The sequence below is a fragment of the Cloacibacterium normanense genome, assembly GCF_002943105.1.
In the GTDB taxonomy this organism is placed as follows: Bacteria; Bacteroidota; Bacteroidia; order Flavobacteriales; family Weeksellaceae; genus Cloacibacterium.
Genome location: NZ_PTPZ01000007.1, coordinates 57,672 through 115,342, shown reverse-complemented (window position 1 = coordinate 115,342; position 57,671 = coordinate 57,672). Strand labels below are relative to the sequence as shown.

Sequence of the window (57,671 nt, the reverse complement as noted above, 5' to 3'; positions counted from 1 at the left end):
AAAAGCCCAGATGTTTTGGGCAATGAACTTGGTGAAGAATTGAAAAAACAAAAGGTAGTAGAAGCATACAATGTAGTAAAAGGTTTTTTGAATTTATCTGTAAATAATGAAGCTTTTATTCAAAATTTTAAAGAAATAGTTGCTCAATTCGAGGTTAAAGAAAATAAAAACCAAACGGTAATGGTAGAATATTCTTCTCCTAATACCAACAAACCATTACACCTTGGACACATTAGAAATAATTTATTGGGTTTTTCTGTGGCTCAAATTCTAAAAGAAGCTGGTTATAATGTGGTGAAAACTCAAATCATCAACGATAGAGGAATCCACATTTGCAAATCTATGCTCGCTTGGGAAAAATTCGGAAACGGAGAAACTCCCGAAACCTCTGGCTTAAAAGGAGATAAACTAGTTGGTAATTATTATGTAGAATTCGATAAAAACTATAAATCTCAAATTTCCGAACTCAAGGAACAAGGTTTAGACGAAGAAACTGCAAAAAAACAAGCGCCAATAATTTTAGAAGCTCAAAAAATGCTCTTAGATTGGGAACAAAATAAACCTGAAGTTCGTGAACTTTGGGAGAAAATGAACGCTTGGGTTTATGCAGGTTTCAATGAAACCTATAAAAGATTAGGAGTAGATTTCGATCAAGTGCAATACGAAAGCAATACTTACCTTTTAGGAAAAGACATTATCGAAGAAGGTCTATCAAAAGGTGTTTTCTTCAAAAAAGAAGACAATTCGGTTTGGATAGACTTAACGGAAGATGGTCTCGACCAAAAACTGGTTCTTCGTGGCGATGGAACTTCGGTTTACATGACACAAGATTTAGGAACTGCCGTAGAACGTTTCAAGCAAAATGATATTCAAAAATTGATTTATACCGTTGGAAACGAACAAGATTATCACTTCCAAGTATTGTTTTTAATCCTGAAAAAGTTAGGTTTCGATTGGGCAAATCAACTCTATCACCTTTCTTACGGAATGGTAGAATTGCCAGAAGGAAAAATGAAATCCAGAGAAGGAACAGTGGTTGATGCTGATGATTTAATGCAAGAAATGTATCTTACCGCCAAAGAAAAATCTGAAGAATTAGGAAAACTAGAAGGTTTGTCTGGCGAAGAAAAAGAAAAATCTTACGAAATTGTAGGTTTAGGTGCTTTGAAATATTTTATGCTGAAAGTAGATCCTAAAAAGAAAATGCTTTTCAACCCTGCAGAAAGTATTGATTTCAATGGAAATACAGGGCCTTTTATTCAATACACGTATGCTAGAATTCAGTCTTTATTGAATAGAACAAATTTTGTAGAAGCAGATTTTGGAAGTTATCAACCAAATGCTTCAGAGAAAGAATTAATTATGCAATTGTCTAATTTTAAAGATGTTGTAGAAAAAGCAGCTGAAACATTAAGTCCGGCTCAAGTTGCGAATTACGTTTACGATTTGGTGAAAACGTATAATTCTTTCTACCAAAACAATCCTGTAATGACTTTGGAAGACGAAAATGCAAAGCAATTCAAACTCCAAATTTCAGATTTAACAGCAAAAACCATCAAAAAGTCCTTACATTTATTGGGGATTAATGTGGTAAACAGAATGTAAAATGATTTTAGATTTTTCTAAAAATATCAATATAGAATCACTTTTTCCAGAGAATGAATTCGAGGAAAAGGTGATTTCTTTTTTGGAAGATTGGTTTTCTCATTCTGAAACAGTTTCTGTCCAAACATCGGGTTCTACGGGAATTCCGAAAGTCTTTGAAATCGAAAAAAAGAGAATGCTCAATTCGGCAAAAATGACTTGTGATTTTTTAGGATTGAAAGAAGGAGATACGGCTTTGCTTTGTTTGCCAGTTCAATATATTTCGGGTAAAATGATGTTGGTGAGAGCTATTGAAAGAAAACTGAAAGTCATTATTTCTGTGCCAAGTTCCGCTCCTGAAATTTCTGAAAATTTGGAATTTTGCGCAATGACACCCTTGCAAGTTCAAAATTCTTTAGATAAAATTCATTTTATCAAAAATCTCATCATTGGAGGAGCAGCCGTTTCAGAAAAGTTGAAAAATGAAATCTTTACTACTCTTCAATTCTCCAATTCTCCCACTAGAATTTACGAGACTTACGGAATGAGCGAAACGCTTTCTCACATTGCTTTGAAGCAGATTTCTCCTGTTCAGGAAAATTATTTTACGATTTTAAATGATGTTGAGATTTCTGTAGATGAAAGAAATTGTTTGAGAATTTTTGCACCAAAGCTCAATCCGGAAATTTTGCAAACTAATGATATTGTAGAACTAATGCATTTCGATTCCACTCAATGTGACAAAAAGCAATTCAAATTTTTAGGGAGATTTGACAATGTTATTAATTCTGGAGGAGTAAAAATTTTTGCTGAAGAATTAGAAAGCTTGGTTAAAAAACATATTGATAGAGATTTAGTTTTTCTTGGAAAACCAGATGAAACTTTAGGCGAAAAACTCGTTTTAGTTATCGAAGGAAAAAATGAAGAACATCCAAAATCTAAAATTTATAATTTAGAATTTCCAAGCAAGTTTCATATTCCTAAAGAAATCTTATTTTTAGAGAAATTTCCAAGAGCGGAAAACGGTAAGGTTTTGAGGAAAGAAATACTTAGGATTCTCGCAGATTGAGCAGATTATGCAGATTTTCATTAGTTTAGCCTTTTATTTTGCAATTATATTAAATTTGAAAAGTTAAATATCTGCTGAATCAGCTTTATCAGCGAGAGATAAATTATGAAAAATTTCGACCTTGAACTTTCTTTCAAAACTTCCCGAAGCAGCGGAAGTGGCGGACAAAATGTAAACAAAGTAGAAACTTCCGTAACAGTGATGTGGAAGTTAGAAGATTCTGCCGTATTTACAGATTTGGAGAAAGAAAGAATTGCTTTGAAATTGAAAAATAGAATTAATTTGGATGGAATTCTTCAGTTGACCGTTTCGGAAAGCAGAACACAATTGCAAAATAAAAAAATTGCGATTGAAAAGATTCAGGAATTGGTGAATAAATCGCTCATCGTTCCGAAGAAAAGAATTGCAACCAAACCGAGCCGAGCAAAAGTAGAAAAGCGTCTAGAAAGCAAAAAGAAACTCTCTGAAAAGAAAGAAAATAGAAAATTCAAGTATTAAAATATGAAAAAGTCAGTTTTCCGAATTGTTAACCGATTCAATAAAAAGTTCTTACCCAAATACAGCCATCTTGACCCAACTAAACTAACGAAATTTCAAAAAGGAATTTTGGCTTTTAGATATTATGTTTTAATCAATTCTTTGGATTAAAACTTCGTGAGTCCCACTTCTCACTTCTCTTTAAAAATCTTATCTTTGCAAAAATTCTTATAAAAATGAGCAATAAACCGATTACCGAATTTATAGAAAAATATTATTTGCATTTTAATTCTGCTGCTTTAGTAGATGCTGCAAAAGGTTATGTAGCACACCTTAAAGATGGTGGGAAAATGATGATTACGTTAGCTGGAGCAATGTCTACTGCAGAAATGGGAAAAATTTTGGCAGATATGATTCGTGAAGACAAAGTAGATATTATCTCTTGTACTGGTGCGAATTTAGAAGAAGATTTAATGAATTTGGTAGCACATTCTCACTATGAAAGAGTGCCTCATTACAGAGATCTTACGCCTCAAGAAGAGTGGGATTTGCTAGAAAGAGGTTTAAATAGAGTTACCGATACTTGTATCCCAGAAGAAGAAGCTTTCCGTAGATTGCAAAAGCATATTTATGAAATCTGGAAAGATGCAGATTCTAAAGGAGAAAGATATTTTCCACACGAATATATGTATAAAATGATTCTTTCTGGAGTTCTAGAGCAATACTATGAAATCCCAAGAGAAGATTCTTGGATGATTGCTGCTGCAGAGAAAAATTTACCAATTGTAGTACCAGGTTGGGAAGATTCTACGATGGGTAATATCTTCGCAAGTTATTGTATTAAAGGAGATTTAAAAGCTTCTACTATGAAATCTGGAATTGAATATATGATGTTCTTAGCAGATTGGTATCCAAAAAACAGCGGTGGAAAAGGTGTTGGTTTCTTCCAAATTGGAGGAGGAATTGCAGGTGATTTCCCAATTTGTGTTGTGCCAATGTTATATCAGGATATGGAAATGCACGACATTCCGTTCTGGAGCTATTTCTGTCAGATTTCAGATTCTACCACTTCTTATGGTTCATATTCTGGAGCAGTTCCGAACGAAAAAATTACTTGGGGAAAATTAGATATCACTACACCGAAATTCATCGTTGAAAGTGATGCTACGATTTGTGCTCCACTAATTTTCAAATATATTTTAGAAAATTCATAAAGCTAAAGACGAAAGTTAGACGTTAGAAGTTATATAAACGCTCAAATTATTTTGGGCGTTTTTTTATTCCCCTTCTTTGAAGGGGTGGCTTCGCAAGGTGAAGTCGGGGTAGTTTAAGGAGCAACAAGATTTGTGATTTTTAGAAAACGCAGTCCCGCTTTTCGCTATATCTTTTTTGTTCATATTTCGACTCCGATCAATATCACAAAAAAGGATGCCGCTGCAATCGGGGCTAAATTTTACTTTTCAGTTTTTATTTGAAGATTAAAAAAATTGAAAATAATTGAGCGCGAGCGAAGCGAGCGTCAATTCCATAAAAAAAATTTATCTTTGAAACAATCTGATGTCTGAAATCTTACTTCTAAAATCTAATAATAATGAACGAAACTTTCAAAAAACAAGTTTTTGAAATCATCATAATGATTCCTAAAGGTAGAGTAACTACTTATGGAGCAATTGCTAAAGCAGTTGGTTTTCCAAACCATTCTCGCCACGTAGGAAATGCTTTGAGGAATTATGATGAAGATTTCCCTGCACATAGAGTTTGTAGTGCTTGTGGAATTATTTCTGCGGAAAGTTGTATTCCAAAATTTACCGAAAAGTTAGCCAAAGAAGGAGTAAAAGTGAAAGGAAATAAAATCCAGAATTTTAAACAAATTTTTTGGAATCCTTTAGAAGAAATTAATTTGTAAATGTAGGAACGTGCCTTTGGCAAGTTCAGAAAAATGATAATAAAATTACGGCGGCAGCGAAGCTGCCGCCGTATTCTTAAAAAAACCGGCGCGAGCTTTGCTCGCGCCGGTTCTGTATCTGAAAAAAATTATTTCTTTTCTTTAATAGCCACTTTTATTTTCTCAGCTAATTCTTCTAAAAGTTCAGGATTGTCTTTTAGTAATTCTTTCACGGCATCTCTACCTTGTCCCAGTTTCGTGTCGCCATAGCTGAACCAAGAACCAGATTTTTTAACAATGTCAAATTCTACACCCAAATCTAGAATTTCGCCAACTTTAGAAATTCCTTCTCCATACATAATATCAAATTCTGTATTTTTGAATGGTGGAGCAACTTTGTTTTTAACAATTTTTACTTTCACACGATTTCCTACTGCGTCTTCGCCTACTTTTATTGGAGAGCCACTTCTTCTGATGTCAATTCTTACCGAAGCATAGAATTTCAAAGCATTTCCACCAGTAGTTGTTTCAGGATTTCCAAACATTACCCCAATTTTTTCTCTTAATTGGTTGATGAAAATTACCGTGCATTTTGTTCTTGAAATCGTTGCCGTTAATTTTCTCAGAGCTTGTGACATTAATCTTGCGTGCAATCCCATTTTAGAATCACCCATTTCTCCTTCAATTTCTGCTTTTGGTGTCAAAGCTGCAACAGAGTCGATTACCACGATGTCAATCGCTCCAGAACGAATTAAATTATCTGCAATTTCTAATGCTTGTTCACCATTGTCAGGTTGAGAAATGATTAAATTTTCTACATCAATTCCCAATTTTTTAGCATAGCCAGCATCGAAAGCATGTTCTGCATCGATAAAAGCCGCAATTCCGCCTTGTTTTTGAGATTCTGCAATTGCGTGCATGGTAAGTGTGGTTTTACCAGAAGATTCAGGGCCATAAATTTCGATGACTCTTCCTTTTGGATAACCGCCAACTCCCAATGCAATATCTAAACCAAGTGAACCACTCGGAATTACTTCTACCTCTTCTACTGCACTGTCTCCCATTTTCATTACGGTACCTTTTCCGTAGGTTTTATCCATTTTTTCGAGGACTAATGCGAGTGCTTTTTTCTTATCGTCTATACTGCTCATTTTTCTTAAATTTTATCAAAAATACAATTAATTTGTTTATACCTAGAAAGAAAATTTCGTAATTTTCTTCTTTTCTCCGACAAAGATAAAACAGTTATGCGACAAAATATGTCGCGTAAACTGATTTAAAATTTTATTTTAGTTTTGTAAGGTAATTTTATATCATGAAAATATTTAAAATAGCTTCATTTCTCCTTTTACTGTCCCTTTTTAGCTATAATTTGACTTTTGCACAGCAAAAAGTAGATACTGTTTTTGTAGGAAAAGCGACTTCTAAAACTATTAAGCAAAGTATTGATAAAAAAGCTTTGGTTTATATTATTGTAAGACATGGAGAGAAAGAAAATAATGGCAAAAATCCTCACCTTTCTGAACCAGGAAAAGAAAGGGCAAAACATTTAGCTCAACTGTTTAAAAAAGTAAAAATTCAGAATGCTTTTAGTACTGATTTTTTCAGAACTCGAGAAACATTAGAGCCTTTGATTTTAGAGAAAAAATTAGATTTGAAGATTTACAATCCAAAAGAAATTTCTGAATTTGTAAAAAATGATTTATCTAAAAACACAGGAGTCAATATTATTTCAGGACATTCTAATACCAACCCAGTTTTGCTTAATGAATTAATTCAGCAACCTTTGTTCAAAGATATTCCAGACGAAAAATTTAATGACATTTATATTGTCAATTTTTTTGAAAATGATAAAAAAGTGAAAGTTTATCATTTATTATACTAAAAAAACTGCCTCAAAAAGGGCAGTTTTTATTTTAATTATTTGCAACAGTATCTTTATTCTTTTTAGATAATTCTGCGATTCTAGAGATGTCATCCAAAGAAAACTTTCCTAAAACTTTTACATAAACCAGCTCTTTGTCGTCTCTCACGGTAATCAGTAAATCCTTAATCATGGTGTCTGAATCTGTAATTGCAGACATAATTTTAATTTTGGAATCCTTGCTGTTTACACTCATCAATTCTTGTAAATTACTGCCAAAAGATTGTCTAGAAAATTGGGCAACCATTTTATCAGAAGCATTTTGTACGGTGTAAACTTTTACTTTTCTGATTTTTTTGATCAGGCTAATAATTTCTTCTGATTCACCGTCTTCTCTCAATGCTTTTTTGATGTAAGGTTTTACGATAAACATGGGAACATTTATTTTGGTAACGGTTGCGTTTCCTTTTGTTTCTTCGTTGTAGAGAGACTTTTCACTAACAATACAAGATTGCAGAGAGACCAAAATGGTGAAAATTGCTATAAGTTTTAGAAATGATTTCATAAGTGTTAATTTTAGTTGACAATGGTTGAAAGAGAATCGCCATTTTTAAAAATTTGTATAAATGGCGATTTCAGTGTTTATTTTTTAGGTTTTTCTGGTGTTTTAGGCGTTTTGTCTTCTTTTTGAACGTCATTAATCAAGTTAGAAACATCGTCCATAGAGATTTGTCCGTCTAACATCATCAAGATGTTTTCATCCTCAGAAGAAATGGTTAATAGCATGTTATTCAGTAGATTAGAGCTTGTGTCTGCTGCTAAAAACTTGATTTTATTGTCTTTGCTGTTCAGTGTCATGAGTTCATCATATTTCAGATTTTTTACGGCAGCTAGAATTTCATTTTTTACTTTACTAGCTTCATTGATGGCAGCTAATTGAGCAGCGGTAGGATTTTCTGCTTTTTCAGGTTTTTCCATGATGAGGATTTTTAAACCATTCATTTTACTGATGAGCGGTTTAATTTTGTCCATATCAGAGTCATCAATATTGATGTTATTGAGCAATCTAAACATTGGTTTAGCAATCTTAATAGAAGTTACGCCTTCTGCTTCTTGATATTTTTCAAAAATTGCGTCTAATTTTTCAGTTTGTGCCAAAGCAAACACTGGCAAAAACATGAGGAATAGGAATGTGATAATATTTTTCATTGTATTAATTTTTTAAAAGTTAATGGATAAATTTTTGATAGGCTCTGCCTGGTTTATAGTTTTGGTAACGTTACTCGCGAAAAGTTGAAATGCTTCCTTCGTAATATCGATGGCTTCTTCTTCGTTATAGATTTTTTTGCCATTTACGATTACATAATCTGCGCTGTATTCTTCTGCTGGATTTTCTAGAATTTCATGAGAATTTTCTACAGTTTTACTTGGTTGAGAAGCAATATTTTGATGTTCATTTCTGAACTCATGATTTATTTTTTTAGTGGGTTTTACGTTATTTTCAGCAACTTTTATAGTGTTTGAATTGTTGTTAATATCTTGATTTTCAGTTGGTTTTGTGGTGTTGGTTTGTTCTGGTTTTTCTGAAGAATTACTTTCATTAGAAGCAATAGGTTTCAAGGTTGATTCTGTAATGTCTGGGTTAAAAAACATCATCATTCCAAAAAGCGTAACCAAACTTGCCGCCATCCAATACCATTTTTGATTGCCACCACCAGATTTTTTTTGCAAAGGAATTACTTTAGTTTCCTCTGGTTTTTCTTCGGTTTTTTTCAAGAAATCTTCGAAATTCCAATCCATTTTTTCTTCCTTCAGTTCTCGGAAGATATGTTGGTATTCTTTATCTATATTTGGGTTCATTGTTTCGGGTTTTAAATGTTTTGAATTTTTCTGTTTTCAAACGCTAACAGGTTGTTAATCTGTTCTTTTACTTTTTGTCTGGCTCTCATTAGATTCACTCTCACTGCATTTTCTTCAATTTCTAAAATCTCTGAGATTTCCGAGACTTCATATTCTTCTACATCTTTCAGGTGAATGACCAATTTCTGTTTTTCGGGGAGCGCATTGATAAATTCTAAAATTTTCTCCTTCAGATTATTGGTTTCCATTTTGTAGAGCTCACTTCTGTGTAATTGAAAATCTGCAAAATTCTGTTTCACCGTTTCGTGTTTCAGTTTATTGAGACACTCGTTTTTCACACATTTTAGTACATAAGATTTTAAATTGAGATGTACCAATTCATCCTTTTTTTGCCAAAATTTCAACATTAAATCCTGCACCAAATCTTCGGCTTCGTCACTACTCACCAAGAATCGCTTTGCAAAACGATACATCTCGTCTTTCAAAACAAATACAGTATTCTTAAATGTTTCTTGATTCATAGGTTAGTTTCTATAGGTAAGACAACGAAGGTCGGAAAAATATTACATCTGAAATAAAAATTTTTTATTTTATTGATTTTTAGTCATAAAAAAGCCGCTTTCAAAAATGTTGAAAGCGGCTTGAAATTATTTTTCTGAAATTTCAATTCCATTAAAATCTATTTCATATTCATTGTTTTCAAAATCAATTAACTTTATTCTATCATCCTTAATTTCTACTTCTTGTTTTCCTTCTATATTAACCCAAATGTCTTTACCACTAAAACTCCATTTAATATCACCCAATTGTGTTATTCTAAATATTTCTAATTCCCCGTGAATAATGAAATCATCTTTAAATTTATAAATGGTAAAATTTGTCACAGAATCTAATTTTTTATGATAGATTAATTTTAATGACGGTATTTCTAAACAATAGATTTTATTACTTATACAAATCCAAATTTTATTGTCATTAATAATAAGGCTGTTTTCTGTTAAACCATTTGTTGTTCCGTTTTCACAAATTATAGCATTTGAAATTTCTTGGGAATTTTCAAATGTTCTTACAGCAATTTTATTATTAAAATCATCATTATCACTATAATATACGTTTTTATAACTCGATGTATTATCTGCTGAATGTAATTTGAAACTTCCATCATTAAAAATTTCAATTTCAAAATTTTTGTAGTTTAGCTTCATAAACGAAATCCTTAACAATTCTCATAAACCCATTTCAGAATCTCTTTATCTTCTTCTGTTAAAGCTATTTTTCTTCTTGCCATTGCTTTTTCGGCAACTTCGTAAGCGGTTTCTAATCTGAATTTTTCATCTCCTTTAAATCCGCCCCAAGAAAAATGTTCAATCAAATTGGGTGGAAATCCACTTTTGAAAATATTCGCACCAACTCCCACTACAGTTCCTGTGTTAAATTGAGTATTAATCGCAGTTTTAGAATGGTCTCCCATAATTAATCCGCAAAATTGAAGTCCAGTTTTTACAAATTTTTTAGATGGATAACTCCAGAGTTTTACTTCTGCATAATTGTTTTTGAGGTTAGAAGAATTGGTGTCGGCTCCCAAGTTGCACCATTCTCCAATCACAGAATTTCCTACAAAACCTTCGTGACCTTTATTGGTAAAACCAGTGATAACAATATTATTCACTTCGCCGCCAACTTTAGAATGTGGACCAATTGTAGTAGCACCATAAATTTTAGAACCCATATTGATTTTAGAACCTTCGCAAAGTGCTAAACTTCCTCTCACTACAGAACCTTCCATAATTTCTGCGTTTTTGCCGATGTAGATTTTACCGGTTTTGCAATTAAGCGTGGCAAATTCTATTTCGGCACCTTCTTCTATAAATAAATCTTCTTTTTTGCCCAAAAATCCATTGGTTTCAGAAAGTGGTGCAGAAGTTCTTCCTTTGGTCACCAATTCAAAATCAAAATCAATGGCTTTGTCATTCAGTGAAAATAAATCCGTAGCTTTTTTAAAGAAAATCAGTTCTTCGGTTATGTCTGTCATTTTTTCAATCTGCGAAAGTGAGAAGTTTTCCATGTTTAATCTTGCCGCTAAAACTTCGTTTTCATATATCAAAGCTTCTCCTAATTGTAAATTTTTAATTTGATCCAAAACATTTTCAGAAGGAAGAAAATTTGGAGTAATCAGTAAACTTTCTTTCTTTTCGTAAGATTTATATTTTTTTTGAAGATAATCTTCGGTGATGTAAGAAACTTCTGAAGAATCTAACAGTTTTTGCCAACGTTCAGAAAACGTAAGAATTCCTGTTCTAAGTTCTGCGATAGGTTTGGTATAAGTAAGCGGAAGAAAATCTCCCCAAAATTGAGCATCAGAAAATATAAGTTGCATTTTAGAATGTGCTAATTGGTTAATATGATAATGTGCTGATAAACAAATTTACAAAAAAAGTCCTTCAAAATTTTTGAAGGACTGATTTATTATGAAAAAATCGGCTAAATTACTTAGCGAATTTTTTGTATTTGTTCATGAATTTGTCTACTCTACCTGCAGTATCTACTAATTTTACTTTACCAGTGTAGAATGGGTGAGAAGTAGAAGATATTTCCATTTTGATTAATGGATATTCTGTACCTTCGTAAACAATAGTATCTTTAGTTTCAGCTGTAGATTTGCAAAGAAACACTTCGTCATTACTCATGTCTTTGAATACAACTAATCTATAATTTTCTGGGTGAATTCCTGATTTCATATCTTTATTGTCTTTTTAAATTTTAGTTGATAATAATTGCGTGTAATGGCACTGCTTTTATTATTCTTAATTTTAGACTGCAAAAATAAAAATATTTTTTGAATTGACAAATAGCGTTTTAAGTTTTTGTGAAAGAAATTTTACAGTTTTTTCGTTTTTAGAAACAGTTCAGCTTTTTTCATTAACTTTACGCTTATTTTTAAACTTCCATGAAGACAAAATATTTTCTTTTTTTCGGGTTTTGGTTGGCTCTTTTTGTCATTTCTTGTAACAGAGATGAAATAGAATTTGATGCACCAAGCAAAAAACTCAGATTTTCGGTAGACACTTTGGTTCTAGACACGGTTTACAATCAGGTGAGAAGCGAAACCTATGCTGTAAAAATTTATAACGACGAGAATAAAGATATTTCCATTCCAAAGATTTATCTGGAATCAGGAAATTCTTCACTTTACAGAATTAATGTAGATGGAAAAGCAGGAACGGAATTTACCAATGTTCCCCTTCGTAAAAAAGACAGCCTTTATATTTTTGTAGAAATTGCTCCTACTGCAAATGCTCCAGAAGCGATTGCGGAAGAAAGAATTCAGATAGAATCGCCAGTTGCGAATCAACATGTTACTTTGCTTTCAGTAGTTCAAGATGTGGAATTTTATATTTCTACCGAAAACAGTCCGAAAATTTTAACAGACAATACTTCTTGGAACAATAAAAAAGCCAAAATTATTTATGGCGATTTGAAATTAGCTGATGGAAAATCACTGACTATTTCTGAGGGAACAAAAGTTTATTTTCATAAAAATGCCAATTTGAAAATCGGGAAAAATGCTCAATTGATTGCCAATGGAGATTTAGGCAAAGAAGTAATTTTCCGCGGAGATAGAAATGATGCGAGATATGACACGCTTCCTCTTAACTGGGGCGGAATTCAGCTTGAACAAGGTGCAATTGCCAATTTAAAATATGCTAAAATTTTTGGTGGAACCACTGGTTTAGAACTCAATCACGCTTCTGCTACGCTTAAAAATACGATTGTTCATACTTTTCAAGATTTTGGAATTTTAGGAATTAATGCCACTGTAAATGCAGAAAATTTGGTGGTTAACAATTGTGGACAAGCGAATTTAGGAGTTTTTAAAGGCGGAAATTATACTTTTTTACATGCTACTTTTGCCAATTATTGGAACTTAAATAGCACTTTGCCGAGTTTTGGAATCTATGCAACTAACGAATATAACAACGGAACTTCTAACGAACAAGGCGCTTTAACATTAAATCTTCAAAATTCTATCATTTACACCGAAAGAAATAACGCGATTCAGTTCAAGCCAACTACTGGACAAACATTTAATTATTTCATCGAGAATTGTTTGGTGAAATTTGATGCTGCAAACGCAGGTTTTACTTGGGACGGAAATGCTAAAATTGTGAATTCCATCAAAAACGAAGATCCAAAATTTGAGAATTATTTCACCCAAAAAATGAATTTGAGAGTGAAAGCAACTTCTCCCGCAAAAACCAAAGGAAAAGTTTCTACAGCAGCTTTGGTTCCTCTAGATATTGTAAAAGTGAACAGAACTAGCAATCCTACTATTGGAGCGTATCAATAAAAAGTTTCGAGTTGTGGGTTTCGAGATACGAGATTATCTCGCAACACGCAACACGTACCTCGTAACAAAGAAATTATGGAAATAAAAATTCTACAAAATCAAGTTGATGAATGGATAAAAACCATTGGCGTTCGTTATTTTAATGAATTGACGAATATGGCAATGTTAACCGAAGAAGTAGGAGAAGTTGCTAGAATTATTGCCAGAAAATATGGTGAACAAAGCGAAAAAGAATCTGATAAATCTAAAGATTTAGGCGAAGAATTAGCAGATGTACTTTTTGTAACTTTGTGCTTGGCAAACCAAACTGGCGTAGATTTACAAGCCGCTTTTGATAAAAAGATGAAAGTAAAAACCGAAAGAGATTTTGACCGTCATCAAAATAATGAAAAACTGAAATAATGAGAGAACCAAAATTTATTACGGATTTAAGGCACAAAGTAGAACATGAATGGTTCGGAACGCTCACCAGATTTGGGAGTAGACTGGGAATTCCTGTTTCTAAATTACGTGTATTTTTCATTTATTCCACTTTTGCGACTGCTGGTTTTTTCTTCTTGGTTTATCTCATGATGGCATTTACACTTTGGGTAAAAGATATTTTCGTTACCAGAAGACCTAATGTTTTTGACCTATAAATAATGGTTTTCATTAAAATCAAAAATCGTAAATCAAAAAATCGTAAATCGTAAATAAAAATGGTTTGGTTCGAAGAATTACAAAACCGCAAGAAAATTTCTAAAATTTTCTACCGCTACGAAAAGACTTTTCCCGAAGAAGAAAGACGAAGCAAAGACCAATTTTTAGATTTGGCCGAAAATCCAGACGCTTTTGTTTATTCCATTAATCACGAAGACGAAAATATAGGATATTGTGTAATTTGGGAGCTTCAAGGATTTTATTTTTTAGAGCATTTTGAAGTTTTTGAAGAATTCCGAAATCAAAAATTTGGAGAAAAAATTCTGGAAAGTTTACAGGAAAAATTTGAAAAATTGATTTTAGAAACTGAGCCTGATTCACTTTCAGAAATTGCAGAAAGAAGATTGCGCTTTTACGAAAGAAATGGTTTTAGCATCATAGAAAAAAATTACCTTCAACCAAGTTATGGCGAAGGTAAATATGCTGTTAATTTATTTTTAATGGCTAATTTCGAACCTGAAAATCTAGAAACGTTAGTAAAAGAAATCCACGAAATGGTCTACGAAATCTAAAATTTCAACTAATCTACTTCATATTCTAATTTAATGGTAATGCTCGCTTCTTTTTCTTTTGATTGAGTATTATAAGTTCCGCCATAAGAAAAATCTTCATTAGAATTAGGTGCGGTAATTTGGATAACACCCATTGTTGCTTTTTTAAGGTTTCCTAAATCAGAACCTGCATTTTCTGCAATTTTTTCGGCGCGTTCTTTAGCGTCTTTTGTAGCATTAGCAATCATTTCTTGTTTTACTTCTGCCAATTTGGTGTAAAAATAATTAGGTCGAGAAGAAGTGAATTCTATTCCTAGATTGATGATTTCTGTAATATTTCTAGACAAGTTTTCAATTTTTGCCACATCTTTACTTTCTAATGAAACCGATTGAGTTAATTGGTAACCTGCAAAAGTTTGGTGACTGCTTCCATTAGCGTCTGAAACATAATTGTATTGCTTCTGAATATCTACCGCCGAAAAAACGATTTCGTTTTTAGGAATTCCTTTAGAAATCAAATAGTTTTCGATGATTTTTCGATCGTTTGAAAGTGCATCATAAGCTTGTTTCAGTTCAAAACTATTTCTGGAGAAGTTTCCGCTCCAAGTGATGAGGTCCGAAGTGAATTTTTTGGTTCCAAGACCGGTAACAGAGATGGTGTTTTCTGATTTGTTTCGGTTTTTGATGGCGCTTCCTAATAAGCCAAGTCCAATGATGAAGCCTAATGAAGCAACAGCAATGGCGATAATGTTTTTGTTCATAAAATTGTGATTTTAGGTGATGATTTGATAACTTTAAATTTACAAAAAATTATACATCAAATTCAATTCCATACTACTTTAATTTTCTAAAATCATTAATTTTTGTTTCTGCTTGTTTCCTGAACTGAGCAATATCGCTTCCTTTGAGATAACCATATTTATAAGCGTTTTTTAAATCTAAACTACTCATTACATGAAAGATGAACGAGGAAATTTCACTTTTCTTAAGTCCTAAATCTGTAAAATAATCTTCACCCAGAATTTCTAGAAAATCTTCAGCTAAATCAATTCTATCTGCTTTACTAGAAACTTTACCTACAGAAAAACCTTCACCTTTAGGTTGTACAAATTCGCCTGCTTTTGGTTTTAGTATTAGAGGATCAGATTTTTGAGTGATGTATTTTGCGATATCTTTATTGAGTTTTACTTTTCTCACAGATTCTACTCTTCTTGCATCTTCTCTTAAATTGCCGGTAAGTTTGGTTTTAATTTCTACTTCTTCTATTTCTACAACGGATTTTATCAGCGTAATTTTTATAGAATTTTTAAAATCTTCGGGTTTTACAGAATAGGTAAATCTATCAAATTTTTGTTTTACGAATCGCAGTGCATCATTGTTTTTTGCAGAAATCATAAAATTTCCATCGCTGTCTGAATATGTTTTTTCGTCGGTTCTGGTGTTTAGAATTAGAACTCCAGATAATTCTATGTTTTGTTCTGAGGTAATTTTTCCAAAAATGTATTCTTGAGCATGAACAGAATGGGAGATAATGAATAAAAATAGGATTAGAGTTTTCTTCATGGGTTATGATTAGCAGGCTCAAAATTATTTTGAAATTTGATTGCTAAAACAACTTTAACCGAGATTAACTTTTTTATGAATTTTTAAGAGAGAAATTTTCAAAATTTGGTTAAAAAGTTCTAATGATGACGGAAGGCGGAAATTTGGCGCCAATATAAAATAAATACAGAATTAAAATTTAGGTACATTTTTTGCTTATATTTGCATACTTAAAAATTGGGGTTGACTGGTTTCGACAGCAAGACCAATGGGTAAGTAAGCATGCAGAGAACCGTAGCGCGATCTCTTTAATCCCTTGCTACAGAATTTAACTGGCAACGAAGAGTTTGCTCTTGCTGCTTAATCCGAAGCTTAGTAGGATTAGCGTTTTTCCCGAAGTATAGTAAGGAAACAAGATGTCTCCCGAAAGTTCTGTTCTGCGACGTTCGATTCCGAGGCATAGAAAATGCGGAAATAAGTCCCGAAAAACTTCGGTTCGGGAACGAAAATTATAGAAGATAAGCGTAAAGTTGGCTGTTTGCTGTCTGCTTTACGACGAAAACCAATAGCAAAATAAGCATGTAGAAAGCTTGCGTATTGCTTGTTTGGACGAGGGTTCGAATCCCTCCAACTCCACAAAAACTCCTGTAAATTATTGATTTACAGGGGTTTATATTTACGGGTGCTAATTTAGGTGCTAATATCAATTAGCGGAAGCAAGATTCCGATTGTCAATTTCTGTTTTTTCTTGAATAAAAAAATGTATTGTATAAGATTCTAAATTCAAAAAAAAGTAAAATAAAATAGTATATTACAATTGAATATCCCACAACGAATTGATTTGTGTGAAGATTGAATTTTATAATTAATAAACCTATAGGAATACCATACAAAACAGTTATTACAAATCTAAAAACTATCCCTTTCCCTTTGAAAAAATCATCATTCGCTTCAACTCCATAATCTCCTGTCTGAAGAATGAAGAAAATAAGATGATTAATTAGTATCATTGTTGTCTGATAAAACAAGAAGGCTTCCTGAAAACATCGTAAATTCATTTTGCGCACTACAAAATACCGGAATGATAAATCTTTTTATTTTTGATTTTCTTAAAAATTTACGAATTAGGACGGCTAATTTCCCAATTCCAGTTGGTTTTTTACAAGGTTATAACAATCTGTATTTTTGTTAACTATATTTTGATGATTGCCTTACCACCAGAAAAAAGCAGATTTTAAAGCCCTACAAAAAAACCTCCTTTAAATCGCTTTAAAAGAGGTCGTTATTTTAGATTATTATGAGATTTTATTAAATTGTGGAGTTCTGCCACGAGTACCTATGATATAGAATGTTTTTTAAAATGTATATCCAATTCTAAAAGTCAAGTCCGGTGCTATTTCAGATTTGTTATTTATGTATCCTGCATCTTTTAAATATAAATAACGATAGCCTAATCCAAAAGAAAATTCATAATTGAAGTTCTTATTTATGTTTCTTCTGAATCCATATGTTGGAATTATAGAAAAATCACTTATAATATTTACGTTATCATAATTTGAAATTACAAACCAATTTGGATGAAAAGTTGATTTCAGAGAGAAAAAATTAGCAGAATTACTTTCAATATTTTTTCCTTTGGATAATCTACGATCAATATTATAATAGTATCTTGGCTCAAGACGCAAAAGAGGAGTTAATAAAAATCCTTTTTTTTCATAGTAACTTCCTCCCCAAAAACCAGCGGATAGTCCAATTTCACTTCTTAAAACGGTGTTTTTGGTTATTTTTGCTTCATTATTAAACCAAATTCCAGCAATTCCTATCTGAGTGCTGAAGATTGAATTCTCTACATCTTTATTTAATTCTTGTGAAAAAATTAAATTTGAAATGATTATAGTGAATAATATTATTGTCTTTTTCATTTATATTATTGTTTATTTATTGTCCAATTTCCAGATAAATTATTTTGTTTCCAAGTTCCACTTTTCGTGGCTAAACTACCATTTAAAGTAAATTCCGAATTTTGAGAGTAAACAGAGTTTAAAACTCCATTGTCAAAAACTTGTCCATAAAATGTTTCAGATGAATTATATATATTTCTTATTACTTCAACATTTCCAGCTTTATATACCTTTAATGTGAATGTTGAATTAATACCTGAACCACTATAAATACCATACCAAGTTCCTTGGTATGGTGAATTATAATTATTTAACTCACTATTAAATTGATTTTGCTCTATTATTCTTCCACAAGAGTTTAATAAAACCAAAATGATTAATATTGAAAGTCTCATATTTAGTTGTTGATAGTATTAATTTTACTTCCGTGCCAAACTCCATTTCTTTTAGCAATTCCATACATTAAAACTCTAAATTCTTGAGGTTTTTTTAATGCGCTTCCACTTAAATCTGGTGAAATATTACCATTGTCAGGATTGAGATTAAACCCAATCTGAAATCCAAAATCAAAAGACTTTTCTAATTTATCATCGTTGTAAGCATGTTTATACAAAGTTTTTTGAATTAATATTTTACCTAATGCAGGAGCTTTGTATGTATATGTAATGTTATTTGAATCTGGAGTTGGTTTTCCAAGGTTTTGCCACCAATTGCCTAAAGTTGGAATTACATAGTTCCAAAATTGCTGGTTTAATTTATCTGCAGCTAATTGTTTATTGCCTGCTTGAATTGCTTGATTGATATATTGATTATTACTAAACTGTTCTATTACAATATCATCTTGCAAAATTTTTGGAAAACCTTGTGTAGAATATCCAGTTATGTTTAGTCCATTTTGTGACCAATTTACGTTTGCATCAAACATTAAACGGCTATTATTATTGTATATTGTTGTAATACCATACTGTGTAGTAGGATATTGAAAATAGCTAGAATAATCGTATGAAAATTGTCCAGAAATAACACCTAATCTTAATTCTTGACAGTTTTCTTTTCTCCACAATCCAGTCCATCCTTTGTATTGATGCTTTACTTTTACACCCAAATTATAAACCAAATAGTAATTATAATTATATGCCTTTGTTTTTACTCTATATCTGCTTTCATATTTATCTATACATATATCGCTATCTCCAAATATCCCATCAAATAAACCATTTGTTGGTGAACAATTTTGCAAATTATTAATGAAATTATACATCTGGTCGTAATTGTTTGCTGGTGGAGTGTATGTGCTTCCTCCTCCTCCATAACCACCACCTGAATTTCCTCCGCAGTCATATGAATTGAAGTATTCAATGTCGGTTGAAGCAACTAAACTTAATTGATTGCAAGGTTGTTGTTGGATAAAATTAATTTTTGCTGTTTCTTCCGTTGGAATTAAAAGGTCACTTGAAATATTTTTAGAAGCTAAAAAAGAATCAAGTTGAGCATATTTATCTTCTTCAATTACAAATAGACCAACATCTGTATATTTATAAATTTCAGTTCCTACTTGTATTTCAGCATCATTATTTAGAAAAGCTCCATAAGCGTCATCACCTATAACTTCTTCTAAATCATCAATATCATCGATTATTTCTTCATCACTTGTAGTCTTGCTTAAATAATTAGATATTTTTGAATGTTTTGATGCTTTAGCTTTTTGCTTCAAACCACCAATCCTTGATTTCAGTTTTTGAGCGACTAAATTTTCATTTTCTTCAGTTAAAATTGGTCTTAAAGGTAAATAATCTTTTTTATCAATATAGTTTGCAATTTCATCTTCACTTGCATTTTTGAGTTTATCATAATGAAATTGCAACGAAGACTTATTTGGAAAGTATAACCTTCCATTTTTCACACTTGCATCAGATATTACTTCGTTTTTTATATCTTGTTGTGATGTATTCAGTAAGTCATCATTACAAGAATTTATTAACAGCATTGATGTTATTAATGCTAAAATTTTGATTTTTTTCATAAATTTGATTTTAAGGTTATTTTTATTACTAATCTACTCATTCACACTTTTTACAACTACCACTTAATTTCATCCTTTTTCGGAGGGTCGCTTTCTTGTACCTCTAATGAATTAGATTCATTGGAGGTGGGAGTAGTAATCCCCACTGAATCTTTTTTTACTTTTGCAGATATTGAATTATTTTGTATTCCATCAGGAACTGTTGTTAATTCTTCTGCTTCTCTACAACTGATTACCAAAACAAATACAGCAATTGCTGATACCCAAGAGATAAACTTTTTCATATTATTCTGTTTTTTAAGTTTATCCCGGCGCCGGGAAATTTTATGATTGAATTCTGGATCTAAATTATTTGTGCAAAATGACTTTTCCTAAAAAAGCCAGTCTTGAAATGGAAATTGACAAATAAGGACGTCGTAAAAAAGAAATTAGGACAAATATTTAACTGACAATTAACAATTTAAATTTTATTTATATAGATTATAAATAATTTGTAAATGATGAATTTTAGGCTGTTTTATCTAAATTTGTATTCATAAACGTGTTATAAAAGTGTTATATAGAAAAATATTTTTTTGTTTTTTTTATTTGTCTTTGTTTTTTTCTTCTGGAAAAATATATGGACAGACAAATTATGAAACCCTAAGAAGTGTTTATGAAAATTTTGATGAGAGTGATAAAAAAGCATTACACTATGTGAAAATTTACATACAAAGAGCCAAGCAGGAAAAGAACTATCCCGAATTGGTGCAGGGATATAGAGATGCTACTTTTTACTCTAATGATAAAAGACTTAAAATAAAATATGCCGATAGTGCCGTAGCTACTGCACACAAAACAGATGATAAGGAACTCATTTCTACTGTTTACCTGCTGAAAGGCAGTTTGTACTATTTCTATTATAAAAACTACCAATCTGCATTGGCAGAATATTTAAAAGCCTATCAATATTCTAAAGACAATAAAGATGATTATCTTAAATATAAGATTATCTATCAAATGGGATTAGTGAAAAGTTATCTGGGATACTACAACGAAGGCATTGAACACTTTAATGAATGCATTTCTTATTTTGAACCAAAAGCAAAAGGAAACTCCCACCGAAATATAATATACAATTCTACTAAAGGCTATCTCAATAGCTTACATCAAATTGCCGTTTGTTACAGAAATATAAAAGATTACAGGAAGGCAGACTCAATTATTGATGCAGGGCTTCGTTTTTCAAAAATCGATGAATTCCCATCAGAAAAAGCTTACCTAACAAAATGTAAAGGAATTTCTGTATATCATCACAAAGATTATAATTCCGCTATTACACTTTTACAAAAAAGCCTGCCTGTTTTTAACAAAGAAGATGATTTCTATTGGGCTTCTGTCGCAGATTTCTACATCGGAAAAAGTTATTTAGGATTGGGAAAAGAAGATTTGGCAATACAACAATTTGAGAAAGTAGATTCTACTTTTCAGAAAAGACAATTTATTGTTCCCGAAATTCTTGGAAATTACAATTTTCTGATTAAGTATTACCATAATCAAAAGGATTCGGAAAAAGAGTTGGAGTACTCAAAAAAACTTCTGAAAGCAGATAGCATTCTTAATAGAGATTATAAATATTTGTCTGAAAAAATCCATAAAGATTATGATACGCAAATCTTGGAAGAATCGAAAACTAAATTAGAAACTCGTAATAAATGGGGATTAGGAACAATTGTCATACTTATCACAATATTACTTATAGTTGCTTTATTAGCTTGGAAATTTTACAAAAACGGTAAACAGATAAAATTAAAATATCTTGAACTAGAAAATAATCTAATACAGCAAAACCAGCAAACTTCACTATCGTACGAAAGCGTTTCCATCTATGCAAATTCAGTATTAAGTGAAGATATATTTAATGATTTACAAAATAAACTAAAAGAGTTTGAGACTAATAAAGGATTTAAAGAAAATGGGCTAACTATCGACAGACTTGCAAATATTTTAAATACAAACAAATATTATCTTTCGCAGTATATCAATGATGTGAAAGGTGTAAATTTCAGCAAGTATCTTTCAACGCTTCGCATTAATTACATTACCAAATTAATGTATGAAGATCCATATTATCTGCAACTAAAAGTTCAAGGATTGGCTGATGAATGTGGAATAGGTTCCCGCCAGAATTTTTCTGACCTCTTTCAGGAAATCAACGGCATACGCCCAGCAGATTTTGTAAGACAAAGGAAAAAAGAGATGGAAGGACAAGGTGGTATTTTAGGTGCTTTATCTTAATTTAAATCACTTTTAGCGCCCCAATTTGCTCTTTCTTTCAATGTTGATTTCTTCAGGCTGACTATTTCTCTTTTCTCCAAACCGAAGCAATGTGAAAATCTTTGCCATTTTCTCAGAATCCCTAAAAACCTCCTCAAAAGCAGAAAACGGAATATTATTGTCTTTCGATATTTTTTCACAAATCCTTGCAACTTCATCAGAAATTTTAAAATCTTTAGATTTTAGGCGTTCATAAAAAGATACTTTCAAACGCTCATTATTGATGGTTTTCTGTATGATATTAACCACCGATTCCAAATATTTTTTCTTTTCAACAGCAAAAACAGTTGCATTGGTCAGGAGCGTGGAGTTTTTGTTTTTGAAAAAGAAAACTTCGTTTTTTAGGCTTTCGATTTTGGTTTTCAGCTCTGCAATTTGTTTCTCTTTGGATTCCAATTCTGTTTTATTTTTCAGAATTTGGAGATTGTTGGATTTGATAGCCTTTTTGTAGTTTTCAATCGTTTTGTCCGTTTTTATTTTCTGAAAACCGAGAAAATCGGATTCTTTTACGATTAAATCTTCTGCTTTTTTAGAATCAATTTCCTGTTGCATTTCATTGCACCTTTCTTCCAAAATTTTCAAATCTTCTTCTCTTTTCTTGATTTTAAATTCTACCGCTTCCAGTCTTGTGAGTGAACCAGAAACACCACGTTCCATTCCCAAACATTCCGAAGCCAAATCCTGCATTTTGGAATAATGAAAGGATTGATGTTTCAACGTTTTTCCTGTTTCCAAATCCTGCCAATCTGCGACTAAATGAGCGTGATAATTCGGTTTCCATTCTTTGGTGTCTTTATCGTAATGCCCTTCGTCTTTGTGAATGGCGATTTGAAAAACCCTAATTTTCAGTTCATCTTCCAATCTTTTTGAGAGGTTGTGCAAATCCTGCATTGAGGTATTTTCTTTAATCACAACCACCGCTTCCCGAACCGGCATTGCATTTTTCTGTAATTTTCTGCCTGATTTTTCTTTGCAAAAAGCTTCTATTTTTAACAGTCGGTCTGCAATTTTTTGCTCCATCCAATATTCGTTTTTCGGGGTTAAATCTTTGCGGATGTAATCAAAGGATTTCTTTCTAAAATTATGAATTTCGGAATCTGATTTTGCCACTTTGAAATTGATGGATGTCTTCATTTTTCTTACTTTTGATGATGATTTGATGATGATTTGACCTGTGAATTTTTTACGCAGGTTACTCTACAACCTGATCATTTTTTTTTTTCAGGTTACGGACTGACCTTGCATTATTTTTTACAGGTTGGGAAAGCCTTACTCTGAATTATTTTTCACAGGTAAAACGCTGAACCTTATACTATTTTTTACCGCTAAAAGCCTCGCAGAGCGAAGTAGAAACTTTGTTGGGAGAGCATCGACCTTCAAAGTTGCGAATGAGCTCCTAACTTTTGCCGATAGTTGTTAAAAAAAATATCCGCACGCATTTTCAACGTTTTCTTTTGTAAATCGGATTCGCTTGGTTGGTTTCGCTTTCCTGCTCTTCGTGTTTTGATTTGATTGGGTTGTGTTCTTCTATTTTGATTTTTGTATTAATTCCGGAAAGCAAATAGTCATTCAAATCTTTGTGAGGCAAATAAATTTCCGAACAATCTTTGGCTTCAGGAAATGATTTCAGAATTTCATTTTTGCAAATTTCTCCTGCTTTATCATTGTCTAAAAACAAATGGATTTCGGAATAATTTTTTAAATATTCTTTGGTTTTATGCAGTAATGAAATAGAATTCATCACCAATACATCGCCATTGAAAAACGGTTTCAGCTCAACAAAAGACAAAGCATCCATAAATCCTTCAAAAACAGCGATTCTTTTCCCTGTTTCATTTTGATTTTGGCTTTCATTATTAAGCTTAAAAACAGAAATATCTTTCTTCAATAAAGAACCTTTGTAAAATGAATTTCTCAATTCCCAACCTCCGGAAAGGTTTTCAAATCCGATAGCATAAAGATTTTTCTCGCCCAATGTAAAATGAATTTCTTTTACTAACGGATAAGCACTTGACGAAAGCCCTCTTTGATGAAGATATTGTTTCAGATTTTCATTTTCAAGTTCATTAATTGCCGTGATTTTATAATTTGGTTTTGAAATTTTTGAACAAATAATATTTTGCGGTTGAAAAGAAGAAAAGTTTTGCTTTTCCGACCATTCCAAAACTTCTTTTACGGAAGCATTCAGATATTTTAGCATAAAATCGGTATTATTTCCGCCTATACCTTCCGAGTGGAGATACCAAATATTGTTTCTTTTATCCAATTTAAAAGAGGCTTGGTTCTCGTTGGAAAAAGGATTGAGATACCAAGCTTCTTTATCCGTTTGTTTTGTAGGAAGATGTCCGAGATTTTGAAGGACTTCTTCCAACTTTATGGTGTTGAATTGTTTGCAGTTCATTTTTTATTTGTTTTCTATATTTTTTCTAATTTCTCTTACCTCATTACCTTTCCATTGATTTACAGTGTTTTAAAGCATATTCTTGTCATTACCTTTCTTTACCTTCTTACCATAAATCCTTTGTTTAGGTAGTTTTAGGTAATTATTTTAAAAATTCAATTACCTTAATAAATTATTGATTATTAGATATTTAAAATAATTAAGGTAACTTGGTAACTTTGGTAGGTAGATTTACTCTGATTTTCTTTTGATGAGATAACCGTACACCTGAAGTTTGGGATGTTTTATTCTTTGGTATTTCAAACTGGTGAGTGCTTTGCCTATTTTTATGTTATTCAGTCGCAATCCCAAAGCGTTGTTCATCGCCAACATAATATCGGTTGCCGTAAGAAATTCCTCAATTTTTTCCGATTTTTCAAAATGTGCCGAAATTAACTCTTGTTCCATCGAAACCTGTGCGTATTTTTCGTTCCGCTTTTCATTTTCGGTGATGTCTGTTGCTGTCAATTCCGGATTGTAATTTTTTCTTTCATAAGCATTGTAATAGGCTTGAGCCCAGACTTGATTGATATTGATCTCCTTAGAATAATTGAAGTCGAAAGAATACACCTCAAAAATTAACCAACGAATGCTACCTGTTTCATCGGTAAGAAAATCAGTCCGATTGGTTGAACCTACAAACGAGCAAATCCGCTCTAAAAATTCAGCTTTTCTGGCATAAGGAAGTCTAATATTGGCACTGCTTTTTGAAATGAAAGATTTCAAAGTATTCACATCCGATTTTGATAAAACTGCCAATTCATCAAGGTTGCAAATCAAATTTTTACAAATGGAAATAATTCCGTCTTTGTCGATGGATATATTTTCTGTATAATAATTTTCTAATTTTGGCGGAATTAAAAACCGTAAAAAATATGATTTTCCCGAATTTTGATGCGATGCTAAAACCAAAGATTGTTTATTGACATAACCTTTATTTAGAGAACACAAAACCGCTCTAGTCAACCATTTTTCAAAATGATAAAGAAATGCTTCGTCATCATTAGTTTTAAGATATTGACAGAGATTTTTGATGTAATTTTCTCCATCCCAAGTTTCTAAATTTTCAAAATACTCACGGATAGGATTATACTGCTGAATTAAATGGCTTTTTACCAAAATTTCCAGTTTATTCATATTGATTTCGATTCCTGATTGCGCCAGCTCTATCAAAAGGGAATTGATGTTTAACGAAGTCCATTCACTGGCGGAATCTTTCAGGCAAATCTCCAGTTCCAGCGCAATGACGTTGAAACGGATTTTGTATTTCCCTTCCAGATAATCAATCGTCCTGTCATATATCGTTTTTGATTTGGTTTCCGACTGGTACAACGTGGGCTTTCCGTGTAAATGCCCATTTTGTATCAGTGGTTCAATCCCTGTTGTCGAAGAGGGAACTTTCTCGCTCATTTTTTGTGGATTTTAATTTACTCCGTAAGAGATACGGAAGGTTAGAGAATAGTGTTTCGGATAAACAAAGACATGTCTATCTTCTATACTTCAATGATTTTACTTCATTTAAAGCATTCATCAAATCCAAATGATTGATACGGTAAAATCTGCCTATTTTGTCAGCTTTGATATTTCCTTTGAGAACGTGGGAACGAACGGTCTGATAATCTAACTTCAAAATTTCCGATGCCTCCTTAAAGGAATAGAATTTCTTTTTCAGTTCGATTTCAGGTTCTTTCTTTATGGAATGGATAAGTTCTTTTAGCTCTTCTAATCCGTCCATAATGGGTTGAAATGGATTGCTTGTCTGCATAGTAATTGTTTTAAAATTCTATGCAAATATTGCTTAGTTGTGTTTTAAATCTATGAATTTTAGTAAATTCAGTAAAATTTAATACTTAATCATAAATTCTATTGATAAATCATCAAATAATTTTTTCTCTTCTTCTTTGGTTGGATAGGGCATTCCATTTGAAAATGAAGCAGTTGAAATTTCAAAATCAAAATCCGTTTTCAAGGCTTTTATGATGTCAATATTTTTTACATTCTTTATCAAACCTTTTTTTTTGAGGAATGTTAATACTCCGGCAAAGAAGATAATGGGAATATCAAATTTGTTATTTCCATTTAAGTAAAAATTATTTTTCATTACTGAAATGAATTTATTATAGTTTTCCTTATTTGCAAAGATTGATTGGAATGTTTTTTTAGGTTTTTTATTCTCATTTATAATAAAATAATAAAAAAGCGTTTCTTGTGCACCTTTTAAAAAATTTTCTTCTAAAACTACTGTGTTGGCAGCAGATAATAAGCTTTTGGATTCTTTAGCATACTTTTTTAAACAGTACTTTATTTTATCTTCGAAAGTATGTTCATTGGAATTTTCCAGCGCTTTAAAGTGTGTGGCAAAAAAATTTTCAATGTTATTATATTCTATTTGAGATTCAAATTTCTCCAGCTCATTTAACTTTACATTAGCAGCTTTTTCTCTAAGAGCATTAATAATTTCATAAAGCAATTCTTTTATATTTTTTCCTTTAATAATTCGACTGACAATAAAAGGTATTGCTATAATTTCTGCACCAGGATTGTATTTGAGATACAAATTGTTTTGTTTCATTATTTAAAAACTTCATTCATATAATTAACTTTATCTTCTTCGCTCGGGCGGTAATAATTATTGAAAACCTCCAAACTTCTATGTCCTGTATAAGACATAATTACCTTATCTGGAACTCGTTTATTTTTCATTATTGTAATAAAACTTCTTCTGGCGGTATGGCTGGATATCCTTTCCCAAAATTCCGATTTTTTATCTATCAGTTCATCGCCATATTTCATTGTCTTTTTTATTTCATCCGTAAACTCCATTTCCTGAAAGACTTCTTTTATAAATTTATTCATTTTCTGATTGGAAATATTGGGAAGATTATAATCATACTTTTCTAAAATTGCTCGTGAGATACTGTTTAATGGTATTGAAAGATTTTTTGTTTTGCTTTTCAAATCGACTACACGAATAAAATCTTCTTGAATATCTTCTTTGGAAATACTGCTGTAATTTCCAAAACGCATTCCTGTAACACAACCCAAAACAAACAAATCTCTTACTCTTTCCAATCTTCTATTTTTACTGAAATCGTAATTGTAAATTTCTTCTACCTGCTGATAATTTAAAGCTATTTCATCGGTTCTGAATTTTGGAGGTTTTTTGAAATTTAGAAAACTATTGCTGTATGTATATTTTTTTCCCAAAGCCCAACCTAAAAAAGTTTTTAACAATCCTACATTACGATGAACCGTATTTGCCGAATGTTTCTTCTCCTCGATGCAATATTTGAGAAACTTATTATAAAGCTTTTCATCGAAATTTCCGAGTGCTATCTTAATTTTATAATCTTTTTGGAAATCTTCAAGCAATGTCTTATTGCATTTATATCTTTTCAGTGTTGAAATAGAAATGGCATTCCCTGTATAGTCATTTTCTTTTTCAGTTAAAAAATCTTGATAAATTCTAAAAAAATCACTTTTAACAGTTACTTTTTTAAAATGTTCATCAAATCTCTGTTTAATTACATCTGTGGTTAGTTCTTCATTAATATTCTTATAACGATCGACAATTTCAGTAAAAAAACCACTATACCTATCTAACTGCTTTTTCACGCTTCTATGATTTTCTGCTCTTTTTGTTCGTCCATTCAAATCATTGGGTTGCCTATTTTCAAAATCCCACTCAATAGGTTTAATTTTTTCTCCGGTAGAATAAATAAAATTTTTACCTTCATTTCCAAAATAAGAACGAAAGTAAATAAGAGTTTCCTTTTCGCTATTAGGTTCTTTGAGTTTAAATGTATAATTCATTAGGTGCTAATTTAGGTGCTAAAACTTCTATATTTAAGCATAAAAACAATATGTTTTTATATATACAAATATATGTAAAATATTGATAAATAGAATATTTATAAAATATAAAGTATATTAACTTCATATAAGTTCATTTCCCTCCAACTCCACGAAAATTAAAACGCTACAAAATCATTTGTAGCGTTTTTTTATTTCTTAACTTTGAGGAAATTACTGAAAATGAAAACAAAAATTCTAGTTTTTTTCCTTGTTGTTTTTTCTCAAAGCTTTTTTTCTCAAAAAATTGACCAAAAATATTTTCCTAAAGAATATGTAGAAATTACCCATCCTGAATGGAGCAAAAATGCTACGATTTATGAAGTAAATCTTCGTCAATATACTGCAGAAGGAACTTTCAAAGCCTTTGAAAAACATTTGCCTAGACTGAAAAGCATGGGTGTAGATATTATTTGGCTCATGCCGATTCATCCTATTGGCGAAAAAAACAAAAAAGGGGGTTTAGGAAGTTATTATTCTGTAAAAGATTTTCGTGGGGTGAATCCAGAATTTGGAACTATGCAAGATTTTAAAAATTTGGTCAAAAAAATCCATGATATGGGAATGTACGTAATCATCGATTGGGTTGGTAATCATTCTGCTTGGGACAATTCTTTGGCAACCACTCATCCTCATTGGTACACTAAAAATAGAGACGGAAATTTTCAACCAACACCTTGGTATGATTGGGATGATGTGATTGATTTTGATTATGAAAATCCAGAATTTAGACAATACATGACAGAATCTCTTAAATTTTGGGTAAAAGAGGCTAATATTGATGGTTATAGAGCAGATGTAGCAGGTTTTATTCCTGTAGATTTTTGGGAAAATGCCAGAAAAGAATTAGACCAAATAAAACCTGTTTTCATGTTGGCGGAGTGGGAAAGTAGAGATTTGTACAAAAAATCTTTTGACATGACTTACTCATGGACGCTTTTTGAAAAATTAAAAGATGCCACTACACAAAATAAAGGAATTGGCGGATTGGTAGAATATTTAGCTCACGATGTAGGTTCGGTTCCTAGAAATGCTTACAGAATGGTTTTTACTGACAATCACGATATGAATTCTTGGAACGGAACGCCGCAAAGAAATTTCGGGAAAGGATTAGAAACTTCTATCGTTTTTTGTGGTGTGGTAAACGGAATGCCTCTTATGTATAGCGGACAAGAAGCTGGACTTGATAGAAGTTTGAAATTTTTTGACAAAGACCCAATCGAATGGAAAGACCATCCTCATGTAGCGTTATTTAGTACTTTATTTCACTTGAAACACAAAAATCAAGCGCTCTGGAACGGAAAATACGGTGGCGAAATGGTAAGAATTACCAATGATAAAATGGACAAAGTAATCTCATTCCATCGTGAAAAAAATATTGACGCTGTTTTGCCAATTTTTAATTTCTCTAACGAAGAATTAACAGTGACCCTAGATTCTAAATATTTCCAAGGAAATTACACAGAACTTTTTAGTAAAGAAAAAATTCAAGTAAAAGAAAGCTACACTGTTTCTTTGAAGCCTTGGGATTACAAAGTTTTGGTGAAGGATTAACAAATAAAAAATAATTACTACATTTAAAATCCGATTCATTTAATCGGATTTTTTTAATGTATGCTGAAATCTATTCTCGTTAATTCGCCAGAAACGCAAAAAGAATTTTTAGAATTTCCAGCTCGTTTGTTTAGAAACGAGAAAAATTACATTCGCCCATTAGATAAAGACATTGAAGAGGTTTTTAATCCCAACAAAAATAAATTTTTCAGAAATGGAACTTGTGAAAGATTTCTTTTTAAAAATGCAGAAAATCAAATAGTAGGGAAAGTTGCGGTTTTTGTCAATCCAAAGTATGAACAAAAGTTAAAAACTGGCGGAATTGGTTTTTTTGATTGTATTGATGACCAAGAAACGGCAAATTTCATCTTTGATTTTTGTAAAAATTGGTTGCTGGAACGCGGAATGGAAGCAATGGACGGGCCGATAAATTTCGGGGAGCGAGACAAGTTTTGGGGTTTGCTCATTGAAGGTTTTCATGAACCGTTGTACGGGATGAATTTTCATGCGCCGTATTATCAGAAATTGTTTGAAAATTACGGTTTTCAGATTTATTTTAATCAATTGTGTTACGGCAGGAAAGTCTATGATGAGGTTTCACAAGTTTTTATGAATGGACATAGAATGAATGCTAAAAATCCAAATTTGAAAGCAGTTCATTGGAAAAAAAATCAATTGGAAAAATTTGCGCATGATTTTGCAGAAATTTACAACAAAGCGTGGGCAAATCATGGTGAAGGAAAGCAAATAGAAGCTAAAAAAGTGCTGAAAATGTTTCAAATCATGAAACCTATTCTAGACGAAAATATCTCTTGGTTCATTTATGAAAATGATAAACCGATTGCGATGTGGATTAACATTCCAGATTTGAATCAATGGTTTAAATACTTGAATGGGAAATTCGGTTGGATTGAAAAATTGAAATTTTTATTGGCTAAATTTTTTATAAAAAATAAGAAAATGGTAGGATTGGTTTTCGGAATTGTTCCAGAATGGCAAAGAAAAGGTATCGATGGATTTATGATTTGGGAAGGTACAAAGCATTTCAGAAAAACTAGAAATTATACCGATTACGAAATGCAATGGATTGGAGATTTTAATCCAAGAATGATTAAAATTGCCGAAAATTTAGAAACAAAAGTCACGAGGAAACTCGCGACTTATCGTTATATTTTTGACCAAAATCTTCCGTTTGAAAGACACAAAATGCTTTAGTCTTTAAACACTTCAGAAGCAATTCTTTTTACCACTTCGCTTTTTCCCATGGAATAATAATGTAGAACAGGAGCGCCGTTTTTCATTAAATCTTTGCTTTGCTGAATGCACCAGTTGATTCCAATTTCTTTTACTTCTTTGTTGTCTTTTGCTTTAGCAATGGCAATCACCAACTCGTTAGGCAAATCTACCTTAAAACGATGCGGAATCATACTCAGTTGAGACTTGGTAGTAATTGGTTTTAATCCAGGAATAATAGGAACATTAATACCAGAAGTTCTACATTTTTCTACAAAATCGTTATATTTTTGATTGTCGAAAAACATTTGCGTCACGATATAATCTGCACCTGCTTCTACTTTTTTCTTGAGGTGGTAAATGTCTTGTTCCAGACTTGCTGCTTCCATGTGTTTTTCAGGATAACCTGCAACACCGATGTTAAAATCTGTACAGGCAGAATTTTCTAAACTTTCGTCTAGGTAAGTTCCGTGATTCATTTTCACGATTTGCTCTACCAAATCTTTGGCAAAAGCATGTCCGTTTTTCTCTGGTTTAAAATAGGTTTCTGTTTTCACCGCATCTCCTCTTAATGCAACTACATTATGAATTCCCAAAAAATCGATGTCTATCAAGAAATTTTCGGTGTCTTCCTTAGAAAATCCACCGCACAAAATATGCGGAACTGCATCTACACCATATTTATTCTGAATTGCAGCACAAATTCCCACGGTTCCCGGTCTTTTTTTCACCACTCGTTTTTCCAGAAGTCCATCTTCACGTTCTACATATTCATATTCTTCACGATGATACGTAACATCTATAAATGCAGGATTAAATTCCATCAATGGATCAATCGCATCAAAAATCGATTGTATATTTTGACCTTTTAGAGGTGGCAAAATTTCAAAAGAAAAAAGTGTTTTTCCGTTTGCGTTTTGTATGTGTTCTGTAACTTTCATTTTCTCAATTCAAAGTTCAATATTTTAAATTTTAAGCTAAATTCGGGCTCAACCATTTTCTCGCGAATTCTAAATCTATATTTTTTCTTTCGGCGTAATCTTTCAGCTGGTCTTCTGTAATTTTTCCTACTCCGAAATACTTCGATTTTGGGTTTGCAAAATAATATCCAGAAACAGAGGCTGTAGGGAACATTGCCAAACTTTCTGTCAATTCTAATCCTATGTTTTCCTTCACTTTCAATACTTCCCAAATCGTGGTTTTTTCTAAATGGTCTGGACAAGCAGGATAACCAGGAGCAGGACGAATTCCTACATATTTTTCGGAAATTAAATCTTCATTTTCTAGATGTTCATCACTAGAATAACCCCAAATTTCAGTTCTTACTTTTTTGTGTAAATATTCCGCAAAAGCTTCCGCCAATCTATCAGCAATTGCTTTTACCATAATCGCATTGTAATCATCATGTTCTGCTTCATATTTTTGAGCCAATTCATCCGTTCCAAAACCTGTAGTCACCGCAAAAGCACCGATGTAATCTTGTTTCCCAGAATCTTTTGGAGCGATAAAATCACTCAAAGCCAAATATTCTTTGCCATCAGATTTTTTATGTTGTTGACGAAGCGTTCTAAATGTGAATGTTTCCTCACCATTTTTCAGTTCAATATCGTCTTGCTCATTAGAATTGGCAGGAAAAATTCCGAAAATTGCTTTTGCAGTTAATAATTTTTCATCCACGATTTTCTTCAACATTTTTTGAGCATCTGCAAAAAGTTCTTTTGCGTGTTCTCCTACAATTTCGTCTTCTAAAATCTGAGGATACTTTCCAAATAAATCCCAACTTCTGAAAAACGGACTCCAATCAATAAAAGGTATTAGTTCTTCTAAATCTTGATTTTCAATCAATTGAATACCTAAATTTTTAGGTTCAGAGATGGTCTCGTTTTCCCAATCGATTTTGAATTTCTGATTTCTCGCTTCTTCAATCGAAATATATTCTTTATCAACTTGTCTATTCAAAAATTTCTCACGGAAATCGGCATAATCGGTTTTCAAATCCGAAACATATTCTGCATTTCTATTGCTTAACAAAGAACTCACTACTCCAACCGCTCTGGAAGCGTCATTCACGTGAATTACCGCATTTTTATATTTCGGGTCAATTTTTACTGCAGTATGCGCTTTAGAAGTTGTGGCACCACCAATCATCAAAGGGAAATCTAAATTTCTGCGTTCTAATTCATTGGCAATGTGCACCATTTCGTCTAAACTTGGCGTAATTAAACCACTCAAACCAATGACATCTACTTTTTCATCAATCGCAGTTTGAATAATTTTTTCGGCAGGAACCATCACTCCTAAATCTACAATTTCGTAATTATTACAACCCAAAACTACGCTCACGATATTTTTTCCAATATCGTGAACATCACCTTTTACAGTCGCCATCAATACTTTTCCATTGGCTTTTTGAGCAGAATCTTTTTCAGCTTCAATGAAAGGTTGAAGATAAGCCACGGCTTTTTTCATTACTCTCGCAGATTTTACTACCTGTGGTAAAAACATTTTCCCGCTGCCAAATAAATCACCAACTACACCCATTCCTGTCATTAAATTTCCTTCAATCACATCTAGAGGTTTTGCAGATACTTTTCGAGCTTCTTCTACATCTTCTTCAATAAATCTATCAATTCCTTTTACCAAAGAATGCGTAATTCTCTCTTGCAAAGGCAGATTTCTCCATTCTAGATTTTCTACAATTTCTTTTTTTACCGATTTATGTTTTTCAGAATAATCCAATAATCTTTCCGTAGCGTCATCTCTTCTGTCTAGCATTACATCTTCCACCAATTCTAATAAATCTTTCGGAATTTCATCATAAACTTCTAGCATTGTAGGATTTACGATTCCCATATTCATTCCATTTTTGATAGCGTGATACAAGAAAACCGAATGCATTGCTTCTCTTACCGAATCATTTCCTCTAAATGAAAAAGAAACATTAGAAACACCACCAGAAACCGAAACGTAAGGCAAGTTTTCTCGAACCCATTTTGTTGCTTCTATAAAATCTAGAGCATTTCTACGGTGTTCTTCCATACCTGTTGCAACAGGGAAAATATTGAGATCGAAAATAATATCTTCGGCAGGAAATTTTACAATTTCTGTGAGGATTTGGTAACTTCTTTTACAGATTTCAATTCTGCGCTCGTAATTATCAGCTTGTCCATTTTCATCAAAAGCCATTACAACTACTGCAGCACCATATCTTTTGATGGCTTTGGCTTGACGAATAAATTCTTCTTCACCACCTTTTAAACTGATGGAATTTACTACACATTTCCCTTGAACCACTTGCAAACCAGCTTCTAAAATTTCCCATTTTGAAGAATCTATCATCATTGGAATTCTGGAAATGTCAGGTTCTGAGGCGATTAAATTTAAGAATTTAACCATGCAATATTTTCCGTCTAAAAGTCCATCATCAAAACAAATGTCTAAAATCTGTGCGCCACCTTCCACTTGATGACGAGCAATATCTAGAGCTTCAGAAAATTTTTCTTCTTTAATCAATCGGAGAAATTTCTTAGAACCTGCTACATTGGTTCTTTCTCCAATATTGATAAAATTGGATTCTGGAGTTATAATTAAAGGTTCTAGACCCGAAAGTTTTAAATATTTCATATTATAAATGAGATAATTAGTTAATTTGAAAATAAGATAATGCTTGTGAAAAGCATCACATTAACTCATCATCAAATCATCACATCAACTTTTCTTGGTTGATAATTTTTCACGATTTTTGCGATTGCAGCAATGTGGTCAGGAGTTGTTCCGCAACAACCACCAACGATATTTACCAATCCTTTTTCTGCGTATTCACGGATTTGTTCTGCCATAAATTCTGGAGATTCATCATATTGCCCGAAAGCATTCGGTAAACCAGCGTTTGGATAAGCAGAAATGTAAAATTCAGAATTATTAGAAATGGTTTCTAAATAAGGCGTTAATTGTTTCGCACCTAGAGCACAGTTAAACCCAACGCTCAATAAATTAAGATGAGAAATAGAAACCAAGAAAGCTTCAGCTGTTTGTCCACTTAAAGTTCTTCCAGACGCGTCTGTGATGGTTCCAGAAACCATAATTGGAATCTGAATTTTTCTTTCTTCCTGAATTTGATCTATGGCAAAAAGTGCAGCTTTAGCATTCAAAGTATCAAAAATGGTTTCTACCAAAAGAATATCAGAACCGCCATCTAAAAGTGCTTCTGCTTGTTGTTTGTAAGCAATTCTTAACTCATCAAAAGTAATGGCTCTATAACCAGGGTCATTTACATCCGGAGAAAGAGATGCAGTTTTATTAGTAGGGCCAATAGAACCTGCTACAAATCTTGGTTTTTCTGGAGTTAAAGCCGTGAATTCATCACAAACTTTTCTTGCAATTTTTGCGGATTCATAATTCAGTTCATACACCAAATCTTCCATGTGGTAATCTGCCATTGCAATGGTAGTCGCAGAAAAAGTATTGGTTTCGATGATGTCTGCACCAGCTTCTAAATATTTTTTGTGTACCGCTTCAATAGCATGAGGCTGAGTAAGAGAAAGTAAATCATTATTTCCCTTCAATGGAGATTCCCAGTTTTTAAATCTCTCGCCACGATAGTCTTCTTCCGTAAACTGATATCGCTGAAGCATAGTTCCCATAGCTCCGTCTAGAACAAGGATTCTTTGCTGTAAATTTTGATAAAGTATGTCGCTATTTTGCATTTCAATGTGATTAAAAAAATGAAATGCTATAAGAAAAGTTGAGGGAATCAACTGTTTTTATGTGTTATCTATCCCAAAAATGAGTAGAATGTAGCACCTTTTCTCGTTTTCGAAACGCGATAGGTTGCCAAGGTTTCACAGAGTCTAATCTCTCCACCTTTCTTGATAACATTTCGATTATATGAAAGAACAAATCTTTTGCAAAGCTATATCATTTTTTTCACAATAAGAAATTGTCATTGAAAAAATTAATATAAATGAAATTTCATAGTTTTTATTTTTTTCTACCTTCGCATCATGTTATATTAAAAAATAATGGTTATGAATGCTGAAAAACAACGATTACAAGATATAAATTACAGAACTTGGGGACCTTATGTAAGCAATAGACAGTGGGGAAACGTAAGAGAAGATTATTCCTTTGATGGAAATACTTGGGGAGCTACTGGTCATGATGATGCAGAAAGCAGAACTTACAGGTGGGCAGAAGAAGGAATCGCGGGAATTTCTGATGACAAGCAATGTTTGTGCTTCGCTTTTTCTTTTTGGAACAAGAAAGATAAAATGGTTAAAGAGCGTTTCTTTGGATTGAGCAACCATCAAGGAAATCATGGTGAAGACATTAAAGAAATTTTCTATTATTTAGACAATACGCCTACTCATTCTTACATGAAAATGGTGTACAAATATCCGCAAAATGCCTTTCCTTACGAAGATTTAATCAAGACAAATGCAGAACGAAGCAATAAGGAAACAGAATATGAAATTATAGATACGGGAATTTTTGACCAAAATGAATATTTTGATATTTTTATAGAATATGCCAAAATTCACCATGATGATATTTTAATCAGAGTTACCGTCACCAACCGAAATACAGAAAAAGCACCTTTGGTGATTTTGCCCACACTTTGGTACAGAAATAATTGGAGTTGGGGTTATAATTCTTATAAACCTAATTTTACAACGCGCCATCGTGGTCAAATAGAAATAGAACATGAGAGTTTGGGAATGAAAAAACTTTATTCTCGTGACAAATCCGTGAAAATTCTTTTCTGTGAAAATGAAACCAATACCGAAAAATTATTCGGAAAAAAATCTGAAAATAAATACTTTAAAGATGGAATTAACCATCATATCGTTCATCATAAAAACACGGTAAATCCTAAAAAGTTCGGAACTAAAGCTGCTTTTGTAATCGATACGGAATTAGAAGGTGGAGAAACTAAAACTTTTGATTTCAGAATGTCTCCTCATAAAATGGAGAACGCTTTTTTTGATTTTGATGAGGTTTTTGAAGTAAGAAAAAAAGAATCTGATGAATTTTATGACGAAATTCAAAAAGATTTTAACTGCGAAGATGAAAAAAATGTGCAGCGACAAGCTTTTGCAGGATTGCTTTGGAATAAACAATTTTATCATTATAAAGTTGGAAAATGGTTAAATGGAGACCCAAATTTCCCTGTGGAAAGGAATTTTGAGCATCATGTAAGAAATGTAGAATGGAAACACATGAATTGCAAGGACATTATTTCTATGCCAGATAAATGGGAATATCCGTGGTTTGCAACGTGGGATTTAGCCTTTCACTGTGTGAGTTTTAGTATTTTAGACCCAGATTTTGCCAAAAATCAATTGCAGTTATTGACCAAAGAATGGTACATGCATCCTAACGGTCAGCTTCCAGCGTATGAATGGGATTTTTCAGATGTCAATCCGCCAGTTCACGCATGGAGCACTTTTAGAGTTTTTAAAATCGATGAAAAAATCAATGGAAAACCAGATATTCATTTCTTAGAAAGCGTTTTTCAGAAATTGTTGCTCAATTTTACGTGGTGGGTAAACCGAAAAGATAAGAATGGGAAAAATGTTTTTGGAGGAGGATTTCTTGGATTGGATAACATTGGTGCTTTTGACCGAAATATGCAGTTCAAAAACGGGGAATACCTAGAACAAGCTGATGGAACTTCTTGGATGGCGATGTTTGCCCTGAATATGATGAGAATTTCTATGGAATTGGCATTGTATAATCCAGTTTATGAAGATATGGCGATTAAATTTTTCGAGCATTATCTCTACATTGCAGAAGCCATGGAAAATCTTGGCGAAGGAAAAAATGGACTTTGGAACGAAGAAGACGGATTTTTCTATGACGTTTTACAACTTAACGACGGAACGGGAATTTCTTTAAAATTAAGAAGTATTGTAGGTCTCATTCCAATGTTTGCAGTAGAAGTGATAGAACACGAAATGCTTCAAAAACTGCCTAATTTTACCGAAAGAATGGACTGGATTCTAAAAAATAAACCCGAACTAGCCAAATTGGTTTCGCATTGGGATGTAGAAGGAAAAGGCAGAAAACATCTCATGAGTATTTTAAGAAAAACGAGATTGACCAAAATTCTGAATAGAATGTTAGACGAAAAAGAATTTTTAAGTGAATTTGGAATTCGTTCAATGTCAAAAGTCTATGAAAAAAATCCGTTTCAGTTAGAAATTAATGGCATCAATCACGTTGTGCATTATACGCCTGCCGAAAGTGATAGCCGTATGTTCGGCGGAAACAGCAATTGGAGAGGCCCGATTTGGTTCCCGATTAATTTTTTAATTGTAGAAAGTCTTCAGCGATTTTATTTTTATTACGACGAGAGTTTGAAAGTAGAGCTTCCTACGGGAAGTGGGAATTATCAGAATCTAAATTATGTAGCAGATCATTTGAGTCAAAGATTGTGCAATATTTTCTTACCAGACAAAGACGGAAATCTTGCTTTTAATGGGAATATAGATAAATTAAACCATGATGAACATTTCAAAAATTACGTGATGTTCTACGAATATTTTCATGGAGACAATGGTCGTGGAGTAGGCGCTTCTCACCAAACTGGCTGGACTTCTACCGTTGCCAAATTAATACACCCTAAATTGAAAAATTAATCCTTTAAAATTTTCAAGCTAATACTACAATTCAAGCAGTTTTTGTATGAACATAAATGTTTATGATGATACAAAAACGCTTGGGTTTCTAATGCTGAACTAAATTTTACGTTCAGTTTTTTCCATGAAGAGATGATAGAATTTTTTTCAGGGCTTAAATTTTTGTAAAATTCTAAAACTTGGTCAGTTTTTTCGGGATTTATATTTTTAAAATACGTGTAAATAATAGGCAAAACTGCATTGATGAGAAGAATTTCTATAAAATCGTCAGACAATTTTTTCTCTATTTTTTCTTCGGAAGTTTTTTCGAACGTGTAGTGATTTTGCCAAAATTCTGAAGTTTTTACTTTTTCGAAAAGTGATTTTAATTCTTGAATATTTTTAGCCTTTAAAATTTTAGAAAATAAATTGGGTTGAAGATGATACAGCATCGCCAACTGAGAAAGCCGAATCGTAGGAAAAGAAGGTGGCATTAACCGCATAAATTTTACTGGAAAAGTTTGTCCTGAAATTTTAAATTTAGTTTTCAGAAATTCAAATTCTCTCTTCCATTTTTGATTTGTTTCGGTTTCTTTTTCTAATAAATTTCCTTTCCCAAAAAGTAAACTTTCTAACTGAAATTGATTTTGAGAAATCTTCTGAATGATTTTGAAATCAATGTTTTCTGCAATATTTTGATAAATTTCTGCATTTACTTTTAGACCAAAACTATACGCTACTTTTTGAAATAAGACGGCTTCGTAATTGTTCTTTGATTGAGCTAAAAGTTGCTCAATTTCTATAGATTTTTCGTCTAGTTTTTTGAGTAAAGTCTCTTCTGAAAAAAGAAATGGAACTTTAGAAGCATCAAAGATGCTTTCACACGGAATGAACTGATATTGATTTTCTAAAGTTTGATATTTTGCAAGAATTTCCTCATTAATATACGCTTTCAGCTCTAAAGTAGGAATTCCGGCTTCTTTCAGTTCAGAAACATCTTTGTCATTAAAATAAACAACATGCAGAATAACCGATTGATAATCTTTTTGAAGGTCATGATTGTGAAAATACCAATCCGAAGATTTCACATGAATTTCTATGTTTCCTGCTAAAACGATGTTTTTCGTTTTAATTTTTGCCAAAGAAAAATCTGGTCCTGAATTGGTGTTCAAAGTTCCAAAATCTAGAATTTCGATTGGGTTTCCATTGGTATCTTTGAAGTCAAATTTGGAAAAGACCTTATACTTCCAAAGATATTGGAGTAAATTTTCGTTCATGGTTGGTTAGTTTTTTAGTTTTATTTCCCGCAGATTTACTTTTTGTAGAATCTACGAGAATGATTGTTAAGCCATTTTATGAAATTCTTCTAGCGTTTCTTCATACATTTTTTCATAAATCGGAAGAATATTAACTAAGTCAAATTCTAATGCTCTTGCTTTGGTTTTTTTCTTAATTTCTGCGAGAAGTTTATCGTCTGAAAGCAATTTTATCGCATAACTTGCCATAGCTTCTACATTTCCTACTTCTGCTAAAAATCCGGTTTCTCCCTGAATGTTTACCTCTGGTATTCCACCTGCATTACTCGAAATTACTGGCGTTTCTGCTGCCATTGCTTCTAATGCTGCCAAACCGAAACTTTCTTGTTCTGAAGGCAATAAAAACACGTCTGCAAACTTCAGAATTTGATATAAATTATCTACTTTTCCTAGGAGTTTAATTTTATTGATGAGGTGCGGATTTTCATTGATAAATTCATTGATGACTTCTACATCTGGACCGTCTCCCAAAATCAATAATTTAGATTTTACCGATTTTTCAACTTTGTTGAAAATTTCTAAAACGTCTTTAATTCTCTTCACAGGACGAAGATTGGAAACGTGAATTAGAATTTTTTCATCTTCATTGGCGAAATGATTTCTTTGGCAAGTTTTTAAATCTTCAAATTCTGTATTGTCGATGAAATTGGTGATGACTTCAATCTCTTTGGTGATTTTAAAAAATTTCAAAGTATCACTTTTCAAACTTTCAGAAACCGTAGTAATTTTATCTGATTGGTTGATGGAAAATTCTACTGCATGTTTGTAACTCGGGTGTTGACCAACCAAAGTGATGTCTGTTCCGTGAAGTGTTGTAACTAACGGAATATCAGCTTTTTCTTCTTTTAGCATTTGCTTGGCGAAAAAAGCAGCATAAGCATAAGGAATGGCGTAATGCGCGTGCAAAATATCTAATTTGTACAATTTCACCACTTGATAAATCGTGGAAGAAAGTGCAATATCAAACGGTTGATGTTTGAATAAAGGATAGGTTTGTACATTTACTTTGTGGAAGAAAATGTTTGGGTCTGTCATGTCTAATCTTGCAGGCAATTCTGAAGAAATAAAGTGCACTTCATAACCTTTTTTGGCAAGAGACATTCCGAGTTCTGTGGCTACGATTCCGCTACCACCGTATGTTGGATAACAAAGGATTCCTATTTTCATTTTATTTTTTGTGAAACGAAGTTTTCCGTTTCTGTTTTAAATTTATTATATTTTTTTAACCACAAAAGGAACAAAAGCAATATAAATATTTGAGTTAATAAAAAGTAAAAAAAGGATCGGTTTTTCTTTTTTTACTTTTGTAATACTTGTTTTCAATCATTTCTTTTGATGCTTTTACGGTTAAATTTTTTTTATTTCTCAATTCCACTTCCTGCTTTCAAATTTTCATTGACAATCACTGGTAACTTTCCAGAAATTTTTGTTTTTCCTAAAAGCGCTTTTGCGGTTAAATTTTTTTTATTTCTCAATTCCGCTTCCTGCTTTTAAATTTTCATTAACAATCACTGGTAACTTTCCAGAAATTTTTGTTTTTCCTAAAACCGCTTTTGCAGACGCTTTCATAGACAAATCATTGTTTTCATAACTTACCAAAACCGTAGAAATTTTAGTGATATCAATATCTTTCAAAGCGTAAGGCGAACCAAAAACATCTAAAATCACATTTTGTTTTTTGCTTAATTCTGCTAAAATGTCTTTACTTTCCTGTGAAATTTTGTACGGTTTGTAAGCCGTAGAATTGTCTTTGTGAAAACCAACAATCACCGTAGAATTTTCAGGAATTTGAGCAATTTCATTTTTTGAAATGATTTTTACTGTAGTTCCTAAATTTAAATTTTCTACAAAATTCTGAAACGGCGCTTCTTCCAAAGGAAGATAATAATAGATTTCGCTGCAACTTAAAGGCAAAAGATTTTTCTCGTCTTTCAACAAAGTTATTGCGTTGGAATATAATTTTTCTGAAAGTTCGGCGTGAGAAGCGTTGTTTAAATCTTCATTAATATTTTCAGAATTTATGGATTTTAAATTTTGAAGTCCTAATAAATATTTGGTTCTCAAAATTTTCTTTACACTTTCCGCGAGGCGGTTTTCAGAAATTTCACCTTTTTCTAAAGCTGATTTTATCAAAGCTTTTCCGTTTGGAACGTCTTGGGAAAAAAGCATAATGTCATTTCCCGCTTTGAAAGCCCTCAAATCTAATTCACCTGCAGGAAATTTCTTCGCTACTGCATTCATATTCAAAGCATCAGTAATAATTAAACCATTGTATTGATAAGATTTTTTGAGCAAATTCGTAATCAATTCATAAGAAACAGAAGCAGGAATTCCCGATTGTTTTTCTAAAGTTGGAACATATAAATGCGCCACCATAACTCCGCCAATTTTTTTATCCAAAAGTGCTTTGAAAGGAGCTAATTCTACAGAATTGAGTCGCTCCAAATTGTGCGAAACCACTGGTAAATCTAAATGAGAATCTGTATCTGTATCGCCATGACCAGGGAAATGTTTCATAGAAGCGAGAACGCCATTGTCTTGCAAACCTTGTGCATAAGCCAAACCTTTCGCAATCACATTATTGATGTCTGAACCGAAACTTCTGTTGCCAATAATAGGATTTGCAGGATTGGTATTCACATCTACAACTGGCGCGAAATCCCAATAAATGCTCATTCTTTTACAATCTTCTGCAATTTTAGAGGTCATTTCATAGATGAGAGAATTGTCTTGAATAGCGCCCAAAGTCATAGCCCAAGGAAATTTATGTGCGGCTGGAAATCTTTGGAACAATCCCCATTCTCCATCAATGCCAATCATCATTTTTACTCTAGATTTCCCTTGAAATTCATTCAGTAATTGGATGTGTTTTTCGGCGTTGTCTTGCATGAGAATCAATCCACCAATTTTTTCTTTTTCTACCAAATTTCTAATTTTCTGAACTTCTTCTTCTCCACGATTATTGTACAAAGCTACAATGTATAATTGCCCGATTTTTTCGTCTAAAGACAATTGTTGATACAGAGAATCAGCATATTTTTCGGCTTTTTGCTCTAAATTTTTCGGAGCGTTTTTGGGGAAATATTGAGCCGAAAGATTCGCGAAAATTAAAATGAATAAATAAGTGAATATATTTTTGATGAATTTCATAAAAGCAATGTTATCCAACAAAAATACAAACATATTTTTGTGATTGCTATAGAAATAATGTATTTCTAAAATTTTAAATCATTAAAAGTTAAGAATTAGCTTAGAATTAAGCCTTTTTTGAATCAATTATCTGTGATTTCGTTTCAAGAATTCTACCATTTTGGGAATAGAATTTTGTGGAAATTCGTGTCCTGCATTTCGGTCTTCTATGATAATTTCTTTGTTTTCAGAAGTTTGATAAATTGTAATTTCGCCTTCTGTTTGTGCTGTATTTTCATTGGCTTCAAAAAATTTTAGATATTGCTTGGAAGAAAATTTATGAATTTTATAAGGCACAATTTTATCATTTTTTCCAAAACTTATCCAAACGGATTTTTGTGGTGCATATTTTAGCCAATTTCCACCAGGACCAGCAACAGTAACGAATGCGGCAAATTTTTCTGGTCGCATTTTCCATAAAACATTTACAAATCTAGAACCATTAGAATGACCAACTGCATAAATTCTATCGAAATCAAGGTTGTAATTTTTAGAAATTTGAGAAAAAACTTCATCAAAAAACTTTACATCTCGGTTTTGTAATTCGTCTGGATTCATTTGCCAACCGTTATATTTTCCTTCTTTGTCTACAATAGAATTGGTAACTCCGGGAATTCCTTGCATATAAATGACTAACGCTTCGGGGAAATTTTGATGAAAATTAAGATTTCTACTGACGTGTTTCGCATTTCCACCATGACCGTGAAAAACAAAAACCACTGGAATTTTTTCTGAATTTATTTTGGGCTCAAAAAAAAGTGCTTTTCTTTCTACGCCATTAATTTGATAAAATTTTTCAGTTTGAGCGAATAGTTTTATGCTGAAAATCAATAAGAAAACGATGATTGTGTTTTTCATTTTAAAAGCTTTGATTCTTTGATGAAAATTAAACAATAAAGTTAAAAATTTATTTTGGCACGCAACTTGGAATGTAAAAACCATTAACCAACAAATAATTACTGATATGAAAAAATATTTTACTTTAATGGTTCTTACGATTTTCGGAGGATTATTGATGTTGAGCTGCGAAATGAATGAAGTAGTAGATAGAGATATTCAAGATAATGATACATATCCTATGATGAAGGATGTAACGGGAACTTTTAGTTCTACTAATAATTATGCTTTGGATCAAGCGATTGATATTCCTTCTTCTGATGTAGTTTTGGTGTATAGGAATATCAATTCTAACAGCTCAGCAAGTGCAATTTGGCAACTTTTACCTAAAACTTTTTACTTGAGCGATAACAGAGAATTAGATTACAACTTTATTTTTGATACAAAAAGAGTTCAAGTAAGAACAGAAGCTAATTTTGACCAATCTACCATGACGAGTACAGAAAGAGCGACTTATCTCAACAATCAAACGTTTAGAATTGTATTGGTTCCAGCTTCTAGAGCAAATAGAACTGCTGCTCAAGTAAATTACGAGGATTATAATGCAGTAGTGAAATATTTTAACTTAAAAGAACCTAAATAATCACTAAATCATTCAAAACCATCCATATATTAATTTTTCACAAAAAAGAAATCCTAGCAAAATGAATTGCTGGGATTTTTTGTTGGGTAATAAAAATCAGATTTTTTTCCCATAAAAAGTTCTTACCTTTGTTGTCCTTTTAAAATTAAAATTATGAGTGTTCACATCAGTGCCAAAAAAGGCGAAATTGCAAAAACGGTATTGCAGCCAGGAGATCCTTTAAGAGCTAAATACATAGCAGATAATTTTCTAGAAGATGTAAAATTGGTAAGCAAGACCAGAAATATTTTTTATTTTACAGGTTTGTATAAAGGAAAAGAAATTTCTGTAGGAGCGAGTGGAATGGGAGTGCCAAGTATTGGGATTTATTCTTACGAATTATTTACAGAATATGATGTAGATACCATTATCAGAATTGGGACTTGTGGTGGTTATACTACAGATCTTAATGTTTTTGACCTTATTAATGTAGATGGAGCTGCAAGTGAATCTACTTATGCTAAATTTGCTTGGGAAATGGATGAAGAAATCATGTATCACCAAGGAAAAGCTTTTGACGTAATTAATGAAACGGCTAAAGAATTAGCGCTTGAAACTAAAGCGGCAAATATTCACACCAGTGATGTTTTCTACAGAAAAACACCAGGAATTCCTGCCATTGCAGAGAAATATAATTGTCCAGCAGTAGAAATGGAAGCTTTCGCACTTTTTGCTAATGCAAAACATTTAGGGAAAAATGCAGCAACGATTTTGACAGTTTCAGATATTATTCCAACAGGTGAAGAAATTTCTGCTGACCAAAGAGAAACTGCTCTTAGAACCATGATGACTCTGGCTCTAGAAAGTGGAATTAAACTTTAAATAATTTCAAATAGATACTAAAAAAACGCTTCGAAATTCTCGAAGCGTTTTTTATTATTCTGTTTCGTCATCTAGAAGATGTCCGAAATATTCTTTTTTAGTTTTCAGATATTCTTTGCTGTTTTCATTGGCTTCCATCTGAAGTGGAATTCTTTTGTTGAGATGAATTTCGCTGTTTTCTACGAATTTAATTTTATCAGGATTATTCGTCAAAAGATTGATTTCTTTTACGTCTAATAATTTTAAAATTTCAATCGCTACATTAAAATCTCTATCATCTGCAGGAAGACCTAATTGAAGATTCGCTTGAACGGTATCTAATCCTTTTTCTTGTAATGCGTAAGCTTTAAGCTTATTGATAATGCCAATGTTTCTACCTTCTTGACGAAGATAAACGATGATGCCTCCGTTTTCTTGAATGTATTTCATGGCTGCATCTAACTGCTGACCGCATTCACATTTTTTAGAATGGAAAACTTCTCCAGTAATACATTCTGAGTGAAAACGAACATTGAGAGGTTTAGAAAAATCTGTGTTTTCTGCAACCAAAGCAATATGAGGCATCCAGTCTTTTTCACTATCCGAAAAAGCCATTACTCTAAAGTTTCCAAAATCGGTAGGAACTAATGATTCTGCCTGTAATGTTATCATCTAATTTTTTATGTAAAGATAAGATTTACTTAGATTCTGTACTATCGAAAGAATCTATAAGACTAATGTTTGTTTTGATTTTAGCCAAATATCTATTCAGTAATTCTAAATCGTCTTTTGGAAGACTTGTTTTTAAGGTCTGAATAGTTTTATAAGAATTGGTATAGTTGTTATAAGCCTTAGTTTGCTCCGCTTTGTTATTCTGTTTGATAGAATAAATGTAATCAGAAATATGCAGTTTCATTTTATAAATTTCTGCATTGAGTTTTTGATTTTTAAAAACTGGAAATTCTGTAAGCGTATTGGTGATTTCTGAGAGATAATTCACCCTTTCCATAGATTTATACGTCTGTTCAGAAAAACTAGTCTGGGTAGAATAACTCGAAAAACTATTAGACAAAGGAGATAAATTTACTTTTTCTACCGAGCACGAAGTCAATAGAAGCAAGGCGAAAAGTAAATTTATTGTATTTCTCATTTTTATGAATTAGATTTTTGATAAAGGATAGGGTTAAGACTTTCGTCATTATACATCTTCATTTGTTTGTATACCTTCATCTTAACATCGCCGTTTTCTATATCTAAAAGTAATTGATCAATCGCTTGGCTTAAATCTTCTTTCTGTTCTAGAAGTACATTGAGTTTTTCTGTACACTTTGCTCTATGTTCTTCTGTAGCAGATTCTCTAGTAGCTTCTTGGTTCATGTGATACACTTTCAAAACAAGAATCGAAAATCTATCAATTGCCCAAGCTACCGTTTCTGTATTGATTTTAGCGTCTGATTTAGGCGTGATATTTTGATATTTTTGAAAAAAATAACTGTCAATATATTCCACCAAATCAGTTCTTTTTTGGTTAGAAGCATCAATTGTTCTCTTCAATTGTAGTGCTTCTACCGGATCAATATTTTCGTCTCTAATGATATCTTCTAAATGCCATTGTACGGTATCTATCCAATTCTTAGTATACAAAAGATGTTCCAAACTGCCATTTTCGAATGGATTATTGATAGGAAAGTCTACATTATCATGTAAATGATAATCTTCAACAGATTTGTTGAAGATATTCCAAGCGTGTGCGGTAAAAGACATGTTAAGAAGGGTTTTGAGATTTATCTTCTGGTTTTTTTTCGTCTTCTTTTACAGCGTCTTTAAATTCTTTAATTCCGCTACCAACTCCTCTCATTAATTCAGGGATTTTCTTACCTCCGAAAAGTAATAAAAGTACTACAGCAACAATTAGCATATGTTGCCAAGAAAGTGATAGTATAATAATTGGTGAAATCATTTTTGAAAATTTTTACAAATGTAAGGATTTTTTAATACGAAACCCAATCTAATGGATTAACTGGATTGGCTCCATTCCAAATTTGAAAATCGAGGGCAAAATTCCCATCAAAATCTGTTCCTATACTTCCAATGGTGGTTCCTGCAGAGACTTGTTGGTTCTTGGCAACGTTTACATTATCCAAGTTTCCATAGATACTGAAGTAGTCTCCATGTTTAACCAATACAGTTTTTGCGCCTCCACTTACCAAAATGTTGCTCACAACACCTGGGAATACACATCTTGCTCTCGTTCCGTTTGGAACTACCACTTTTATTCCGTTATTTTCAATAGTAATTCCTTTGAAAACTGGGTGCGGTTGTCTACCAAATCTTTCGGTTACTTGACCAGAAGGAACAGGGAAAGACATTTTTCCTTTATTTGCTGCGAAGTTACTTCCTGCGGTAATTGCTCCCACTCCGAAGTCTTTCATTTTTTTCTCTTCTACAGCTGCTTTTTCTTTGTCTGTTTTATCTGCCAATGCTTTTGATGCGTTTCTCGCTTCATCAGCTTTTGCTTTAGCTGCATTTGCTTTTTCTTCAGACTCTTTTTTCTCTTTTTCTGCTTTTGCTATTTTTTCTGCATCATTCTTTTCTTTGGCAACTCTTTCTGCTTCTGCTTTTTCACGGGCAAGTTTTGTGGCTTTTCTTTCCTCTTCTTCCGCTTTTTTCTTCGCAAGAGCAAGAGCATCAGCTTTCGCTTTATTCTCAGCGTCTATTTTTGCTTTTTCTTTTTCCGCGGCAATTTTTGCTAGTCTTATTCTTTCTGCTTCTGCTTTTTTATCTGCTTCTGCTTTAGCATTAGCTGCTTTTATCTCTTCATTGATGAGATTTCTGATGGCATTTTCTACCTTTTTATTTTCTGCTTGCTTGGTTCTAAGTTCTGCAACCAGTTTGGCCTCGTTTTTCTTAAATTCTTCTAGAAGTACTTCTTTTTGTTTTCTTTCTACTTGAATTACAGCGAGTTCTTGTTTTTGTTTATTAAGAAGGTTTTCCTTTTCTTTTACAGATTTTTGCTTTAAACCGATGGATTTTTTGATTTGAGTAGCTTTTTGATTAATCTCAGCTGCTTTTTTATCTTGATATTCTCCGTATTGCTTGATGTATTGAACTCTTCTCAATGCTTCCCCTAAATCTCTAGAAGAAAGAATGAAAGTAACTTTGTTTTGAACACCTTTGTTTTTATATGCTTTTACAAGAATATCAGCATATTCTTTACGAAGAACTTTCAGTTCACGGTTAAATTTATTGATTTCTAACTGACGGAGGTAGATGTCATCTTCTATGAATCTTTTCTCTTTCTGAGTGTTATTATAAACTCTTTCTCGGAGCGCAATTTTTTTATTGACATCATTAAGGTAAGCAAGAGATAATTTTGCTTCTCCTCTCGCTTTTGCAAGAGTAGCATTAATGGCAGCAATTTGTTTTTTTAGCTCTGAATTTTGTTTTTGCAGTTGTTCTTTTCTTCCTTGTTGAGAAAAGAAAATGCTAAAGGCTAGTAATCCTAATAATAAACTCAGTTTCTTATGCATCATTTAATTTCTGTCTTTGTATAATTAGTAGGAATGGAAAAAGGAGTTTCCATCTTCAAAAATTCAAATTTCGTATTTTCTATTAAAATTTGGTCTGTTTTCTGTGCTTTTATAATTATTTTAACACTTTTTGGGAGTTTTTGTGAACCGAAAATTTCATAATCATTATAGCTCACTTCTAGGCTATTGTTGTTCTTAATATCTTGTAAAAAAACCTTTTTCAAAGCCAATTCAGGAGAATATTCTAGTGAAGTTTTGTATTCACTGGTTTTGCCATTTACGGTGATAATTTGGTTTTTAGCAGAATTCAGCAAATAACCGTTTTCATTTTGTGAAAATGTATAATCTTTTTCGTTTACTGGAATAAAGGTTTTACCCAAAAGTAAATTTTGTAAAGCACTGTAATCTATGAAATTAACTTTCAAAAGATTATTGATATAGTCAAAATTAGAATCAATATACGTCTTATTTATCTTTTCGTAGGCTTTGATTCCGGCAGGTGTAATATTGGCTCTTGCTTGAGAGATAAAAAGGAATGAGAAATTAGCCCAAATTTTTTGGTCATTTTCTATGTAAAATGTTCCATCAATAGTTGGGATAAATCTGTCTGTCTCCGCATTTACTTTGCTAGTGATTTTTAAACTCTCAAAAGCATCTTTTTTAGTAATTGTTTCGAAAAAAGCTTTATTAGAACTTACATTTTCTGCAGGAGCTGGATTTTGTTCTACGGTTTTTCTAGCTTTACAAGATAATAAAGCTAATGATGAAATAAGGATAAGTATATAATTTTTCATATTCTATGATTGTAAATGTTACTTGTGGAAGAACATTACAATTTTAACGCCAAACCACACAAAATGTTTTGTGTGGTTTGGTTAATTTATTGATTTATAGTATATTAATCATTTCCTTTTGATAAAAAATCTAGCACCGAATAATCTCCTAAGGAAATTTCTCTAGAAACGCCAAAGTACTGTGCGTGACTTCCAATCATAGAGTTGCTTAAATTACCATGATTAATCACTGTTTTCTCTTGAATCAAAGAATTTTCGATATTAGAATTTTCTACGCAAGTTCCGTTTCCTAAAGAGACATAAGGCCCAATTTTAGAATTTTTAATTTTTACATTTTCCCCGATAAAACATGGCGGAATGATAAGGCTGTTTTCTATTTCTGCAGATGCTGGGAAATTTGCAAATTCTTCTTTTTCGTATTGAAGAATTTTACCATTGGTTTCTACGGTTGCATTTTTATTTCCACAATCCATCCAATCATCTACTTTCCCTAGAGAGAATTTAGCTCCTTTTTGACGAAGATTTTCAAGAGCGGTAGTTAACTGATATTCACCACCTTGTTTTATATCATTCTCCATGATATAATTAATTTCATTCATTAGATTCTCTGCAGATTTGAAATAATAAATTCCAATAATAGCCAAGTCTGAAACGAAAGTTTGTGGTTTTTCTACAAAATCTGTGATGAAACCATAATCATCTAATTTTACAACACCAAAAGCAGATGGATCAGCTACTTTTTTTACCCAAATTACCCCATCAGAATTGGTGTCTAATTTAAAATCAGCACGGAAAAGGGTATCCGCAAATGCTACTACCACGTCTCCTTGCATTGATTGTTCTGCACATTTTATAGCGTGAGCTGTTCCTAGAGGTTCGTCTTGCGTATAAACGCTTCCTTTTGCTCCTAGTTTTTCTGCAATTTCTATCAAAGATTGTTCTACTTCTGGCCCGAAATCTCCTATGATAAAGGCGATTTCATCTATATTTTCGCCAGCTACTTTTGCTATATCTTCTACTAATCTTTGTACAATGGGTTTTCCTGCAATAGGAATTAATGGTTTAGGAACGGTAAGTGTATGTGGTCTTAATCTAGAACCACGTCCTGCCATTGGAACTATAATTTTCATAGTTTAATTTGGTTTAAAATTATTTGTGTTTTTAATTGTTATTTTTTTGCGACTCCTGAACTGCCAAAACCACCTTCTCCGCGTTCTGTTTCTTCTAAAGTGTCTACTTCTTCCCAAGTTGCGGTTTCGTGTTTAGCAATCACCATTTGAGCGATTCTATCGCCGTCATTGATGGTAAATTCTTCGGTCGATAAATTTACTAAAATTACTCCAATTTCCCCACGATAATCTGCATCTATTGTTCCTGGAGTATTCAGAACCGTAATTCCTTTTTTTAGAGCAATGCCACTTCTAGGTCTTACTTGTGCTTCGTAACCTTCTGGTAATGAAATGAATAATCCTGTGCTGATTAATCTTCTTTCTAAAGATTTCAGCGTGATGGGTTCAGAAGTATTAGCATATAAATCCATTCCTGCAGAAAGTGCAGTTTGGTATTTTGGTAATGCGTGTTTTGATTTGTTGATTACTTTTATGGTCATCTTTTTAAAATTCTTTTGATAATGGCTTGTTCCTTAAAGGCTACAAAACCTATGAATAATGCTAAAAATAAGTTTCCTACTATATAATTAGTTCTAAAATAGTAAAACGAAATCATAGAAAGTGAAACCGAAATGACGAGATAAAGGATTACTTTTCCAGTGTTATAAGGAATAGGATATTTTATTCTTCCCCAAATGTAGGAAATTACCATCATACTCGTAAACGTTACTAATGCAGCAGTCGCACTTGCCCAATATCCATATTCTGGAATAAAAAGAACGTTAATAAGGACGGTAATTGCTGCTCCGATGATAGAAATATATAAACCAACTCTAGTTTGGTCTGAAAGTTTGTACCAAATAGAAAGGTTAAGGTAAATCCCTAAAAATAAAGCACCTAACATCACCATCGGAATGATTTCTATTCCTTCATAATAAAGCGGATTTCTCAAATATTTTTCAGAAATCCATTGAAGATTTACCATCAATCCCATGTAAATCAAGCAATTACAAATTACAAAAACGTCCATTAAAACTGCATAGGTTTTATGATTGTTTTTATCTTTGAAACTGCTGAAAAAATAGGGCTCAATGCCTAATTGATAGGCTTGTCTAAAGACTGTAATAAACGTTGCGATTTTGTAAACAGCGCCATAAACTCCAATCTGATGGCGCGCTTCTTTATCTGGAAGTAAATATTTAAGAAATTGTCTGTCAAGGGTTTGATTTACAATTCCAGCCAAACCGGCAATCATTACTGGCCAAGAATAATTCATAATTCTTTTCCAAAGTTGAAAATCAAATTTTTTGATGCTGAAATTCACAAATTCTTTGCCTACAATCGCTAAAGTGACAATACTCTGAACCAAATTAGCAATAAAAACGTAACCTACCCCAATTTCTGGATTGTATTTTAACCCAAGAATTCCCTCTGGAAATTTAGGCAACCATTTGATGAAAAATACCACTAGAAAAAAGTAAACCAATGAACCGATTACTTTAGAAAGCATATATTGAATTGGCCTTCCTTCGAGTCTTAAAACAGCCGAAGGAATAGTGGAAAACGCATCAAAAGATAAAATGAATAAGAAAATGACCAAAAAATTGACTTGGTCAGGCGTTTCGAAAGCATTTGCTAATTCTTGTCTGAAAACATATCCTAAAATCAAGTAAATGAACCCAACCGAAAGAATGCTAAGTGCAGTAGTAGAGATTAAGGTTTTTTTGTCAATATCATCTTCTTGCGCAAATCGAAAAAACGAAGTTTCCATTCCGTGCGTTAAAAAAACCGTAATAACTCCAGCAATAGAGTACCAATCTACAAATGGTGAAGATGCAGCTGGCCCAAATGCTCTTGTAACGATAGGAGCGATAAGAAAAGGAAAAATCCTTACTAATACTGAACTTAAACCATAAATGGCGGTCTGTCCGAATAGTTTTTTATACAATTTTTTAGCGTTTTTAGAATGCAAAAGTAAAGATAAGATTTGAGATTTAATATTTTGGATTTTACAATTTTTAGAAATCAATTTATTGAAGTGTTAATTGGGTATTAAAAACCCAAATTTCTTTGGCTTTCCTCAAAAGTTAAATTAAATTTGTAAAAATCTAAAAGTAAAATGAAAACCCTAATCAAAAACGCACAAATCGTAAACGAAGGAAAGATTTTTAAATCTGATGTATTGATTGAAGATGATTTGATTGCGAAAATTTCATCAACTATTTCCGAAGAAAATGTAGATAAAATTATTGACGCCGAAAATTCTTTTCTTATTCCGGGTGTGATAGACGATCAAGTGCATTTTCGTGAGCCTGGTTTAACGCATAAAGGCGATATAGAAAGCGAATCAAAAGCCGCAATTGCAGGTGGAATTACCAGTTTTATAGAACAACCGAACACCGTTCCCAATGCTGTAACACAAGAACTTTTAGAAGAAAAATACAAAATTGCTTCTGAGAAATCTTATGCCAATTATTCCTTTTCGATGGGTGGAACCAATGATAATTTAGAAGAAGTTCTAAAAACCAATCCAAGAAATGTAGCGGCCATCAAACTTTTTTTAGGTTCTTCTACAGGGAATATGTTGGTAGATAATCCCGAAATTTTGGAAGAGATTTTTTCTCACGTGAAAATGCCGATTTGTGTGCATTGTGAAGACGAAACAACCATCAGAAAAAATACAGAAATCTATAAAGAACAATACGGAGAAGATATTCCTGTGAAATTTCATCACTTAATTAGAAGTGAAGAAGCGTGTTATCTTTCAAGTTCAAAAGCAATAGAACTCGCCAAAAAAACTGGAGCGAGATTGCATGTTTATCATCTTTCTACTGCAAAAGAAATGGAGCTTTTCCGAAATGACATTCCGTTAAAGGACAAAAAAATCACCGCTGAAGTTTGTGTGCATCACCTTCATTTTACCAACGAAGATTATGAAACCAAAGGTTCTCTTATCAAATGGAATCCTGCTGTAAAAACAGAAACGGATAAAAATGGACTTTGGGAAGCACTTTTAGATGATAGAATAGATGTGATTGCAACTGATCATGCTCCGCATACTTTGGAAGAAAAATCTAACAAATATTTGAGCTGTCCTTCTGGAGCACCTTTGGTTCAATATTCTTTACCTGTAATGTTTGAATATTTCAAAAAAGGCAAGATTTCTTTAGAAAAAATAGTTGAAAAAATGTGTCATAATCCTGCTATTTTATTCGAAATTGAAAAAAGAGGTTATGTAAAAGAAGGGTACAAAGCAGATTTAGTTCTCATTAATCCAAATGCAGAAACTACAGTTTCTAAGGAAAATATCCTTTCAAAATGTGGTTGGAGTCCGCTAGAAAACGAGACGTTTCATTCAGAAATTACACATACTTTCGTGAATGGTTTTCTTGCTTTCGAAAATGGTAAAGTTTCTCCTGAAAAACACGGAGAAAGATTGCTTTTTGAACGCTAAAATCATTCCTTTTCAAAAAATATGAATGTTTAAGAAACATTTTTGCATTTTTTGCGTCTAATAGAAAAAAATTAATTCAATATGATTAGAAAGCTTACTTTGGCATTTGCTGCAGTATTAGTTTCTGTAGTTGCTTTTGCCCAAAACCAGTTTCAGTGGAAAGAAGCTTCGAGTGGCGGTTACACCTATAAATATGTAACCAATGACCCTACGAAGGCTCGTTTTTACACTTTGAAGAATGGTTTAACTGTTATTTTAAGTCCTACGAATAAGGATCCTAGAATCCAAGCGTATGTTGCCATCAAAGCAGGAAGTAAAACAGATCCTGCAACCAATACTGGTTTGGCGCATTATTTAGAGCACATGTTATTTAAAGGAACTGATAAATATGGTTCACTAGATTGGTCTAAAGAAAAAGTAGAATTAGAAAAAATTGACGCATTATACGAACAGTATAATTCAACTAAAGATGAAGTTCAAAGAAAAGCCATCTATAAAAAAATAGATTCTGTTTCTGGAGTTGCTGCAAAATATGCTATTGCAAACGAGTATGACAAAATGATGTCTGCAATGGGCGCTCAAGGAACCAATGCTTTCACCAGTTTTGAACAAACCGTTTATACAGATGACGTTCCTAGTGCTTCTTTAGATAAATATTTAGCAGTACAAGCAGAAAGATTCAGAAATCCAGTTTTGAGAATTTTCCATACTGAATTAGAAGCGGTTTACGAAGAAAAAAATAGAACGCTGGATAATGACGGAAGAAAAGTTTCTGAAACTTTATTCTCTAATCTTTTCCAAAAGCATAACTACGGTTTACAAACCACCATTGGTACAGTAGAACACCTTAAAAATCCTTCGTTAATAGAAATCAGAAAGTATTTTAATAAATATTACGTTCCTAATAACATGGGAATTATCCTTTCGGGTGACTTCAATCCAGATGAGGTAATTGCAAAAGTGGACAAAGCGTTTTCTTACATGCAACCAAAACCATTTGATAAATACACTTTCCAACCAGAAGATGCGATTACAGCTCCAATTGTAAAAGAAATTGTAGGTCCAGATGCAGAAAATTTAACCATCGGTTACAGATTACCTGGAAATAAAGATAAAGATGCTTTGTTAGCTGACTTAGTTGGTCAAATTTTAACCAACGGAAGAGCGGGTTTATTAGACTTGAACTTGGTTAAAAAACAAAAATTATTGAGAGCTTCAGCTTTCACTTATTCATTAATTGATTACGGAATCTTATATCTTTCTGCTGCGCCAACTTCTGGTCAAAGTTTAGAAGATGTAAAAGCTTTAGTATTGAATGAAATCGAAAACCTTAAAAAAGGAAATTTTGATGACCAACTTATCACTTCTATCATCAATAACATCAAGAAAAACAAAATCTACGAAACCGAAAAATACGGTGATAGAGCTAGTGTTTTGATGGATGCTTTCACTTCAGAACTAGATTGGAGAGACCAAGTTGCGTATGTAAATGATTTGTCTAAAATCAAAAAAGAAGACATCGTAGCTTTTGCAAATAAATATTTTGGTGACAATTATGTAGCTGTTTTGAAAAGAAAAGGAGAATCTCCAGCGACTGTAAAAATTGAAAAACCATCAATTACACCAGTAGAAACCAATCCAGATAAGCAATCGGCATTTGTGAAAACAATAAATGAAATGCCTGCAACTGCTGCGAAACCAGTTTTCTTAGATTACAAAAAAGATATTCAGAAATCTAAATTAGGAAAAGCAGAAGTACTTTACGTTCCGAATAAAGACAATGATATTTTCAGATTAAGCTACCGTTACAAAATCGGTTCTTTGAATGATAAAAAACAAGGTTTAGCTTCTCAATACATTCAGTTTTTAGGAACTGATAAAATGACTGCCGAAGAAATTTCTAAAGCATTCTACAAAATTGCATGTAGTTTTAATGTTTCTACAGGAGAAGAGTACACTACGGTAAATATTGAAGGTTTACAAGAAAACTTCGAAAATGCAGTGAAATTGTACGAAGAAGTGGTAAAAAATGTAAAAGCAGATGACAAAGCTTTGGCAGCACTTAAAGCAAGACTAAATAAAGCCAGAAAAGATGCAAAAGCAAATAAAGGTGCTATTTTACAAGGTTTAACAAGTTATGCGCTTTATGGTTCAGAAAATAAATTCAACAATGTTTTGACCAATGAAGAACTGAATGCGGTAACTGCTCAAGAATTAGTAGACAGAATTAAAAACCTGAATAATTATGAGCAAACAGTAATTTATTACGGACCAACTCCTGTTTATAACGTTGTTTCTCAGTTGAAAACATTTCACCAAGTTCCTGCAAATTTTGCAGTAGCAACTCCAGCAAAAACTTTCAAACAAGAAGTTCCTACTAAAAATCAAGTGCTTTTTGCAGATTATGATATGGTTCAGGCAGAAACGAGATGGATTAGAAATACAGAAACTTACAACCCAGAAAAAACGACGATGGTTAATGTGTTCAATAACTATTTCGGTGGAGGTATGGGAAGCTTAGTATTCCAAACGATTAGAGAAAGTAAAGCTTTGGCTTACAGTACTTACGGATATTATGTGCAGCCACAGAAAAAAGACCAAGATTACTATTTATTAGGTTATGTAGGTTCTCAAGCAGATAAATTTAATGATGCTACGGTTGCTATGAATGAATTGCTAACCAAAATGCCAGAATTGCCTAAAAATTTAGAATTGGCTAAAAATCAAGTGAAAAAAGATATTCAGACAGAGAGAATTACTCAAGATGGTATCATTTACAATTATTTGAATGCTAAAAATTTAGGTCTAAATGATGACATTAGAAAGAAAATGTATGAAACGGTAGATAAAATTACGATGGCAGATGTTAAGAAATTCCACCAGAATTATTTCTCAGGAAAACCTTACAAGTATGCAATTGTAGCTTCAGAAAAAAGAGTTTCTATGGACGATATGAAAAAACTTGGAGAAGTGAAAAAACTTTCTTTAGAAGAAATTTTTGGATACTAGAAATTTTTTAAAATATTTTAAAAAAAAGACCGCAATTTTGCGGTCTTTTTTTGTGAATCATCTTCTTTACATAACAGATTTTTTTCACGGAATTTTATAAATGCTTACTTTTAAGCATTAATTTTAAACAAGATTTATTATGAATATGTATACTCAACCTATGCTTCAAGAGAACGCATTAAAAGATAAAGTA

General features: G+C 32.3%; 55 protein-coding genes, 1 other RNA gene and 1 riboswitch (2 of these 57 cut by a window edge). Of the genes, 20 read left to right on the top strand and 36 right to left on the bottom strand.

Going from position 1 to position 57,671, the window contains the following annotated elements; all coding sequences use genetic code 11:
• The 5 genes from argS to C3729_RS11030 all read left to right on the top strand — a co-directional run.
• Positions 1-1,605, top strand: partial view of an arginine--tRNA ligase gene (argS, locus tag C3729_RS11050; RefSeq protein ID WP_104794202.1) — the 3' portion only. 153 nt of this gene lie to the left of the window's left edge; 1,605 of the gene's 1,758 nt are visible here — the last part of the coding sequence; the start codon falls outside the window, past its left edge; it ends in the stop codon at positions 1,603-1,605.
• A gap of 1 nt (position 1,606) precedes the next feature.
• Entirely contained in the window at positions 1,607-2,653 is a 1,047-nt protein-coding gene (locus C3729_RS11045) for an AMP-binding protein (protein ID WP_104794201.1), read from the top strand.
• Between the two features lie 105 nt (positions 2,654-2,758).
• Positions 2,759-3,151 carry an alternative ribosome rescue aminoacyl-tRNA hydrolase ArfB gene (gene arfB, locus C3729_RS11040; protein WP_104794200.1) on the top strand — a complete coding sequence of 131 codons (393 nt, stop codon included), beginning with the start codon at positions 2,759-2,761 and terminating at the stop codon, positions 3,149-3,151.
• Positions 3,152-3,366: 215 nt separating this feature from the next.
• Positions 3,367-4,344, top strand: a complete 978-nt coding sequence (locus tag C3729_RS11035) for a deoxyhypusine synthase family protein (RefSeq protein ID WP_104794199.1) — start codon at positions 3,367-3,369, stop codon at positions 4,342-4,344.
• Between the two features lie 377 nt (positions 4,345-4,721).
• Complete coding sequence (locus tag C3729_RS11030) at positions 4,722-5,036, top strand: MGMT family protein (RefSeq protein WP_104794198.1); 315 nt, start codon at positions 4,722-4,724, stop codon at positions 5,034-5,036.
• Positions 5,037-5,164: 128 nt separating this feature from the next.
• Here the strand turns inward: C3729_RS11030 and recA are convergent, their stop codons facing one another.
• Positions 5,165-6,166, bottom strand: coding sequence for a recombinase RecA (gene recA, locus C3729_RS11025; protein WP_104794197.1), 1,002 nt, complete (start codon positions 6,164-6,166; stop codon positions 5,165-5,167).
• 164 nt (positions 6,167-6,330) lie between these two features.
• Between recA and C3729_RS11020 the strand changes: the two genes are divergently transcribed.
• The gene (locus C3729_RS11020) at positions 6,331-6,900 is read left to right on the top strand and encodes a phosphoglycerate mutase family protein (protein ID WP_104794196.1); all 570 of its coding nucleotides are present in this window, start codon (positions 6,331-6,333) and stop codon (positions 6,898-6,900) included.
• Between the two features lie 31 nt (positions 6,901-6,931).
• Here the strand turns inward: C3729_RS11020 and C3729_RS11015 are convergent, their stop codons facing one another.
• The 7 genes from C3729_RS11015 to C3729_RS10985 all read right to left on the bottom strand — a co-directional run bounded on the left by C3729_RS11015 (position 6,932) and on the right by C3729_RS10985 (position 11,477).
• Positions 6,932-7,444: a DUF4252 domain-containing protein gene (locus C3729_RS11015; RefSeq protein ID WP_104794195.1), complete on the bottom strand. Its 513-nt coding sequence runs from the start codon at positions 7,442-7,444 to the stop codon at positions 6,932-6,934.
• Positions 7,445-7,521: 77 nt separating this feature from the next.
• Positions 7,522-8,088, bottom strand: coding sequence for a DUF4252 domain-containing protein (locus C3729_RS11010; RefSeq protein WP_104794194.1), 567 nt, complete (start codon positions 8,086-8,088; stop codon positions 7,522-7,524).
• A 12-nt stretch (positions 8,089-8,100) separates the two neighbouring features.
• Entirely contained in the window at positions 8,101-8,739 is a 639-nt protein-coding gene (locus tag C3729_RS11005) for a hypothetical protein (protein WP_104794193.1), read from the bottom strand.
• 11 nt (positions 8,740-8,750) lie between these two features.
• On the bottom strand, positions 8,751-9,260 hold the full coding sequence (locus C3729_RS11000; RefSeq protein WP_104794192.1) for an RNA polymerase sigma factor: 510 nt from the start codon (positions 9,258-9,260) through the stop codon (positions 8,751-8,753).
• Between the two features lie 126 nt (positions 9,261-9,386).
• The gene (locus C3729_RS10995) at positions 9,387-9,944 is read right to left on the bottom strand and encodes a hypothetical protein (protein ID WP_104794191.1); all 558 of its coding nucleotides are present in this window, start codon (positions 9,942-9,944) and stop codon (positions 9,387-9,389) included.
• Between the two features lie 11 nt (positions 9,945-9,955).
• Entirely contained in the window at positions 9,956-11,116 is a 1,161-nt protein-coding gene (locus tag C3729_RS10990; RefSeq protein WP_104794190.1) for a GlmU family protein, read from the bottom strand.
• A gap of 109 nt (positions 11,117-11,225) precedes the next feature.
• Positions 11,226-11,477, bottom strand: a complete 252-nt coding sequence (locus tag C3729_RS10985) for a type B 50S ribosomal protein L31 (RefSeq protein WP_069800586.1) — start codon at positions 11,475-11,477, stop codon at positions 11,226-11,228.
• 209 nt (positions 11,478-11,686) lie between these two features.
• Here C3729_RS10985 and C3729_RS10980 point away from each other — a divergent pair, with 209 nt between their 5' ends.
• From C3729_RS10980 to C3729_RS10965, 4 genes are all read left to right on the top strand, one after another.
• Positions 11,687-13,087 (top strand): hypothetical protein, encoded by a 1,401-nt coding sequence (locus C3729_RS10980; protein ID WP_104794189.1) that lies wholly within the window; start codon positions 11,687-11,689, stop codon positions 13,085-13,087.
• 75 nt (positions 13,088-13,162) lie between these two features.
• Positions 13,163-13,489 carry a nucleotide pyrophosphohydrolase gene (locus C3729_RS10975; protein WP_104794188.1) on the top strand — a complete coding sequence of 109 codons (327 nt, stop codon included), beginning with the start codon at positions 13,163-13,165 and terminating at the stop codon, positions 13,487-13,489.
• The gene (locus C3729_RS10970) at positions 13,489-13,725 is read left to right on the top strand and encodes a PspC family transcriptional regulator (protein WP_069800592.1); all 237 of its coding nucleotides are present in this window, start codon (positions 13,489-13,491) and stop codon (positions 13,723-13,725) included. Before C3729_RS10975 ends, C3729_RS10970 begins: the two co-directional genes overlap by 1 nt.
• A gap of 60 nt (positions 13,726-13,785) precedes the next feature.
• A complete protein-coding gene (locus C3729_RS10965) occupies positions 13,786-14,298 on the top strand; it encodes a GNAT family N-acetyltransferase (RefSeq protein ID WP_104794187.1) in 513 nt (170 codons plus the stop codon).
• An 8-nt stretch (positions 14,299-14,306) separates the two neighbouring features.
• On the opposite strand, the gene C3729_RS10960 is transcribed toward C3729_RS10965, so the two are convergent.
• Together C3729_RS10960 and C3729_RS10955 are read right to left on the bottom strand one after the other, a co-directional pair.
• Positions 14,307-15,038, bottom strand: a complete 732-nt coding sequence (locus tag C3729_RS10960) for an SIMPL domain-containing protein (RefSeq protein ID WP_104794186.1) — start codon at positions 15,036-15,038, stop codon at positions 14,307-14,309.
• Between the two features lie 73 nt (positions 15,039-15,111).
• Positions 15,112-15,840, bottom strand: a complete 729-nt coding sequence (locus C3729_RS10955) for a hypothetical protein (protein WP_104794185.1) — start codon at positions 15,838-15,840, stop codon at positions 15,112-15,114.
• Between the two features lie 218 nt (positions 15,841-16,058).
• Between C3729_RS10955 and ssrA the strand changes: the two genes are divergently transcribed.
• Positions 16,059-16,458, top strand: a transfer-messenger RNA (tmRNA) gene (ssrA, locus tag C3729_RS10950).
• A 716-nt stretch (positions 16,459-17,174) separates the two neighbouring features.
• Here the strand turns inward: ssrA and C3729_RS10940 are convergent.
• From C3729_RS10940 to C3729_RS10925, 4 genes are read right to left on the bottom strand one after another with little or no spacing between them, the layout of a single operon-like run.
• Entirely contained in the window at positions 17,175-17,741 is a 567-nt protein-coding gene (locus C3729_RS10940; protein WP_104794183.1) for a hypothetical protein, read from the bottom strand.
• Positions 17,742-17,746: 5 nt separating this feature from the next.
• Positions 17,747-18,115: a hypothetical protein gene (locus tag C3729_RS10935; RefSeq protein ID WP_104794182.1), complete on the bottom strand. Its 369-nt coding sequence runs from the start codon at positions 18,113-18,115 to the stop codon at positions 17,747-17,749.
• Positions 18,116-18,117: 2 nt separating this feature from the next.
• Entirely contained in the window at positions 18,118-19,743 is a 1,626-nt protein-coding gene (locus C3729_RS10930) for a hypothetical protein (RefSeq protein WP_104794181.1), read from the bottom strand.
• A 56-nt stretch (positions 19,744-19,799) separates the two neighbouring features.
• Positions 19,800-20,027: a hypothetical protein gene (locus C3729_RS10925; protein ID WP_104794180.1), complete on the bottom strand. Its 228-nt coding sequence runs from the start codon at positions 20,025-20,027 to the stop codon at positions 19,800-19,802.
• Between the two features lie 412 nt (positions 20,028-20,439).
• On the opposite strand from C3729_RS10925, the gene C3729_RS10920 reads away from it, so the two are divergent.
• Complete coding sequence (locus C3729_RS10920; RefSeq protein ID WP_133159979.1) at positions 20,440-22,020, top strand: helix-turn-helix domain-containing protein; 1,581 nt, start codon at positions 20,440-20,442, stop codon at positions 22,018-22,020.
• A gap of 12 nt (positions 22,021-22,032) precedes the next feature.
• Here the strand turns inward: C3729_RS10920 and C3729_RS10915 are convergent, their stop codons facing one another.
• From C3729_RS10915 to C3729_RS10890, 6 genes are all read right to left on the bottom strand, one after another.
• The gene (locus C3729_RS10915; protein WP_133159978.1) at positions 22,033-23,193 is read right to left on the bottom strand and encodes a hypothetical protein; all 1,161 of its coding nucleotides are present in this window, start codon (positions 23,191-23,193) and stop codon (positions 22,033-22,035) included.
• A gap of 307 nt (positions 23,194-23,500) precedes the next feature.
• A complete protein-coding gene (locus tag C3729_RS10910; RefSeq protein WP_104794177.1) occupies positions 23,501-24,460 on the bottom strand; it encodes a toprim domain-containing protein in 960 nt (319 codons plus the stop codon).
• Positions 24,461-24,691: 231 nt separating this feature from the next.
• Positions 24,692-25,909 carry a VapE domain-containing protein gene (locus tag C3729_RS10905; protein ID WP_104794176.1) on the bottom strand — a complete coding sequence of 406 codons (1,218 nt, stop codon included), beginning with the start codon at positions 25,907-25,909 and terminating at the stop codon, positions 24,692-24,694.
• A 76-nt stretch (positions 25,910-25,985) separates the two neighbouring features.
• Positions 25,986-26,264: a helix-turn-helix domain-containing protein gene (locus C3729_RS10900; RefSeq protein ID WP_104794175.1), complete on the bottom strand. Its 279-nt coding sequence runs from the start codon at positions 26,262-26,264 to the stop codon at positions 25,986-25,988.
• Positions 26,265-26,342: 78 nt separating this feature from the next.
• Positions 26,343-27,071: a hypothetical protein gene (locus C3729_RS10895; RefSeq protein ID WP_104794174.1), complete on the bottom strand. Its 729-nt coding sequence runs from the start codon at positions 27,069-27,071 to the stop codon at positions 26,343-26,345.
• On the bottom strand, positions 27,071-28,312 hold the full coding sequence (locus C3729_RS10890; RefSeq protein ID WP_104794173.1) for a tyrosine-type recombinase/integrase: 1,242 nt from the start codon (positions 28,310-28,312) through the stop codon (positions 27,071-27,073). The genes C3729_RS10895 and C3729_RS10890 overlap by 1 nt, the downstream gene beginning before the upstream one ends.
• 222 nt (positions 28,313-28,534) lie before the next feature.
• On the opposite strand from C3729_RS10890, the gene C3729_RS10885 reads away from it, so the two are divergent.
• Positions 28,535-29,905, top strand: a complete 1,371-nt coding sequence (locus C3729_RS10885; RefSeq protein ID WP_104794172.1) for an alpha-amylase family glycosyl hydrolase — start codon at positions 28,535-28,537, stop codon at positions 29,903-29,905.
• Between the two features lie 60 nt (positions 29,906-29,965).
• Positions 29,966-31,120, top strand: coding sequence for a hypothetical protein (locus C3729_RS10880; RefSeq protein ID WP_104794171.1), 1,155 nt, complete (start codon positions 29,966-29,968; stop codon positions 31,118-31,120).
• On the opposite strand, the gene metF is transcribed toward C3729_RS10880, so the two are convergent.
• From metF to C3729_RS10865, 3 genes are all read right to left on the bottom strand, one after another.
• Entirely contained in the window at positions 31,117-32,079 is a 963-nt protein-coding gene (gene metF / locus C3729_RS10875; RefSeq protein WP_104794170.1) for a methylenetetrahydrofolate reductase [NAD(P)H], read from the bottom strand. The genes C3729_RS10880 and metF overlap by 4 nt on opposite strands.
• 31 nt (positions 32,080-32,110) lie before the next feature.
• Positions 32,111-34,762 carry a methionine synthase gene (gene metH / locus C3729_RS10870; RefSeq protein ID WP_104794169.1) on the bottom strand — a complete coding sequence of 884 codons (2,652 nt, stop codon included), beginning with the start codon at positions 34,760-34,762 and terminating at the stop codon, positions 32,111-32,113.
• 71 nt (positions 34,763-34,833) lie between these two features.
• Complete coding sequence (locus tag C3729_RS10865; RefSeq protein WP_104794168.1) at positions 34,834-35,844, bottom strand: homocysteine S-methyltransferase family protein; 1,011 nt, start codon at positions 35,842-35,844, stop codon at positions 34,834-34,836.
• A 61-nt stretch (positions 35,845-35,905) separates the two neighbouring features.
• Positions 35,906-36,016, bottom strand: a riboswitch (SAM riboswitch).
• Positions 36,017-36,165: 149 nt separating this feature from the next.
• On the opposite strand from C3729_RS10865, the gene C3729_RS10860 reads away from it, so the two are divergent.
• Entirely contained in the window at positions 36,166-38,778 is a 2,613-nt protein-coding gene (locus tag C3729_RS10860) for an MGH1-like glycoside hydrolase domain-containing protein (RefSeq protein WP_104794225.1), read from the top strand.
• Here the strand turns inward: C3729_RS10860 and C3729_RS10855 are convergent.
• The 4 genes from C3729_RS10855 to C3729_RS10840 form a co-directional block, all read right to left on the bottom strand.
• Positions 38,775-40,034, bottom strand: a complete 1,260-nt coding sequence (locus C3729_RS10855; protein WP_104794167.1) for a DUF2851 family protein — start codon at positions 40,032-40,034, stop codon at positions 38,775-38,777. The two genes, C3729_RS10860 and C3729_RS10855, sit on opposite strands and share 4 nt — an antisense overlap.
• A gap of 66 nt (positions 40,035-40,100) precedes the next feature.
• A complete protein-coding gene (bshA, locus tag C3729_RS10850; RefSeq protein ID WP_104794166.1) occupies positions 40,101-41,240 on the bottom strand; it encodes an N-acetyl-alpha-D-glucosaminyl L-malate synthase BshA in 1,140 nt (379 codons plus the stop codon).
• Positions 41,241-41,537: 297 nt separating this feature from the next.
• Complete coding sequence (locus C3729_RS10845; protein ID WP_104794165.1) at positions 41,538-43,223, bottom strand: glycoside hydrolase family 3 protein; 1,686 nt, start codon at positions 43,221-43,223, stop codon at positions 41,538-41,540.
• A 126-nt stretch (positions 43,224-43,349) separates the two neighbouring features.
• The gene (locus C3729_RS10840) at positions 43,350-44,120 is read right to left on the bottom strand and encodes an alpha/beta hydrolase family esterase (protein WP_165785767.1); all 771 of its coding nucleotides are present in this window, start codon (positions 44,118-44,120) and stop codon (positions 43,350-43,352) included.
• Between the two features lie 106 nt (positions 44,121-44,226).
• Here C3729_RS10840 and C3729_RS10835 point away from each other — a divergent pair, with 106 nt between their 5' ends.
• The gene (locus tag C3729_RS10835) at positions 44,227-44,742 is read left to right on the top strand and encodes a hypothetical protein (RefSeq protein ID WP_133159977.1); all 516 of its coding nucleotides are present in this window, start codon (positions 44,227-44,229) and stop codon (positions 44,740-44,742) included.
• A gap of 153 nt (positions 44,743-44,895) precedes the next feature.
• A complete protein-coding gene (gene deoD / locus C3729_RS10830; protein WP_104794162.1) occupies positions 44,896-45,603 on the top strand; it encodes a purine-nucleoside phosphorylase in 708 nt (235 codons plus the stop codon).
• 54 nt (positions 45,604-45,657) lie between these two features.
• Here the strand turns inward: deoD and ribA are convergent, their stop codons facing one another.
• From ribA to C3729_RS10785, 9 genes are all read right to left on the bottom strand, one after another.
• Entirely contained in the window at positions 45,658-46,254 is a 597-nt protein-coding gene (gene ribA / locus C3729_RS10825) for a GTP cyclohydrolase II (RefSeq protein ID WP_104794161.1), read from the bottom strand.
• 25 nt (positions 46,255-46,279) lie between these two features.
• Positions 46,280-46,732 carry a hypothetical protein gene (locus C3729_RS10820; protein ID WP_133159976.1) on the bottom strand — a complete coding sequence of 151 codons (453 nt, stop codon included), beginning with the start codon at positions 46,730-46,732 and terminating at the stop codon, positions 46,280-46,282.
• Positions 46,733-46,734: 2 nt separating this feature from the next.
• A complete protein-coding gene (locus C3729_RS10815) occupies positions 46,735-47,346 on the bottom strand; it encodes a DUF4254 domain-containing protein (protein ID WP_104794159.1) in 612 nt (203 codons plus the stop codon).
• A gap of 1 nt (position 47,347) precedes the next feature.
• Complete coding sequence (locus C3729_RS10810) at positions 47,348-47,542, bottom strand: twin-arginine translocase TatA/TatE family subunit (RefSeq protein WP_104794158.1); 195 nt, start codon at positions 47,540-47,542, stop codon at positions 47,348-47,350.
• A gap of 31 nt (positions 47,543-47,573) precedes the next feature.
• Entirely contained in the window at positions 47,574-49,115 is a 1,542-nt protein-coding gene (locus C3729_RS10805) for a murein hydrolase activator EnvC family protein (RefSeq protein WP_104794157.1), read from the bottom strand.
• Positions 49,112-49,906, bottom strand: a complete 795-nt coding sequence (locus C3729_RS10800; protein WP_104794156.1) for a DUF4292 domain-containing protein — start codon at positions 49,904-49,906, stop codon at positions 49,112-49,114. The genes C3729_RS10805 and C3729_RS10800 overlap by 4 nt, the downstream gene beginning before the upstream one ends.
• Positions 49,907-50,010: 104 nt before the next feature.
• On the bottom strand, positions 50,011-51,036 hold the full coding sequence (locus tag C3729_RS10795) for a sugar phosphate nucleotidyltransferase (RefSeq protein ID WP_104794155.1): 1,026 nt from the start codon (positions 51,034-51,036) through the stop codon (positions 50,011-50,013).
• 38 nt (positions 51,037-51,074) lie between these two features.
• Positions 51,075-51,515, bottom strand: coding sequence for a dUTP diphosphatase (gene dut / locus C3729_RS10790; RefSeq protein WP_104794154.1), 441 nt, complete (start codon positions 51,513-51,515; stop codon positions 51,075-51,077).
• Positions 51,512-52,963, bottom strand: a complete 1,452-nt coding sequence (locus C3729_RS10785) for a lipopolysaccharide biosynthesis protein (RefSeq protein ID WP_104794224.1) — start codon at positions 52,961-52,963, stop codon at positions 51,512-51,514. Before C3729_RS10785 ends, dut begins: the two co-directional genes overlap by 4 nt.
• Before the next feature lie 171 nt (positions 52,964-53,134).
• On the opposite strand from C3729_RS10785, the gene C3729_RS10780 reads away from it, so the two are divergent.
• The 3 genes from C3729_RS10780 to C3729_RS10770 form a co-directional block, all read left to right on the top strand.
• A complete protein-coding gene (locus C3729_RS10780) occupies positions 53,135-54,469 on the top strand; it encodes a dihydroorotase (RefSeq protein ID WP_104794153.1) in 1,335 nt (444 codons plus the stop codon).
• Between the two features lie 81 nt (positions 54,470-54,550).
• Positions 54,551-57,478, top strand: a complete 2,928-nt coding sequence (locus C3729_RS10775; RefSeq protein WP_104794152.1) for a M16 family metallopeptidase — start codon at positions 54,551-54,553, stop codon at positions 57,476-57,478.
• Positions 57,479-57,617: 139 nt separating this feature from the next.
• On the top strand, positions 57,618-57,671 hold the 5' portion of the coding sequence (locus C3729_RS10770) for an SDR family oxidoreductase (protein WP_104794151.1). The gene runs 828 nt beyond the window's last position; only the first 54 of its 882 coding nucleotides appear in the window; it begins with the start codon at positions 57,618-57,620; the stop codon falls past the right edge of the window.

What these genes read in the sequence shown, in the direction of transcription:
- C3729_RS10985 (WP_069800586.1), bottom strand. Translation starts at nt 11,477, where the DNA reads ATGAAATCAGGAATTCACCCAGAAAATTATAGATTAGTTGTATTCAAA.
- C3729_RS10880 (WP_104794171.1), top strand. Translation starts at nt 29,966, where the DNA reads ATGCTGAAATCTATTCTCGTTAATTCGCCAGAAACGCAAAAAGAATTT.
- ribA (WP_104794161.1), bottom strand. Translation starts at nt 46,254, where the DNA reads ATGATAACATTACAGGCAGAATCATTAGTTCCTACCGATTTTGGAAAC.
- metH (WP_104794169.1), bottom strand. Translation starts at nt 34,762, where the DNA reads ATGAAATATTTAAAACTTTCGGGTCTAGAACCTTTAATTATAACTCCA.
- C3729_RS10955 (WP_104794185.1), bottom strand. Translation starts at nt 15,840, where the DNA reads ATGAAGAAAACTCTAATCCTATTTTTATTCATTATCTCCCATTCTGTT.
- C3729_RS10905 (WP_104794176.1), bottom strand. Translation starts at nt 25,909, where the DNA reads ATGAGCGAGAAAGTTCCCTCTTCGACAACAGGGATTGAACCACTGATA.
- dut (WP_104794154.1), bottom strand. Translation starts at nt 51,515, where the DNA reads ATGACCATAAAAGTAATCAACAAATCAAAACACGCATTACCAAAATAC.
- C3729_RS10960 (WP_104794186.1), bottom strand. Translation starts at nt 15,038, where the DNA reads ATGAACAAAAACATTATCGCCATTGCTGTTGCTTCATTAGGCTTCATC.
- C3729_RS10925 (WP_104794180.1), bottom strand. Translation starts at nt 20,027, where the DNA reads ATGAAAAAGTTTATCTCTTGGGTATCAGCAATTGCTGTATTTGTTTTG.
- C3729_RS10990 (WP_104794190.1), bottom strand. Translation starts at nt 11,116, where the DNA reads ATGCAACTTATATTTTCTGATGCTCAATTTTGGGGAGATTTTCTTCCG.
- C3729_RS10930 (WP_104794181.1), bottom strand. Translation starts at nt 19,743, where the DNA reads ATGAAAAAAATCAAAATTTTAGCATTAATAACATCAATGCTGTTAATA.
- C3729_RS10900 (WP_104794175.1), bottom strand. Translation starts at nt 26,264, where the DNA reads ATGCAGACAAGCAATCCATTTCAACCCATTATGGACGGATTAGAAGAG.
- metF (WP_104794170.1), bottom strand. Translation starts at nt 32,079, where the DNA reads ATGAAAGTTACAGAACACATACAAAACGCAAACGGAAAAACACTTTTT.
- C3729_RS11045 (WP_104794201.1), top strand. Translation starts at nt 1,607, where the DNA reads ATGATTTTAGATTTTTCTAAAAATATCAATATAGAATCACTTTTTCCA.
- arfB (WP_104794200.1), top strand. Translation starts at nt 2,759, where the DNA reads ATGAAAAATTTCGACCTTGAACTTTCTTTCAAAACTTCCCGAAGCAGC.
- C3729_RS10980 (WP_104794189.1), top strand. Translation starts at nt 11,687, where the DNA reads ATGAAGACAAAATATTTTCTTTTTTTCGGGTTTTGGTTGGCTCTTTTT.
- C3729_RS11015 (WP_104794195.1), bottom strand. Translation starts at nt 7,444, where the DNA reads ATGAAATCATTTCTAAAACTTATAGCAATTTTCACCATTTTGGTCTCT.
- C3729_RS10995 (WP_104794191.1), bottom strand. Translation starts at nt 9,944, where the DNA reads ATGAAGCTAAACTACAAAAATTTTGAAATTGAAATTTTTAATGATGGA.
- C3729_RS11020 (WP_104794196.1), top strand. Translation starts at nt 6,331, where the DNA reads ATGAAAATATTTAAAATAGCTTCATTTCTCCTTTTACTGTCCCTTTTT.
- C3729_RS10890 (WP_104794173.1), bottom strand. Translation starts at nt 28,312, where the DNA reads ATGAATTATACATTTAAACTCAAAGAACCTAATAGCGAAAAGGAAACT.
- C3729_RS11035 (WP_104794199.1), top strand. Translation starts at nt 3,367, where the DNA reads ATGAGCAATAAACCGATTACCGAATTTATAGAAAAATATTATTTGCAT.
- C3729_RS10815 (WP_104794159.1), bottom strand. Translation starts at nt 47,346, where the DNA reads ATGTCTTTTACCGCACACGCTTGGAATATCTTCAACAAATCTGTTGAA.
- C3729_RS10940 (WP_104794183.1), bottom strand. Translation starts at nt 17,741, where the DNA reads ATGAAAAAGACAATAATATTATTCACTATAATCATTTCAAATTTAATT.
- C3729_RS10845 (WP_104794165.1), bottom strand. Translation starts at nt 43,223, where the DNA reads ATGAAATTCATCAAAAATATATTCACTTATTTATTCATTTTAATTTTC.
- recA (WP_104794197.1), bottom strand. Translation starts at nt 6,166, where the DNA reads ATGAGCAGTATAGACGATAAGAAAAAAGCACTCGCATTAGTCCTCGAA.
- deoD (WP_104794162.1), top strand. Translation starts at nt 44,896, where the DNA reads ATGAGTGTTCACATCAGTGCCAAAAAAGGCGAAATTGCAAAAACGGTA.
- C3729_RS10865 (WP_104794168.1), bottom strand. Translation starts at nt 35,844, where the DNA reads ATGCAAAATAGCGACATACTTTATCAAAATTTACAGCAAAGAATCCTT.
- C3729_RS10915 (WP_133159978.1), bottom strand. Translation starts at nt 23,193, where the DNA reads ATGAAGACATCCATCAATTTCAAAGTGGCAAAATCAGATTCCGAAATT.
- C3729_RS10975 (WP_104794188.1), top strand. Translation starts at nt 13,163, where the DNA reads ATGGAAATAAAAATTCTACAAAATCAAGTTGATGAATGGATAAAAACC.
- C3729_RS10895 (WP_104794174.1), bottom strand. Translation starts at nt 27,071, where the DNA reads ATGAAACAAAACAATTTGTATCTCAAATACAATCCTGGTGCAGAAATT.
- bshA (WP_104794166.1), bottom strand. Translation starts at nt 41,240, where the DNA reads ATGAAAATAGGAATCCTTTGTTATCCAACATACGGTGGTAGCGGAATC.
- C3729_RS10800 (WP_104794156.1), bottom strand. Translation starts at nt 49,906, where the DNA reads ATGAAAAATTATATACTTATCCTTATTTCATCATTAGCTTTATTATCT.
- C3729_RS10775 (WP_104794152.1), top strand. Translation starts at nt 54,551, where the DNA reads ATGATTAGAAAGCTTACTTTGGCATTTGCTGCAGTATTAGTTTCTGTA.
- C3729_RS10935 (WP_104794182.1), bottom strand. Translation starts at nt 18,115, where the DNA reads ATGAGACTTTCAATATTAATCATTTTGGTTTTATTAAACTCTTGTGGA.
- C3729_RS10780 (WP_104794153.1), top strand. Translation starts at nt 53,135, where the DNA reads ATGAAAACCCTAATCAAAAACGCACAAATCGTAAACGAAGGAAAGATT.
- C3729_RS10840 (WP_165785767.1), bottom strand. Translation starts at nt 44,120, where the DNA reads ATGAAAAACACAATCATCGTTTTCTTATTGATTTTCAGCATAAAACTA.
- C3729_RS10810 (WP_104794158.1), bottom strand. Translation starts at nt 47,542, where the DNA reads ATGATTTCACCAATTATTATACTATCACTTTCTTGGCAACATATGCTA.
- C3729_RS10855 (WP_104794167.1), bottom strand. Translation starts at nt 40,034, where the DNA reads ATGAACGAAAATTTACTCCAATATCTTTGGAAGTATAAGGTCTTTTCC.
- C3729_RS10820 (WP_133159976.1), bottom strand. Translation starts at nt 46,732, where the DNA reads ATGAGAAATACAATAAATTTACTTTTCGCCTTGCTTCTATTGACTTCG.
- C3729_RS11005 (WP_104794193.1), bottom strand. Translation starts at nt 8,739, where the DNA reads ATGAACCCAAATATAGATAAAGAATACCAACATATCTTCCGAGAACTG.
- C3729_RS11030 (WP_104794198.1), top strand. Translation starts at nt 4,722, where the DNA reads ATGAACGAAACTTTCAAAAAACAAGTTTTTGAAATCATCATAATGATT.
- C3729_RS10835 (WP_133159977.1), top strand. Translation starts at nt 44,227, where the DNA reads ATGAAAAAATATTTTACTTTAATGGTTCTTACGATTTTCGGAGGATTA.
- C3729_RS11010 (WP_104794194.1), bottom strand. Translation starts at nt 8,088, where the DNA reads ATGAAAAATATTATCACATTCCTATTCCTCATGTTTTTGCCAGTGTTT.
- C3729_RS10885 (WP_104794172.1), top strand. Translation starts at nt 28,535, where the DNA reads ATGAAAACAAAAATTCTAGTTTTTTTCCTTGTTGTTTTTTCTCAAAGC.
- C3729_RS10795 (WP_104794155.1), bottom strand. Translation starts at nt 51,036, where the DNA reads ATGAAAATTATAGTTCCAATGGCAGGACGTGGTTCTAGATTAAGACCA.
- C3729_RS10965 (WP_104794187.1), top strand. Translation starts at nt 13,786, where the DNA reads ATGGTTTGGTTCGAAGAATTACAAAACCGCAAGAAAATTTCTAAAATT.
- C3729_RS10970 (WP_069800592.1), top strand. Translation starts at nt 13,489, where the DNA reads ATGAGAGAACCAAAATTTATTACGGATTTAAGGCACAAAGTAGAACAT.
- C3729_RS10860 (WP_104794225.1), top strand. Translation starts at nt 36,166, where the DNA reads ATGAATGCTGAAAAACAACGATTACAAGATATAAATTACAGAACTTGG.
- C3729_RS11000 (WP_104794192.1), bottom strand. Translation starts at nt 9,260, where the DNA reads ATGAATCAAGAAACATTTAAGAATACTGTATTTGTTTTGAAAGACGAG.
- C3729_RS10910 (WP_104794177.1), bottom strand. Translation starts at nt 24,460, where the DNA reads ATGAACTGCAAACAATTCAACACCATAAAGTTGGAAGAAGTCCTTCAA.
- C3729_RS10805 (WP_104794157.1), bottom strand. Translation starts at nt 49,115, where the DNA reads ATGATGCATAAGAAACTGAGTTTATTATTAGGATTACTAGCCTTTAGC.